Source organism: Saccharopolyspora sp. NPDC045839 (assembly GCF_056431645.1).
Genome location: NZ_JBWKKH010000004.1, coordinates 1 through 55,378 on the forward strand (window position 1 = coordinate 1; position 55,378 = coordinate 55,378).

The window sequence follows — 55,378 nt, forward strand, 5'->3', positions numbered from 1 at the left end:
GGTCCCATTCCGAACCCGGTAGCTAAGCTCCCCAGCGCTGATGGTACTGCACTCGACAGGGTGTGGGAGAGTAAGACACCGCCGACACATTATTTGAGAAGGGTCCCTTCTCTTCCGGTTACCCGGAAGAGAAGGGACCCTTTCTCCATTTGTCGTGAAGTGCGAACCGAGCCCGAAAGGCCGTAGGCGGCCGTGGTGTCGGCACGTACGCTCACGGGCATGGGTGGTGTGCGGATTCTCGTTGTCCAACCGTCGAAGTTGGATCCGCCGGGCGAGCTCGGCGAGTGGCTGCTCGCCGCCGGCGCGGAACTCGACGTCGTGCTTCCGGCGGAGCAGGAGCTCCCGGCCGGCTTCGACGATCACCAGGGCGTGGTCGTGCTCGGCGGCGAGATGGGCGTGTACGACGACGCGGAACACCCTTGGCTGGCCGGGCTTCGCGCCCTGCTGAGCAAGGCCGTTGGTGAGCGGGTGCCGGTGTTGGCGGTATGCCTCGGTGCTCAGCTGCTCGCGGTCGCTACCGGCGGCCAGGTGCGTCCAGCTCGCAAGGGGCCGGAGGCCGGGACCTTGTTGGTGGCGAAGCGGGATGCCGCGGCGGAGGATCCGCTGCTCGGCCCGGTTCCGTTGACCCCTGATGTGCTGCAGTTCCACACCGACGAGATCTCTTCCCTGCCGCCGTCGGCGCAACTGCTCGCTTCTTCCCCGAAGTGCGACAACCAAGCGTTCCGGGTCGGGGACTGCGCTTACGGGTTGCAGTTCCACATCGAGACGACGCCGGACATGGTGTTGGAGTGGGCCAGGCTGTCGCCCGAGGTCGCGGAGACGGTGCGGCCGGGGCAGCTGGAGGTCGAGCATCTGCGGCAGTTCCACGCCGACCTCGCCGAAACCTGGCAGCCGGTCGCCGAGCGCTTCGTCCGGCTGGTCGCCACGCCGCCGGAGGAGCGGACCACCAGCAGGTTCCTGCCGTTGGCATGATTGTCGTCAGGTGGGGTCTCCAACGGGATTCGATGCGGACTACGGTTCGAACATGGCGAACAGCAACTCGTCCCGATCGGGTTCGGTGCCGTCCACCGCGCGTTACGGATTCAGCGACGCGTCGCGGGCCGGGGACCAGTTGAGGCGAGTTGGCTGGTGGTCGGACACCGGCCCGGGGGAATCCGAGCCGATCGTCGCCGCGTTGTCCCGCACGCCGGACCCGGATCTCGCGCTGCTGTCGCTCGACCGGATTCGGGAAGCCGTCGGCTCGGGCTGGGCGGAGTTGTCGCGGTCGCTCGGGGACGACATCGGGCTGCGCGGGCGCTTGTTCGGTGTGCTCGGCGATTCCACGGCGTTCGCCGATCATCTCGTGGCGAATCCCGGTGATTGGCGCCGTTTGCGCTCCGACACCGTTCAGCCGAGCACCCTCCAGGAACGTACCGCGGTGCTGCTGGCGTCAGTGGGGGCGGACGGAGACGGGGTGCCGGGAACAGCGCGCGGCCCGGTTGCGAGTTTGCACGGACCGGAGGCGGTCAGTGCTTTGCGGAGTACCTATCGCGGCTTGCTGCTGGATGTTGCCGGCAATGACATGGCTAGCGTCGCGGAGCCTTCGCTGCCCACGTTGCCGTACGAGAGCGTCGCGGCGAACCTCTCCGACGTCGCGGTGGCTGCGCTTCGCGCGGCCCTGTCGGTCGCCGTCGCCGAATTGCAGCGGTCCGGCGTGGACGAGGTGCCTCGGCTCGCGGTGATCGCGATGGGCAAGTGCGGCGGCCGGGAGTTGAACTACGTCAGCGACGTCGACGTCGTGTTCGTCGCGCACAGCGAATCGGAGATCCCGGCGGCGACCCGGTTGGCCAGCCTCATGATGCGCGTCGCGGGCCCGGCCTTCTTCGAGGTCGATGCCGCGTTGCGGCCGGAGGGCAAGGCCGGCGCGCTGGTGCGGACGCTCGACGGGCACCTCAGCTACTACCGCAGGTGGGCTCGTACCTGGGAGTTCCAGGCGTTGTTGAAGGCGCGGCCGGTGGCCGGCGACGAAGAGCTCGGCGACCGCTACCTGGAGGCCGTGCAGCCGTTGGTGTGGACCGCCGCGGAGCGCGAGGGATTCGTCGTGGACGTGCGGTCCATGCGGCGGCGGGTCGAGGAGCACGTCCCCTCGGAGTTGGTGGAGCGTGAGCTGAAACTCGGCCGCGGCGGTCTGCGGGACGTGGAGTTCGCCGTGCAGCTGTTGCAGATGGTGCACGGCCGCAGCGACGGCTCGCTCCGTTCGAAATCCACATTGGACGCTTTGCTGGCGTTGGGCGACGGCGGCTACGTGGCCCGCGCGGACGCGGCCGACCTCGTGGACTCCTACCGGTTCTTGCGCACCGTGGAACACCGGTTGCAGCTGCGGCAATTGCGGCGCACCCACCTCTTCCCGCCGTTCGACGACGCCGATGCGCTGACGGTGCTGGCCCGCGCGGTCGGTTTGCGCTCCAGCGGCCGGAACACCGCGGCTCAGGCCCTGGTGGGCGAGTTCCGCCGGCACGGCAACAGGGTTCGCCGACTGCACGAGAAGCTCTTCTACCGTCCGCTGCTGGAGGCGGTCGCGAAGGTGCCCACCGCGGCGCTGCGGTTGACCACCTCGGCGGCCGTCGAGCGGCTGGCCGCGCTCGGCTACACCTCGCCGGAAGGCGCGTTGCGGCACATCGGGGCGTTGACGTCCGGGATGTCGCGGCGGGCCAGCATCCAGGGCACCCTGCTGCCGATGCTGCTGGATCTGCTGGCGAACACGCCCGATCCCGACGGCGGTCTGCTGGCCTACCGCAAGGTTTCCGAGGCGTTGGCCGAAACCCCTTGGTACCTGCGGCTGCTGCGCGACGAGGGCGTGGTCGCCGAGCGGTTGGCCCAGCTGCTGGGCACTTCGAAGCTGGTGCCGGAACTGCTGGTGCGGGCACCGGAGGTGCTGCGGCTGCTCTCGGACACTTCGGCTCTCGCCGAACGAGATCCGATGGAGGCAGCGGTTTCGCTGCGCAGCGCGGTGGCGCGGTACTCGGAGCCGCAGCGGGCGGTGTCCGCGGCTCGTTCGTTGCGGCGGCACGAGCTGCTGCGCATCGCGTGCGGCGACCTGCTCGGCCTGATGGAACCGACCACGGTGTTCGGGGCCCTGTCGAACATCTGGGTCGCCGTGCTGGAATCCGCGCTGGATGTCGCCGTGCGGGACGTGGCCAGCCGGTCCGATGGCGGGATCCCGGCGCGGATCGCCGTCATCGGGATGGGGCGCCTGGGCGGCAACGAGCTGGGTTACGGCTCCGATGCCGACGTGATGTTCGTGTGCGAGCCCGTCGGCGAGGCCGATGAGCGTTCGGCCGTCCGGTTCGCCACTTCCGTCGTGGAGCAGGTCCGGCGGCTGCTCGGTGCGCCGAGCCAGGATCCGCCGCTGGAGGTCGACATCGACCTGCGGCCGGAGGGACGGCAGGGGGCGCTGGTCCGGACCCTGGATTCCTACCTGGCGTACTACCGGCGTTGGGGCGAGGCATGGGAGGCGCAGGCCCTGCTCCGGGCGCGCGCCGTCGCCGGCGACCGAGACCTGGGCGAGCGGTTCTGCCACGCGATCGACCCGATCCGGTATCCGCAGGGCGGGCTGGACGAGGCCAAGGTCAGGGAGATCCGGCGCATCAAGGCGCGGGTGGATTCCGAGCGGCTGCCGCGAGGCGCCGACCCGGCCACGCACACCAAGCTCGGGCGCGGCGGCCTGGCCGACGTGGAGTGGACGCTGCAGCTGCTGCAGCTGCTGCACGCGCACGAGTTTCCCGAGCTGCGAACCACTTCGACCGTGACCGGGCTGCGCACCGCGGCGGCCGTCGGTGTCATGGAGGCCGGTGATGCCGACGAGCTCATCGAGGCGTGGACGTTGGCGATGCGCGTGCGCAACGCCGTGATGCTGGTGCGCGGCAAGCCCGATGACCAGCTTCCCAAGCACACCTGGGAGCTGAGCGCGGTCGCCGCCGCGTTGGGCTATCCGGCCGGAGTGGACACCGGTGAGGTCGTCGACGACTACCTCCGGGTCACGCGGCATGCCCGCGCCGTCGTCGAACGCGTCTTTTACGGTTCCTGATCACGACGCCTAGGGTGGCGAACATGACTGATCTGCTTCGCCAGGCGGAAGAGCACGATCACCAGCGGATCGTGGCGGCGATCGAGTCGTGGTGGACGGATTCCCGCAGCCCCGCCGCCGCTAGGGAATTGTCGCTGCTGGTGCCGCGATTGTTCCTGCAGCATTTCTCCGGCACCAGCTTCGTGGCCGATCGGGATGGCCTAATGACCGGTTTCCTGATCGGATTCCTGTCCGCCGACCGCGCCGAGGACGCCTACATCCACTTCGTCGGCGTCGATCCGGCGCTGCGTCGAAGCGGGCTCGCTCGCGCGCTATATGCCACATTCTTCGATGCCGCTTCTCGGGCCGGGCGTCGCCGCGTCCACTGCATCACGTCCCCGGCCAACTCCGGGTCGATCGCGTTCCACCGGCGCATGGGATTCGAGCTCGTTCCCGGCGAGACCGAGGCCGACGGGGTGCCCGTGCACCGGGATTACGACGGCCGGGGGCACGACCGGGTTTGTTTCGTCCGGGACGTTTCCGGGCTGTGACCGGCGATCGTGCAACGTGGACCATTCGGGCAGGCGGCCGGTGAAATTGTTCCCTCGCGCGCAATTGCGGTAGTCGAATAGGCCGGATGGTGCATCGAGGCTCCGGCGTCCCCATTGGACCATTTTCGGGAAACCCCGGTCGGCGGTCCCGAATTGCCGAATTCACCAGTAGCCTCGGCGATCGAGTGCGGGCGTGTTTCGGGATGGGAGAGGTCGATGTCCGAGGACTTCGAGCTGCTCGTCGACCGGCAGGCGCTGTGCGGGACGAGCCCGCTGTGGATGCCGGCGCTCAATTGCGTGTATTGGGTGGACCTGATGCGCCGCGAATTGCACACCTATCACCGGGATTCCGGTGTCGACGAGGTGCGGGTGCTGCCGGGCGCGGTGACCGCGCTGGGCGCGACCCGGCACGGGCAGTTGATCGCCGCCGCGGGGAACGGTTTCGCGCGGGTGTACCTGGGCCGCGCCGCGCTGGAGCCGGTCGTGCAGGTGCGCAACGGCGACAGGATGAGCGTCGGAGCGTGCGATCCGGCGGGGCGGTTCGTGGCCGGCACGCTGACGCACGCCCGCGACGTCCGCGCTAGCGCGCTGTTCGTCCTCGACGGCGACCGCGCGCGGCTGCTGGTCGAGGGGGTGACCGGCGCCGGTGGGCTGGCCTGGAGCCCGGACGGCACGCGGATGTACGTGGTCGACACTCGCGCGATCTGGGTCTACGACTACGACGTGGAGCGGGCCCGGGCGTTGTCCGGTCGGCAGTGGGTGGCGTGCGCGGAGTCGGAGGGCAGCCCGGAGGGCGTCGCGGTGGACGCCGAGGGCTGCGTGTGGGTCGCGATGCACTGGACCGGGCGGATCCACCGGTACGCCCCGAGCGGGGACCTCGAAACCGTGCTGTGGGCGCCGACCCGGCGGATCACCAGCCTGGCCTTCGGTGGATCGCGGCTGGAGGAGATGTACGTGACGTCGGCGTGCTTCGGCTACGACGAGCCCGGGCTGCTCGCCGATCCCTGCGCCGGTGCGCTGCTGCGCTTCAAGCCCGGCACGGTCGGCGCCCCGTTGGCGCCGTGGCAGGGCATCTGATCAGCAATGCGAAAGCGGGGTGGGGACCGAAGTCCCCACCCCGCTGATGCATCGCTCAGCCGATCACACGTCGAAGTACAGCGAGAACTCGTGCGGGTGCGGGCGGAGGCGGATCGGGTCGATCTCGTCTTCCCGCTTCAGGCTGATCCAGGTCTCGATCAGGTCGGGGGTGAACACGCCACCCTCGAGCAGGAAGTCGTGGTCGGCTTCCAGGTTGTCGATGACCTTCGACAGGCTGTCCGGCACGGTCGGCACGTTCTTGGCCTCTTCGGGCGGCAGCTCGTAGAGGTCCTTGTCGATCGGCTCGGCCGGCTCGATCTTGTTCTTGATGCCGTCCAGACCGGCCATCATCATCGCGGCGAACGCCAGGTACGGGTTGCCGGACGGGTCCGGGCAGCGGAACTCGACGCGCTTGGCCTTCGGGTTCGCACCGGTGATCGGGATCCGCATGCAGGCGGAGCGGTTGCGCTGCGAGTACACCAGGTTCACCGGGGCCTCGTAGCCCGGCACCAGGCGGTGGTAGGAGTTCACCGTCGGGTTGGTGAAGGCCAGCAGGCTCGGCGCGTGGTGCAGGATGCCGCCGATGTAGTGGCGCGCCATGTCCGACAGGCCGGCGTAACCGGACTCGTCGTAGAACAGCGGGCTGCCGTCCTTCCACAGCGACATGTGGCTGTGCATGCCGGAACCGTTGTCACCGAACAGCGGCTTGGGCATGAACGTCACGGTCTTGCCGTGCTGCCAGGCGGTGTTCTTGATGACGTACTTGAACAGCTGCAAGTCGTCCGCCGCGTGCAGCAGCGTGTTGAACCTGTAGTTGATCTCGGCCTGGCCGCCGGTGCCGACCTCGTGGTGCGCCCGCTCGATGGTGAAGCCCGAGCCGATCAGCTGCTTGACCATCTGGTCGCGCAGGTCCGCGAAGTGGTCGTACGGGGAGACCGGGAAGTAGCCGCCCTTCATCCGGGTCTTGTAGCCCCGGTTGCCGCCTTCCTCGTCGCGGCCGGTGTTCCACCAGCCCTCGACCGAGTCGACCTCGGCGAAGGTCTTGTTGGCGGCCTCGCCGAACTTGACCGAGTCGAAGATGTAGAACTCGGCCTCGGCGCCGAAGAACGCGGTGTCGGCGATGCCGGACTCGTTCAGGTACTGCTCCGCCTTGCGCGCGATGTTGCGCGGGTCGCGGCTGTAGGGCTCCAGCGTGAACGGGTCGTGCACGAAGAAGTTGAGGATCAGCGTCTTCTCGGCGCGGAACGGGTCGATGCGAGCGGTGTACGGGTCCGGCAGCAGCAGCATGTCGGACTCGTGGATCGACTGGAAGCCGCGCACCGACGAGCCGTCGAAGGCCAGCCCCTCGGTGAAAGCGTCCTGGTCGAACGCGGTCGCGGGCACCGTGAAGTGCTGCATCACGCCCGGCAGGTCGCAGAACCGGACATCGACGAACTTCACGTCCTCATCGGCGATGAAGCGCAGGACCTCGTCAGGATTCTTGAACAACCTCGGTGGCTCCTAACCGCACTCGTACAGCTCACCGACCGCCATGCCATGGGGTTCCGCCGCCGGCTCGTAGCCAACGTTATGTCAGGGGTGTTGCCCCGTCGTCACCCGAATGTTTCGCGGGCGTTAACTGCCGCCTGTTCGGGTGGTAGGGGTTGCGCGCAGTGGCCGAACGTGATGCTCCGACAGCGCCAGCGCGGGCGGCACGTACCCTGGGTGACGTGCGAAAAGCCGGATCGTGGCTGGACGGCCCGAAGAACGCATTCAAACAGGCGCGCGAGCAGGCGAACGAGACCCGGCCCGAGTGGCGGGGCCAGCAGCTGGGGCTGCCCGAGAGCGGGCCCGGCGCGGCGGCGCCGGTGGGCCGGCGGATGGCGGCGTTCCTCATCGACATCGTGCTGGCCGCGCTGGTCGCCGCGTTGTTCACCGCGCCGGACTACCCCCAGAACTGGAGCCTGGTGGCCTGGGTGGTCATCACCGTGGTCCCGGTGACCTTCTTCGGGGCCACGCCGGGCATGGCGGCGATGCGGATCTGGGTCGCGCGGGTCGACGGCGCGGTCATGGTGGGGCCGTGGCGGGCCGCGGTGCGCTGCGTCCTGACGGCGCTGATCATCCCGGCCGTGGTGTGGAACTTCGACGGCCGCTCCTGGCACGACCGGCTCACCGGCACCATCGTCCTCCGCCGCTGAAGGATCGCGATGCGAAAGAAGCGGGCCCGGGTTCTCCGACCCGGGCCCGCTTCGTCGTTCTCGTCGCTTCCTACTTCGCGCGGCGAACGGCGCGCGACACGTTCCGCATCTTGGCGCCCTGCGGCATGGGACCCTTGGGCAGCGCGTTGCCCCGGCTGGCGAGCGCCGCCAGCCGGTTCTCGATCGCGTCGATCTGGGCGGGGCCGATGTTGCGCGGCAGCTTCGTGATGCGCTGCTGCAGCTTGCTCAGCGGCACCTGGTCCTTCTCGTGGCCGACGGTGATCTCGTAGATCGGGGTTTCGCCGACGAGCCGGGAGATCCGCTTCTTCTCCTGCGACATCAGCGACTTGACCCGGTGCGGCGAGCCCTCGCCGACCAGCACGATCCCCGGGCGGCCGATGAGCCGGTGCACGGCGTCGAGCTGGGCGGTGCCCGACACGGCCTGGGTCAGCACCCAGCGGCCGCGCAGGTTGTCCAGGGCCCATCCGGCGGCGCCGGGCTGGCCGTCCGCCTTGCGGTAGACGGTCGACTGCACGCGCCGACCGAAGATGATCACCGCGGCCAGCAGCCCGAAGGCCAGGCCGACCGGGAGGAACACCCAGTGCAGGCTCCAGATCATGCCCAGCAGGAACACCACGGCGGTCACGCCGAGGAACGCCCCGAGCATCAGCGGGAGGAGGAGCTTGTCCTCCCGGCGTTGCATCTTGAACGCCTCGAAGATCTGCTTGATCCGGCCCCGTGTTGCCTGGCGCCTTGCTTTGGCCGCCGCTTTCTTGGCGGCCTTGTCCTGCTTGGCCATGGTTTTCAGGATACGGCCCGGTCCGCGCCGGGTGCAGGTGCGGTCCGAGATGCGTGACCGACCCGTGAACTCCGACCTGAAAACACGGTCGGATGAACGGCGAAAGGCACCGCGGAGCGGCGTGGCCGCCCGGCGGTGCCCTTCACGCGGAAAGCGTCAGCGGTTGAGGAGGCTGGTGGCCTCCTGGGCCGCGGTGCCGGCCTTGGCCAGGTGGGACAGGTTCTCCGGCAGCGGCATGCCGCGGTGCACCGTGGCCTTGGCGTACAGGCGGCCGGCGCGGTAGCTGGATCGCACCAGCGGGCCCGCCATGACACCGGGGAAGCCGATCTCCTCGGCGGCCTTGGTGTGCTCGACGAACTCCTCCGGCTTGGCCCAGCGGTCCACCGGGTGGTGCCGCGGGCTGGGGCGCAGGTACTGGGTGATGGTGATGATGTCGCAACCCGCGTCGTGCAGGTCCTGCAGCGCCGGGCGCACCTCGTCGGGCGTCTCGCCCATGCCGAGGATCAGGTTCGACTTGGTCACCAGGCCGGCGTCGCGGGCCATGGTGATCACCTTCAGCGACCGCTCGTAGCGGAAGCCCGGCCGGATCCGCCGGAACACGCTCGGCACGGTCTCCAGGTTGTGCGCGAGCACCTCCGGGCGTGAACCGAACACCTCGGCCAGCTGGTCCGGGTCGGCGTTGAAGTCCGGGATCAGCAGCTCGACGCCGGTGCCCGGGTTCATCGCGTGGATCTGCCGGACCGTCTCGGCGTACAGCCACGCGCCGCCGTCGGGCAGGTCGTCGCGGGCGACACCGGTGACCGTCGAGTAGCGCAGGCCCATCGCCTGCACCGACTCCGCCACCCGGCGCGGCTCCTCGACGTCCAGCTCGGCCGGCTTACCGGTGTCGATCTGGCAGAAGTCGCATCGGCGGGTGCACTGGTCCCCGCCGATGAGGAACGTCGCCTCGCGGTCCTCCCAACACTCGAAGATGTTGGGGCACCCCGCTTCCTCGCAGACGGTGTGCAGGCCCTCGCGGCGGACGAGGCCCTTCAGCTCCTGGTACTCGGGGCCCATCCGTGCGCGGGTCTTGATCCACGACGGCTTCTTCTCGATAGGCGTCTGGCTGTTGCGGGCTTCCAGCCGCAGCAGCTTCCGGCCCTCCGGCGCGACAGTCACGACGACAGGCTACGCCCCCGACACAACCGGTTCGAGAAGGTGGGAGGGGTCACTACCAGGCGCTACGGGTTCGCGTGATCCCGCGCGTCATACTGCACAGTCGTGTCGACAACCTCTTGGGCAGTTCGCCTCAGATGGGCGCCGTGGTCCCGCGTCGTGCGGCTGCACTTCGCCGGGGATCGCTGGCCGCGGCTGAGCGAAGGACCGATCTCGGTGGCGCTCCGGCTGGCCTGGCTCCTGCTGCTCGTGCCCGTGCTGCTGGGCTGCTGGCTGGAGCTGCTGCTCGTCCTGGTGCTGCTGCCGTTCGCGCTGATCGTGCGGGCCGCCGGGACGGGATGGCGGCTGGAGGTCAGCAGCCGGGGTTGCCGCGCGGGGGTGATCCGGGTGGGCAGCCTGGCCGCGGCTCGCCGGCTGCGCCGGGCCCTGCGCGAGCATCTGGGCACCAATCCGGGGTTGGACGACGCGCGTGCCCTGCTGGCGGCCGAGGAGGCCGAGCTCCAGCCGGTGGAGATCAGCGCGCGGCGGTGGCGGCTGGTTTCCCACCAGCTCAGCCCCTACGGGCGTCGCCGCTGGTTCCTGTGGCGTCGCAGGCTTTCGTTCGAGGACGCGATGGACAGCCTGCCCAGCGGTCTCGGCGACGACCCGATCTCGGCGATCATCGCCATCCCGTTCGTGCTCTGGTTCGCGGTGCTGTTCACCGGCGCGACGCTGGAGCTGCTCGCGGAGATCGCGGTGCTGCCGGTGGTGTTCCTGCTCAAGCTCTGCCACGTGCTGCCGTGGCCGGTGGAGCTCGTGCGGAAGGGCTCGGTCGAGCCGCAGGCCCAGGTGCGGGGCATGATCGCGTCGGTGCGTGCCCGGCGGGCGCTGACCGCCGGGCACGCGGTCCGGTTGCCGCTGCCCAGCCTGGTGCGACGGGTGCCGCAGCCGGTCAGCTGAGCTCGTGGGCGGCGGGCCGGTGGTGGACGTACTCGATCACCGTGCCGTCCGGGTGGCGGACCGTGAAGCCCTCGCCGACCGGGGCGCGGAACCGCCGCTGGACGAATTCGAGCCCGTCTTCCCGGAACCGCTTCTCGTACGGGGCGATGTCGGGGACCAGCAGGGTGCCGACGGTCCGGCGGAAGGGGGCCAGCGACTCGTCGGTGCCCGCGATGATCAGGAAGCCGCCGACAGCGGTCAGTGCGAGGTCCTTCTCCGGGTACGGCATGACCATGTCGCGTTCGACGCCGAGCAGCCGCTCGTACCAGGCGGTGGTCGGTTCGAGCTGTTCCGCGGCGACGAACACCCGCACGAACGTCCGGGGCGCCGGCAGGTTCGAGGAGTCGGGGTCGCGGCGCCGAAGTTGTTGGGGCACGGGCTGTTCCTTTCGGTTCCGGGTGGGTGCGCCCCAGCCTGTCCGGCTGCCGGGATCCCATCCAGGAGCCGGTTCATGCGGTGATCCCAGGTCATAGGCTGGCGACGTGAGCACCGCAGCGGACCCCCGGCGCCGGGAGCTCGGCGCGTTCCTGCGCGCGAGCCGGGAGCGGCTCGATCCGGCTGATTTCGGGCTGCCCGCGACCGGGCGGCGGCGGACGCCGGGGCTGCGTCGCGAGGAGGTCGCGGCGGCCTCCGGGGTCGGCCTGGCCTGGTACACGTGGCTGGAACAGGGGAGGGTGCGGACTTCGCGCGAGGTGCTGCAGGCCCTCGCCGGCACCCTGCGGATGGGGCGCGACGAGCGGCGGCACCTGTTGGCGCTGGGCGGTTTCGTGTCCGACGACGCCGACGACGGCGGGGTTGTCGAGCGGCTGCGGCCGATGCTGGACAGCTGGCCGCTGACGCCGGCGCTCGTGCTGAACCACCGGTTCGACGTCCTGGCGGGCAACGACGCGTACGCGGCGGTGTGGCCGGAACCGGAGTTGTCCGGCCGCCCGAACCTGCTGCTGGCCTTCGCCGGGAGCAAGCGGCTGCAGGACCTGCTGGTGCCGGAGGAGCGGTTCCTCTACGAGCTCTTCCTCCGTTTCCGGGCGCGCGCCGACCGGTTCCCGGGCGACGACGTCGTGGACCGGTTGCAGGAGCTGCGCCCGGACCTCGCGCACTGGTGGAGTTGCCGGGCGGTCCGCGAGTTCGGCGGCTGGCCGGTCACGGTGGCGGTCGACGACCGGCGGCTGCGCTTCGAGTGCTCGCTGCTGCAGCCGGACGGCTCCGCGCTGCTGCTGGTGCAGGCTCCGGCGGATGCGGAGACCCGCCAGTGGATGCGGCTCCGCGCCTGATCGCTGGGGAGCCTGCTTCGGTGGCCGTGGAGGCTGTCCGGGAACGCGGTCTGTGCGCCGTTTTCGCGCGAAAACGGCGCCTCGCGACCGGCTACCGCATCTCCGCAGCATCGCCTCCGCAGCGCTGCTTCGTGATCAGGCGGAGCGTTCGCCCCGGGCGGTCAGAAGCTGGGGATCAGCTTCCTGAGCCGGCCGCCGATGCACTGCGGGGACGGCTCCGGGGTGATGCGCACCAGCTGCAGGAACGCGCGGCCGACGCGGGCCACGTCATCGGCCGGTTCGGTGTGCTCGGCGAGCCCGGCGGCGATGGCGAGCAGCCGGTGCTCGCGGGCCATGTCGTCGCGCAGCACCGGATCCGGTTCGTGCCGGTCCAGCAGGTCGCGGAGCACCGGGTTGGCCTCTGCGGTGCGCCGCCACGCGGCGGTGACGGCCTGGACCCGGTCGGCGTGCGGGGCGTCATCGGTTTCGGACAGCGCGACGCCGATGCGGCCGGTCAGCTGCTGGGTCCACTTGTACTGCAGGGCGCGCAGCGCATCGGTGGCGTCGAGGAAGGGCGCGGGCACCTGGGTGAGGGCCTCGGACGGGTTTCGGCTCGCGTCGTCGAGCACCGTCTGGATCGCCTGTTGCCGCCGGCGGAAGTCGTTCCAACTCATCTTCGCTCTCCGGGATCGGGCCCGGGGTGATACCCCAGGTGTGCGGCATACCGAGAGTATGTTGGTGTACCGACGGTACCACGAGTCCATACCGCCGGTATGTCATAGGGTCGTGAGCATGGCGACAGCTCGACCACGACGCGTGGAGTACTCGGAAAGCACCAGGCAGGCGCTGGTGGACTCCGCCATCGAGCTGTTCACCGAGCACGGCTACGCGGGTACCTCGCTGGACGAGATCGCCAAACGCGCCCGGGTCACCAAGGGCGCGCTCTACCACCACTTCGGCGGGAAGCAGGCGCTGTTCGAGGCGGCCTTCGACGCGGTGGAGACGAGCGTGGTGGCCCGCCTCGCCGAGGTCATCTCCACCGGCAGCCCCTGGGAGGCCACCCGGTCCGGGCTGCGGGCCTTCCTGGAGGTCTGCCTGGAGCCGTCCTACCAGCGCATCGTCGTGCAGGACGGGCCCGCGGTGATGGGCTGGGAGCGGTGGCGGGCGGCCGAGGAGGCCTACACCTTCGGCGTCGTCCGGGGCGTGGTCGGGACGCTGGTCGAGTCGGGGGAGATCGTCCCGCTGCCGGTCGAGGCCCTGGCCCGCGTGGTGTTCGGCTCGCTGTCGGCGGGCGCCACCGCGATCGCCGGCTCGAAGTCGCCCAAGCAGGCCCGCGCCGACATCGGCGAGTGCGTCGAGCGGGTCCTCGACGGGCTGCGGAACACGTGATCGGGCGGCGGTCGGCGCGGGCGGAACCCCGCTACTAGCCTCGGGGATCGTGAGCGAACACTTCAAGTTGCGGATCTTCACCGAGCCCCAGCAGGGCGCGACCTACGACGACTTGCTGCGCGTGGCCAAGCACGCGGAAGCCACCGGCTACGACGCGTTCTTCCGCTCCGACCACTACCTCAAGATGGGGGCGGTGTCCGGCGAGCCCGGCCCGACCGACGCCTGGGTGACGCTGGCCGGGTTGGCCCGCGAGACCAGCCGGGTGCGGCTCGGCACGCTGATGACGGCCGGCACCTTCCGGCTGCCCGGGCCGTTGGCGATCTCGGTCGCGCAGGTCGACCAGATGTCCGGCGGGCGCATCGAGTTCGGCCTCGGCACCGGCTGGTACGAGGAGGAGCACACCGCCTACGGCATCCCGTTCCCGCCGCTGAAGGAGCGGTTCGACCGCTACGCCGAGCAGTTGGAGATCATCACCGGGCTGTGGGGCACCCCGGCGGGCGAGCACTTCAACTACGACGGCCGGTACTACCGGATCGAGGAGTCGCCGGGGCTGCCCAAGCCGGTGCAGCAGCCGCGGCCGCCGCTGCTGATCGGCGGGCAGGGCAAGAAGCGGACGCCGGAGCTGGCCGCCCGGTTCGCCGACGAGTTCAACCTGCCGTTCGTCGGCCTGGACGCGGCGGCGGAGCAGTTCGAGCGGGTGGCGGCGGCGTGCGCCGCGATCGGCAGGGCGCAGGAGGAGATCGTGCGGTCCGCGGCGCTGGTGCTGTGCGTCGGCAAGAACGACGCGGAGGTCTCGCGCCGGGCCGACGCCATCGGCCGGGAGGCCGAGGAGCTGCGCCTCAACGGCCTGGCCGGGACGCCCGACGAGGTCGTCGACAAGATCGGCGCCTGGCGGGAGCGCACCGGCATCACCCGCCTCTACCTCCAGGTCCTCGATCTCGCCGACCTGGACCACCTCGACGTGGTCGCCGCCGAGGTCGCCACCCGGCTCTGACCTCACGGCGCGGGACGCCTTCGGTGGTGTCCCGCGCCTCCTGGCGCGGGACGCGGCAGAGGCACTCTCGCCCGGCCGCGATCTGCGCCGGGGCCTACTCGGGCTGGTTCGGCGGCGCCTCGGCGAGATCGCGTCGAGCACGCGATGACGTCGTTGCGGAGGCCGGCGCGAGGACGCGAAGCGTGTGCTCGATGAGCTTGTCGAGATAGTCCGGGGTGGGTAGGGGATAGCCGAGCACGTGGCGGCGGTAGATCGGCGCGTGGAGCAGGTCCATCGCCACGTCCAGGTCGGCGTCGGTGGCCAGCTGTCCTCGGTCCTGGGCATTGCGCATGCGGGTGTAGCACTGGGCGAGCCGGGGTTCGATCAGCCGCTCGCGCAGCTCCTGCGAGAGGCCGGGGTCGAGTTGGCCCTCCGCGAGCACGCCGGTGAACGCGGGACCGAGGCGCCGATCCGTGAACACGCTCAAGATCCCGCTCAGCTGGGTGTGCAGATCGGCAGCGAGGTCGTCGGTGTCGGGAAAGGTCTTGGGTGCCAGGCCTGCTTCATCGATCGCTTCCAGGACGATCGCGCCCTTGGACGGCCACCACCGGTAGATCGTGGCCTTGCTGACGCCGGCGCGGTTGGCGATGGCCTCCACGGTCACGGCCGAATATCCCAGCTCGGCGCACAGGTCCAGGGCCGCGGCGAGCGTCGCCTTGCGGCTCTTGTCGCTGCGGCGGATCGCGTTCGGTGGCTTGCCCATCGCGCCATTCTAAACGAAACGTTTCGTTTGACATCGCAGCACGGGCGTGCTGCAGTGTGCAGCACGAAACGAAACGTTTCGTGTGGACTGTTCGGATCAAGGAGTCTCATGCGCCAGGTACGACCAGCCGTCTCGGCTCCGCCGGCGATACGGCCGACTTTCAGCCTGCCGGTGTTCCTCGCCGTCGCCCTCGGTGGTGCTTGGCTCGTGGTGGCACCGATGTGGCTGGCCGGCATCGACGTGGCGGCCGCCGGGATGGCCATGATGTTCACCCCGGCCATCGCCGTCCTACTGGCCCGGAAGCGGGGAGTCGGAGTCGTGGAGCTGGCTCGCAGGAGCGGGCTGGCACTGGGGCAGAGCAAGGGCCGCACACTGGGCGTCGCGGTTGCGGTCCTGGTGGGAATCCCGGCGCTGACCGCGCTCGCCATCGTGCTGGCCGCCGTGTTCGGGTTGGTTCGCCTCGGCCCGGGCGACGTGATCACGGCGCTGGCCACGATTCCGGTCGGCATGCTGGTTCTGCTGCCGACGGCGTTCGGGGAGGAATGGGGCTGGCGCGGGGTGCTGGTCCCGCGGCTGGCTGAGAGGTACGCGAACCGGGTGGGCCTCGCGGTCGTCTCCGGCGGGATCTGGGGCCTGTGGCACGCCCCGCTCGGCCTGTACTTCGGTGCGAAGGCGCCGCTGCTGCTGATTCCGCTGTGCGCCTTCTTCATGGTGTGCGCCGCGCTGCTGAACTGGACCCGGCTGGCTACCGGATCGGTGTGGCCCGCGGTGGTCGGCCATGCCCTGCTCAACGCCTCGCCCGCGGCGATGCTGGCGGCCGTGACCAGCACCGCCACGACGAGCCTCGACGGCAACGGCATCGCCGGCATGGCCATCTGGATGGCGGTGCTGGTGCTGGCCGTCGCCGTACTTCTGCGCCGCACCGGTCGAGGCGCGAGCAGGGCTTCGTGACGAGTCGCCCAGCGGGCGGCGTTTCGTGCTGGACGATCTCAGCGCGTTGTGAGTTGGCCCGCGATGTCGGAGGCCGCGGTGAGCAGGATCAGGGCCGGGATCGTCGCCCGGGCGCGCAGCCGGTAGGTGCCGCGTTTGTCCTGCTCCACCAGGCCGCACGCGGTCAGGCTCTTCAGGTGGTGGTAGAGCTGCCCGGTGGAGCCCAGGCCCGCCGCCTCCTGCAGGGCGGCGGCGGGCTGGGCGCCCTGCAGGGCCAGCAGGCGCACGATCGCGGCCCGGGCCGGGTGGCCCAGCGCGGCCAGCACGTCCGTGCGCGGGCCGTCGTCCATGCCGAGCACCCAGGCCGGGTCGACGTGGATTCGCCACTCCAGCTCGACCGGTTCGACCAGGCTGCCTTGGTACTGCACGACGCCGCCGCTGGGCTCGACCTCGTCGGCCCGTCGCGTTCCTTCGAGGGCGGCGACGCGCTCTTCCAGCGCGGCGATCCGCTGGTGCAAGTCCTCCGATGTCACCGGACGAGCTTGCCTCAGCCGGCCAGCGCCCGTGCAAGCCGGTCCCGCCACTCCGGCTGCTGCATCGCGAGCACCAGCGGCAGGCCCGGATCGCCGGTGCCGACTTGTTCCAGCGCGATGTCGCCGTGCGCGAGCAGGGCACCCCACGCGACGGTGCCGTCCTGGCGGCGCACCGACATCCCACAGGTCAGGACTCCGGGCAGGCTGCCGCCCTTCATGCCGATCCCGAGCACGCCCGGTGGCAGGTGGCCGCTGAGCGGGCGTTCCAGGTGGGTGCGGGCGGCCTCGGCCAGGACGCCGCCGGTGACCATGGCGCGGTGCAGCGAGGCCAGCTGGCGCGCGGTCGACGACATCGTCTGCGAGCCCCACCTGAGCTGCTGCTCGTACGGCGGCAGGTCGTTGCGCATCAGCCGGTCCAGCACCCGTTTGCGCAGGTCGGCGTCGTTGCTGTAGCGCTGTTCCAGGGCGTAGCCGAAGATTCGCCGGGCCGGGGTGGGCAGCTGCGCCGGGGGCGCGAACTCGGGCAGCAGGAACAGGTACTCCGCGCACATGGACCGGATGTCCGGCCGCGCCCAGCCGCCGGCCGCCGCGGCCTTGCGCAGCGCGGCGTCGCCGAGCCGGTTGCGCAAGAAGTCCGGGACCGCGCTGTCACTGAACATGATCATGGCCGAGGCCATGTCGTCGAGCGTGACCCGGTGATCGGGGTCCGCCGCGTACAGGCCGGTCGGATCGGTGGGGATGCCTAGGTGCTTGAGCGTGGTCGCGTGCGCGTTGCCGTCGATCGGCACGTAGAAGCGCTCCCAGTCGCCGAGGCGGATCTGCTCCTTCGGGTCCAGCCTGCCCTCGGCGACGGCGGCGGAGTAGGCGGCCAGGTGCACGACCTTGACGGCCGAGGCGAGCGGCTGCGCGGCGTCCGCGCGGTGCAGCAGCCGGTTGCCGCGCCCGTCGTCGACCACGAGGCCGAGTCCGTCGCGGTTCGCGCTGATCCAGGTCAGCCAGCCCTCGGGGGTCGCCAGGTCGGGTGGGGCGGCCGGTTGCGCGACGGCCGAGGGTGCGACCAGCAGCAGCGGCACGGCGGCCCCGGTGGCGGCGAGCAGGCGGCGGCGGGACAGCGGCATGACATCCACTCCTCTAGTAGTCCGTAATTACGGAATATTAGAGGAGTGGATGTCGGTTCGTCGATCGGCCCCGATCAGCGCAGGCTCGGGTCCAGCGAGAGCGTCACCCCGGCCGCGGTCGGCTGCTCGCGCGGGATGTTGCGCTCGCTGACCGGCAGCGTGCCGTCCAGCGCGTCCCGCACACCCTTCTCGACCAGCGGCATCGCTTCGGCGACCTCGACCGTCCGGCCGACCTCCGCGCTCAGCGAGGTGGTGCCCGCGTCGGCGATGCCGCACGGCACGATCCGGTCGAAGCTGGTCAGGTCGGCGTTGCAGTTCAGTTCCAGCCCGTGCATCGTGATGCCGCGCTGCACCCGGATACCGATCGCCGCGATCTTGCGCTCCTGGCGGCCGTCGTCGGCCGGAAACCAGACACCGCTGCGGCCCTCGACCCGGCCCGCCTCCAGCCCGAACTGGTCGCACACCCAGATCAGCGCCTGCTCCAGGCGGCGGACGTAGTCGACCACGTCGATCGGGTCCGCCAGCTGCACGATCGGGTAGCCGACGATCTGCCCCGGGCCGTGCCAGGTGATCTTGCCGCCGCGGTCGACGTCGATGACCGGCGTCCCGTCCGTCGGGCGGTCCTCCGGCGAGGTGCGCTTGCCCGCGGTGTAGACCGACGGGTGCTCCAGCAGCAGCAGGGTGTCCGGGTTCAGCCCCTCGGCGCGGCCGTTGACCAGCTCGCGCTGCAGGTCCCAGGCGGAGAGGTAATCGATGGTTCCCAGGTTGCGCACGGCCATCTGATCGGCGGATGCGCGGCACGAAGTGTTGGCACGACTCACGCGGCCAGGCTACGCCCCGGGTCCAGCGGCGATGCCCGAAGGCTCATGACGAGACAGCCGCCGCCAGTGCCGCCCCGATCGACGGGTGCTGGAACGCGAAACCCTCCGACTCCAGCACCGTCGGCAATGCGCGCTGCCCGGTCAGCGCCTGGTCGGCGAGCTCGCCGAGGGCGATCCGGAGCGCGAAACCCGGCACGATCCACGGCGCCGGCCGGCCCAGCGCCTCGCCCAGCGCGCGGGTGAACTCCGCGTTGGTGACCGGCGCCGGGCCGGTGAGGTTGACCGGGCCGGAAACCTCGGGCCGCTCCAGCACGAACCGGATGGCGCTGACCTCGTCGTCCAGCGAGATCCACGACATGTACTGGGTGCCGTCACCGAGGCGGCCGCCGAGCAGCATCGAGAACAGCGGCCGGAGCTGGCCGAGCAGCCCGCCGGAAGGGGCGAGCACCAAGCCGGAGCGCAGCCGCACCACGCGCACCCCGGCGTCCGCGGCCGGCTTGGTCGCCGCCTCCCAGCGCCGGCACAGGCGGGCGAGGAAGTCGGAGCCCGGCTCGGACGCCTCGGTCACCGGCTTCGAACCGCTGTCGCCGTAGAACCCGACCGCGGACCCGTTCGCCAGCACCGGGACGCCCCGCTCGGCGACGGCCTCGGCGAGCACCTCGGTCGGCCGCACCCGGGTGTGCACCAGCTGCCGCTTGCGCTCCGGGCTCCAGCGTCTTTCGCCGATGCCCGCGCCGCAGAGGTTCACCACCGCGTCGGCGCCCTCCAGCGCGTCCGCGTCGAGCTGGCCGCCCTCCGGATCCCAGCCCCGCTCATCGGGGGCGGTCGGGAGCCGGCGAACCAGCCGGACCACCTCGTGCCCGGCCTGCCGCAACGCGGCTACCAGGGACGTGCCGATCAACCCGGACGAACCGGCGACAACCACGCGCATGCCAGGAATCGTCCCGCACCGGCGGGCGCGGTGCGAGCGATTCCGCCGGGATCGAAGCGAAAGGGCCGCCCACCGAAGAGGTGAGCGGCCCTTTCGCTATCGCCGGATCAGCGGTTCTGTTTCACAAGTGGCGGTAGCCGCTTTGCGCAAACCGCCTTCGAAACAGCTCTTACAGACCGAGGTCGGCCTCGAAGGCGCCTTCTTCCAGACGCTGCTTGAGCGTGGCGAGGAAGCGGGCGGCGTCCGCGCCGTCGACCAGCCGGTGGTCGTAGGTCATCGCCAGGAAGACCATCGAGCGGATCGCGATGGTGTCGCCACCGTTCTCGTCGGCGACCACCACCGGGCGCTTCACCACCGCGCCGGTGCCGAGCATGCCCACCTGCGGCGGGTTCAGGATCGGCGTGTCGAACAACGCCCCGCGGCTACCGGTGTTGGTGATGGTGAAGGTGCCGCCGGAGAGCTCGTCCGGCTTGATCTTGTTGTTCCGGGTCCGCGCCGCCAGGTCGGCGATCTTGCGGGCCAGTCCACCGAGGTTGAGGTCCCCGGCGTCGTGGATCACCGGCGAGACCAGGCCGCGCTCGGTGTCCACCGCGATCGACAGGTGCTCGGCACCGTGGTAGGTGACCTGCTTGTTCTCGTCGTCGATCGAGGCGTTCAGCTTCGGGTGCAGCTTCAGCGCCTCGGCCGCGGCCTTGGCGAAGAACGGCAGGAACGACAGCTTGACGCCCTCGGCGGCCTCGAAGTTCGCCTTGGCGCGGTCCCGCAGCCGGGCGATGCGGGTCACGTCGACCTCGATCACCGTGGTCAGCTGCGCGGCGGTCTGCAGCGACTCGACCATCCGGCGGGCCAGCAGCTGGCGCAGGCGGGACATCTTCTGCGTCGTGCCGCGCAACGCCTTGGCCTCCGCCGACGGCTCCGAGACCGGGGCCGGAGCGGCCGGTGCCGCGGCGGCAGGGGCGGCTGCGGCGGCGGGCGCCGGGGCCTGCTTGGCGTCGATCGCGGCCTGCACGTCCTGCTTGCGGATCCGGCCGCCGACACCGCTGCCCTTGATCGCGGACAGGTCGATGCCGTGCTCGTTGGCCAGCTTCCGGACCAGCGGCGTCACGTACGGCGCGCCGGCGGCCGACGCCGGCTCGGCCGGAGCGGCCGGGGCCGGAGGCGCGGGCGGCGCGGCCGGAGCGGGAGCCGGGGGCGCCGGCGGGGCCGGGGGAGCGGCGGGAGCCGGAGCGGCCGGAGCCGGAGCGGCAGCGGCGGGAGCCGGCGGAGCGGGCGGTGCAGCCGGGGCCGGGGCCGCACCGGCGGCACCGATCACGGCGAGCTTGGCACCGACCTCGACCGTGTCGTCCTCATCGGCGGCGATCTCCAGCAGCGTGCCGGCCACCGGCGACGGGATCTCGGTGTCGACCTTGTCGGTGGAGACCTCCAGCAGCGGCTCGTCGACCTCGACGGTGTCGCCGACCTGCTTGAGCCACCGGGTCACGGTGCCTTCGGTGACGCTCTCGCCGAGCGCCGGCATGTTGACGTCCGTGCCCGTCGCGCCACCGGCCGGAGCCGGGGCGGCAGCGGGGGCGGCAGCGGGAGCCGGGGCCTCCGGCTGCGGCGGGGCGGGCTGCTCCGCGGCGGGTGCCGGGGCTGCCGGCTCGGCCGGGGCGGCCGGAGCGGGCGCCGCTGCTTCGCCGCTGTCGGCGATCACGGCGAGCTCGGCGCCGATCTCGACGGTGTCGTCTTCCTGGGCGACGATGCGCTGGAGCACGCCGGCGGCGGGCGACGGGATCTCGGTGTCGACCTTGTCGGTGGAGACTTCCAGGAGCGGCTCGTCGACCTCGACGGTCTCGCCCTCCTGCTTGAGCCACCGGGTGATCGTTCCCTCGGTGACGCTCTCGCCGAGTGCCGGCATCTGAACGGAGAAGGCCATCTGTTGCTGACTCCTCGTGGTGTGGCGGGGTGCTGGCTGACTGCGGAGCCGACGTCAGCCGTGCACGTGCAGCGGCTTGCCGGCCAGGGCGAGGTGCGCCTCGCCCAGGGCTTCGGTCTGAGTGGGGTGGGCGTGCACCAGGGGAGCGACGTCCTCCGGCAGTGCTTCCCAGTTGTAGATCAGCTGCGCCTCGCCGATGAGCTCACCGACGCGGTCGCCGACCAGGTGCAGGCCGACCACCGGGCCGTCCGTGGCGCGGACCAGCTTGACCGCGCCCTGGGTCTTGAGGATCTGGCTCTTGCCGTTGCCGGCCAGGTCGTAGGTGAACGTCTCGACCGAGCCGTACTGCTCCTTCGCCGCGGCCTCCGTCAGGCCCACCGAGGCGACCTCGGGGTGGCAGTAGGTCACCCGCGGGATGCCGGCCTCGTCGATCGGCTGCGGGTTGAGCCCCGCGATGTCCTCGGCGATGAAGATGCCCTGCTGGAAACCGCGGTGCGCCAGCTGCAGGCCGGGCACGATGTCGCCGACGGCGTAGACGCCCGGCAGGTTGGTGCGCAGCCGCTCGTCGGTGCGGACGAAGCCGCGCTCCATGTGCACGCCGACGGCGTCGAAGCCGTGGCCGGCGGTGTTCGGGCCGCGGCCGACCGCGACCAGCAGCACGTCGGCGTCGTAGGTCTCGCCGTTCTCCAGGCTCACCGAGACGCCGGCGGCGGTCGGGGTCGCGCCGGTGAACTTCACGCCGGTCTTGAACTTGATGCCGCGCTTGCGGAAGGCGCGCTCCAGGCGCTTGGAGACGAATTCGTCCTCGTTGGGCACCAGGTGCGGGAGGGCTTCGACGATGGTCACGTCGGCGCCGAAGGAGCGCCACACGCTGGCGAACTCGACGCCGATCACGCCGCCGCCGAGCACGACGACCTTCTCCGGGATGAAGTCGAGGTTCAGGGCCTGCTCGCTGGCGATGACCCTGCCGCCCAGTTCCAGACCCGGCAGCGACTTGGAGTAGGAGCCGGTGGCCAGGACCACGTTCTTGCCGGTGTACCGGGTGCCGTTGACCTCGACGGTCTTGGCGTCGACCAGCGTCCCGGCGCCCTCGACCAGGGTCACCTTGTGGGCCTTGGCCAGGCCCTGCAGGCCCTTGTACAGGCCGGCGACGACGCCGTCCTTGTACTTGTTGACGCCGTCGATGTCGATGCCTTCGAGGGCGGCGCGGACGCCGAACTGGTCGGCGTCGCGGGCGGAGTCGGCCACCTCGGCGGCGTGCAGCAGTGCCTTGGTCGGGATGCAGCCGCGGTGCAGGCACGTCCCACCGAGCTTGTCCTTTTCGATAAGGACGACGGACAGGCCTAGCTCGGCCGCGCGGAAGGCGCAGGCGTAGCCGCCCGAACCGCCGCCGAGAATGACCAGATCGGCGGACGTGTCGGTCACTTCGCACTCCTCGACAGGCATCGTTGACTAGCTGACGGCGTCGCCGGAACAGGACGTTCACGGGCGCCTGAGAGCCATCTTGTCACCACACGACGGGCGTACGCGACGTGGGCCGGGTGATCTGTGCTGCACTGCCGCGGATCACAACCGCGAGGTCGGCGCCGATCAACCGGGAGCGAACGCTTTTCACACACGCCCCATGTGGGCGGTGGCATCATCGGAAGCGTCTGCTGTTCCACATCCCCAGCGACGGGAGGCGAGTCCGGTGGGCCTGTTCGACCGGTTCCGCGGGAAGCGTTCCGGCAGGATGCGCGGTGCGAGCTCGGCGGACACCGAGCACCTGATCGGCTGGGCGGCGCAGCGCCGCGGCGTCGAGGGGTACCTGGAGCCGCGCACGACGGTGACCGAGACGACGCTGATGCTCATCGCGCACGACGGCGAGTGGACCCGGCGGCGGGTGGACGGCCCGGCGGCCGCGCACCGGCTGACCCGCAAGATCGGCATCCCGCTCTACGAGGTGGCCAAGGTCGGCTACCCGCAGCGGATGCGGGACTACCAGGCCCGCCAGCGCATCCTCCGCGACCGCGACCGCAAGGCCGCCGACGGCTAGAGCCGTTCGCAGCGGATCTTCGAAGCGGCGCAGCCGCTCGGCCCATCCCGGGCAACGTGCATCGCCACCCGCACCGCGATGCAGGGCGAGTCTGGGGCAGCTTCGAGCGTCAGTTCGCGATTCGGGTGGTCGGGGTGCAGTTGACCGGGAAGGTCACCGACTTCGCGATGTAGCAGAGCTCGTGGGCGCGTTCGTGCAGCGCTTCCGCCACGTCCACGCTCGCCCGGTCGGCCACCGTGACCTGGGGCGCGAGCCGCACCTCTTCGAACTGGCCGGAGCCGTCGGGGTTCTCGGCGAGGATCCCGCGCGCCTGGTCGTGGTAGCCGGTGACCACCACGCCGCAGTCCGCGGCCAGGTGCAGGAACCAGAGCATGTGGCACTGCGACAGCGATGCGACCAGCAGTTCTTCCGGGTTGTACCGGTCCGCGTCGCCGAGGAAGACCGGATCCGCGGATGCGTCGATGGCGTCCTTGCCGGCCGCGCGCACCTCGTGGGTGCGTTCGTAGCTGCGGTAGGAGCTGGTGCCCTGCCCGGTGTTGCCGGTCCACACCACGTCGACCTGGTAGCCGTGCCGGGCGGTGCGGGGCGCGGCCGGTTTCGATTCGGTCATCGACCCATCGTGACACCGCGGTACGGGGCAGTGGTGATCCTTTTGAGTTTCACGTCACAAATACGCCACCTCGGCGGAGTAGAACTACGCGCCGCGGGGCCGCGGGTCCGGCGGACCCACGACCCCGTCGGGACGCGTGCTCCGGTCAGCCCCGGTCGGCGATGTCGGCGAGGACCGCCGCCATGGTGCGGACCGGGACGCCCGTGCCGCCCTTGGGCGTGTAGCCCCACGGCGCGTTCGTGTTGTACGACGGTCCCGCGATGTCCAGGTGCGTCCACTGCACGCCGTCGGCGACGAACTCCTCGAGGAAGATGCCCGCGGCGAGCATGCCGCCCCAGCGGTGCCCGGTGATGTTCGCCAGGTCGGCGAGCTTGGAGTCCAGATCGCCGCGCAGCTCCTCCGGCAGCGGCATCGGCCAGCCGCCCTCGCCGACGGCCTGCGACAGCCGCGCCACCCGGTCCCGGAAGTCCTCGCTGCCCATCACGCCGGGCGTGCGCTTGCCCAGCGCCACCACCTGCGCGCCGGTCAGCGTGGACGTCTCGATCAGGTAGTCCGGCTCGTCCTCGCAGGCGCGCGTGATGGCGTCGACCAGGATCAGCCGGCCCTCGGCGTCGGTGTTGAGCACCTCGACGGTCTTGCCGCCGTACATGGTCAGCACGTCGCCCGGGCGGTACGCCGTGCCCGACGGCATGTTCTCGGCCATCGGCACGGTCGCGGTGATGTCCAGCGGGTAGTTGAGCCGGGCGGCCAGCAGCATGGTGGCGATCACCGCGGCGGCCCCGGACATGTCCGAGGTCATCTCCTCCATGTTCGCGGCGGGCTTCAGCGAGATGCCGCCGGTGTCGAAGGTGATGCCCTTGCCGATCAGCGCGACCTTCTTGGCGGCCTTCGGGCCCTTGTGCCGCAGCCGCACCAGGCGCGGTGGGCGGGAGGAACCGGCGCCGACGCCGAGGATGCCGCCGAAGCCCTGCTTGCGCAGCGCGCTGTCGTCGAGCACGTCGACCTCGAGGCCGGCGGAGCGCCCCAGCTCGGCGGCGCGCTCGGCGAAGGTCGCCGGGAACAGGTCGTTGGGCGGGGTGTTGATGAAGTCGCGGGCGGTGTTGACGGCCTCGCCGATCGCGGTGGCGCCCTTCAGCGCGTGCGCGTTCCCGTCCGCCTTGGCGTCGCCGACCAGGAAGTCCACCTTGGACACCGGGGCGTCGCCCGACTGCGACTTGTACGCGGTGTAGCCGTAGGCGCCCATCACCGTGCCCTGCACGGCGGCCGAGAGGTCCACAGCGGACAGCGTGGTGGCGGCGTGCTCGACGCCGCCGAGCGCGCGGGCCGCGGCGCCGGACGCCCGGCGCACCGCCTCGCCGGAAACCCCGCCGTTGGCCGCGGGCTTGCCCAGCCCGACCGCGACCAGGATGCCGGCGCGCAGCTTGCCGCCCGCGGGCAGCTTGACGACCTCGTCCGCCTTGCCGGTCGCGCCCAGCGAGACGAGGACCTTCGTCAGGTCTCCGTCGTACGCGGCGGCGACCTGATCGGTGCCGGGTGCGAGCCGCAGGCCGTCGGTGCCCTGGACGGTTCCGACGACGAGCGCGTCCGCGGTCAGCTTGGCCACCGCCGTGTCGGTGAGGGCGAGTTTCGGGGTCGTCACGTGGTCATCCTCCGGGTAACGCATCAACGCTGCGGTGTCAGCAAAGCTCTTCGCACTCTAGAACGCTCGGCAACCGGGAATCCGACCAGGACATCGGTCGGCGTTGCGGTGCGTTCGGGCACCCGGTCGTGACTACTCTCGCGTCAGCCGACAGGCGGCTGCACGCATCGGTGTTCGTCTGTAAGGGTGGTCCCGTGGCCCAACAGGTTGAATCGGCCGGTCGGCTCGCATCCGGTGCCGGTGCGGTCCCGCTCGCGCTCGGCGGGATGCTCGGCGCCGGGGTGTTCGTGGGACCGGCGCCCGCGGCCGCCGCGGCCGGGCCGTTGCTGCCGTTCGGGCTGCTGATCGCGCTGGCGGCCGTCGTGTGTTCGGCGTCGTCGACCGCGTACCAGTCCGAGGCCTACCGCGTGCCGGGCGCGACTTACGTGTGCGTGCGGGCCCGGATGGGTGTGGTGCCGTCGCGGGTCGGGGCCAGCGCGTACCTGGCCGGACAGGTCGCCGGGATGGCCGCGATCGCGCGGGTGCTGGGCGACTTCTTCCTGCCCTCGGCCGCGCCGCAGGCCGCCGCGGTGGCGCTGCTGCTGGTCGTGCTCTCGGCGACGGCGGGGCTGCGGATCCGGGGCGCGGCCGCCTGGATCTGGCTCGTGCTGACCGTCGCGGTGCTCGGACTCGTGGTGGTCACCTGCTTCGCGATCGAACCCGTGCCGCCGATCCCGGCCGGGCGCCCGCTGTCCGACAGCGCGGTGGGCATCACCGGTGCCGCCGCGGTGCTGTTCTTCGCGTTCCTCGGCTTCGAGCGGTTGACCGCGCCCGCCGCCGAGCAGGACCGGTTCGCCTGGTCGTCGATGAAGCGCGGCATCGTGATCTCGCTGGTCGCGCTCGTCGCGGTGCTGTCGGCGGTGACCGCTGCGCTGGTCCACCAGCTGGGCTGGTCGCGGTTGGCGTTGTCGCCGATGCCGATCCGCGAGGTGCTGACCGCCGCCGCGGCCGCCGATCTCGCGCCGTTAATCGGCGTCGGCGCGGCGGTGGCGCTGCTGCCGGTGCTGCTGGGCACGCTGGAGTCGTTCCGGGGGACGGCGTTGGCCCTCGTGCACGACCGAGACCTGCCGAGCCTCTTGGGACGCACCGGCAGCGCCGGAACGCCTTACGCGCTGGACTTGGCCGCCGGTGTCGCGGCTGCGGCGGTTGCGCTGCTGGTGGAGCCCATTCCGGCGATGGCGTTCGCGACCTGTTGCCTGCTCGTGCACTACGCCTTCGCGAACGCCGGTGCCCGGCTGCTGCTGGCGGACGGCGGGACCTGGCCGATGCGCGGCGCGTGCCTGGGGATGGGGCTCTCGGTCGTACTGGCTATGAGCATGCCGATTTCTGCGATGCTTGCGACGCTTGTTGTCGTTGTTGTCGGTCCTTTGGCGACGGGAGGTGTGTCCCGTCGCTGGAGATGAGGCGGGTCATGCTCAAGACGAGTGTTGCCAACATTCCCCTGAAATCCATCACCGAATCGCATAAGTGGGCCCCCGGCGACGAAGTCCACTACAACTTCTGGCGGCTGGACGGTTCGCTCGGCACCGTCCACCCGGCACGGGTGGTCGAGGACGACGGTGCCCACCTGCTCTGCTGGGTCCTGGACGGGACGCCGATCCGGGTCACCACCTCCCCGGACGGCCGCTCGCCGCGCCAGATGCCGTTGGCCGAGCGCTTCAACGGACCGCGGGTCCCGGCCAGGTCGACCTGGCGCGGCACTTCGACGCTGCGCCTGGTGTACGAGCACCGCTGGGCGTCGGTCTGGTGGTTCTTCGAGCCGGACGGCACCTTCCGCAACTGGTACGTCAACCTCGAAGTGCCGCTGGGCAGGGACGCCACCGGCGTCCGGCGCGTCGACGGCGTGCTCGACGTCGAGGTGTTCCCCGACGGGTGCTGGTCCTGGAAGGACGAACACGAGTTGGCCGACGCGCTGGCCGCCGGCCGGTTCGACGAACAGCACCTGGACCGCCTGCGGTCGGAGGGTGAGCACATGATCGCGTTGGCGGAGGCGGGCCGGTTCCCGTTCGACGGAACCTACTGCGACGCCACACCCGATCCGAAGTGGGCACTTCCGTCCCTCCCGGAGGGACTGCTGATCGCCTGATGCACCGGGGCCGGGTGCTTTCCGGGTCGTCCCGGAGGGCACCCGGCCCGCGGTGTCAGAGCGAGATGAACAGCAGGATGCCGATGACGGCGACCAGGGCGCCGGTCCCGCCGACCGAGCCGCCGCGCAGGTCCTTCGGGAAGAACGTCTTGTGCTTGTTGCGCCACCAGAAGGCCCAGCCGGCCGCTCCGGCGACGCCCAGGATCAAGCCGAAGATGTCGAGCCACGAGTAGCCGAGCATCACCAGCATGCCGCCGCCCAGCGGCAGCAGCGCCGCCAGGGTGGCGGCCAGCGCGTCTTGCGACGTCGTCGTCGGCCCCGCCGGGACCGGGGTGTTCTGGGCGTCCGTCATGGTCACATCATAGGCGTCGGCCGGTCCGGCTCCACCGCCTCGCGTCACGAACTGTGGCGTTCCTTCAGCGTTGAGTAAGCGGACGACGGATATTTGGACGACCAAGTTCCGTAGATCGGGTTTCCACTGCTCCAAGGCGCGCGATACGGTACGCGCATGACTGGAGCACTGTCGTTCACCCGGACCCCCAACCCGCAACCGGCCAGCGATGAGCGCCGCGCGGAAGTATTGGCGAATCCGGGATTCGGACGGTACTTCACCGACCACATGGTCACCATCAAGTGGTCCGGGGAACGCGGCTGGCACGACGCCGCCGTGGAGCCCTACCACTCGCTGCAGCTCGACCCGGCGACCTCGGTCCTGCACTACGCGCAGGCGATCTTCGAGGGGCTCAAGGCGTACCGCCAGCCCGACGGGTCGATCGCGGCGTTCCGCCCCGACGCGAACGCGCGCCGGTTCCAGCGTTCGGCGCAGCGGATCGCGATGGCCCAGCTGCCCGAGGAGCTGTTCGTCGAGTCGCTGCGCGAGCTGATCGCGGTGGACGGTGCCTGGGTGCCGAGCGCCGAGGAGAGCTCGCTCTACCTGCGGCCGTTCATGATCTCCACCGAGATCGGCCTCGGGGTCAACAACCCGGCCAACGCCTACCTCTACGCGGTGATCGCCTCCCCGGCCGGCTCGTACTTCGCCGGCGGCATCAAGCCGGTCACCGTGTGGTTGAGCCACGAGTACGTGCGCGCGGCCCCCGGCGGCACCGGTGCGGCGAAGTTCGCGGGCAACTACGCGGCGTCGTTCGCCGCGCAGGCCGAGGCCGTGGAGAAGGGCTGCGACCAGGTGGTGTGGCTCGACGCGTGCGAGCGGCACGTCGTCGAGGAAATGGGCGGCATGAACCTGTTCTTCGTGTTCGGTTCGGGTTCGGACGCCCGCCTGGTGACCCCGGCGCTCAGCGGCAGCCTGCTGCCCGGCGTGACCCGCTCGTCGCTGCTGGAGCTGGGCAAGGAGCTCGGCATGCAGGTGGAGGAGCGGAAGGTCACCGTCGAGGAGTGGGAGAAGAAGGCCGCGACCGGTGAGCTCACCGAGGTCTTCGCCTGCGGCACCGCCGCGGTGATCACCCCGGTCGGCCACGTCAAGCACCGCGACGGCGAGTTCACCGTCGCCGACGGTAAGCCGGGCGAGGTGACGATGAAGCTGCGCGAGCGCCTCACCGGCATCCAGCACGGCACGGTCGCCGACACCCACGGCTGGATGACCAAGCTCGGCTGACGACCCAGGTCCGCGGTTTCCATTGAGGTTTTTCCAACCTCGTCTTGGGTGGCGGTGCGGGTGGCGGAACCTCAGCGCCCGCCTGGACTGTGGGTGCCCCTCCTGATGTATGCCAATACACGGCGGAGGGGCCGTCCTCGCCAGGCGAACGCTGAGAACCCGCGGCGGTGCCGGTGTCGTAGGTGGGTTATGCGCCTGCGGCGCATGCGGCACCCCATCGACGTGCGGCTTTGCGGGCCGCGGCTGCGGGCCGACCAGGATGAAAATCGCTCAATTGAAATTGCGGGAGTTGTCCACAACCTTCGGCGTGTCGGGTGGCCGGCATGCCGAAGGTCCGCAATTTCCATTGAAATCGAATCTTCGATTTCAATGGAAATTGCGGTCAGGCCATGGCCGTGGTGGCGAGGACCGCCGTTGTCGCGAGGACTGTCGTTGTCGCGAGTTCGGAGGCGGCGCCTAGGACGTCTCCGGTGATTCCGCCGAAACGGCGCCGGGTGTGCCAGGTGAAGGCGAGCAGCAGGGCCGCGGCGAGCGCGACGGCGAGGGCCGCGTGCCAGCCGAAGCCGACGGCGGCCACCGCGAGCAGGGCGAGCCACCAGGCGGCGACGAGCCACGTCGGTTGGCTGCCCGCCACCAGCGCCCCCATGCCTTCCGGGCGCGCGGCAGGCACGCCGGTCCGGCAGCACAGCACGAATCCGGCGCGGCCGACCGCGCAGGCCAGGACGAGCGTCAGCGGCGCATTCGCCAGCTCCGCGAGGCTGGCCGCCTGGACGCCGAGCACGAGGATCAGCGCGACCACCGCGAACGGCCCGGCCCCGCCGTCGCGCATCACGGTGAGCGCGCGCTCCGGCGGCCCGTAGCAACCGAGACCGTCCACCGTGTCGGCCAGGCCGTCGACGTGCATGCCCCGCGTGACCAGCACCAGGACGCCGACGGTGAGCAGCCCGGCCAGCAGCGGGGGAGCGCCGAGCGCGGTCAGCGCCCAGAGCGCGGCGGCGCCGAAAGCGCCGACCAGCACGCCGACGAGCGGAGCGAAGGAGATCGCCTGACGGCAGGTGCGGTCGTCGACGCGCTGCGCGGGCACCGGCAGCACGCTCAGCCACGACACCGCCAGGCGCAGGCCGTCCAGCACCGTCACGCCGTCGGGCCGGTGGCCTCGGCCTCGGCCGGACCGACGACGCCGGCCTCGGCGAAGGTGGCCATTTCCCGCAGCACCCGCACCGCGGCGGTGACCACCGGCAGCGCGGTGAGCGCCCCGGAACCTTCGCCGAGCCGCATCTGCAGGTCGAGGATCGGGGTGAGATCGAGGTGGTCGAGCACCAGCGGCCCGCCCGGTTCGGCGGAGCGGTGCCCGGCGAGCCACCACTGCCGGGCGCCGGGCGCGAGCTCCTCGGCGACCAGCGCCGCCGCGCCCACCACGACCCCGTCCAGCAGCACCGGCGTGCGCCGCACCGCCGCCTGGGCGAGGAATCCGGCCAGCGCGGCGATGTCGGCGCCGCCGGAGGTCCGCAGCAGCGCCACCGGGTCGTGGAGCACCTTCCTGGCGCGGCGCAGCGCGTCGCGGATCGCGGCGGTCTTGCGCATCCAGGCGTTGTCGTCGATGCCGGTGCCGCGGCCGACGACCGCCACCGGCTCGGTCCCGGTGAGCGCGGAGATCAGCACCGCGGCCGGGGTGGTGTTGCCGATGCCCATGTCCCCGGCGATGAGCAGATCCGCGCCGGAATCGATCTCCTCGTCGGCGATGGTGCGCCCGGCGTTGATCGCGGCGTCCACCTCGGCGGCGGTGAGGGCGTCCTCCCGGTCGATCGAGCCCGACCCGCGCCGCACCTTGTGCGCGCTGACCACCGGAGGCGTGTCGGTGTTGACCGCCATGTCCACCACGCGCACCGTCGCGCCGGCCCCGGTGGCCAGCGCGTTGACCGCCGCGCCGCCGCTGAGGAAGTTGCCGACCATCTGGCCGGTCACGTCGCTGGGGTAGGCCGAGACGCCGTGCGCCGCGATGCCGTGGTCCCCGGCGAAGACGATCACGCGGGCGCGGGCGAACGGGCGCGGCGGGCAGGCGCCCTGCCGGGCCGCCACCCAGACGCCGAGTTCCTCCAATCGCCCCAGCGAGCCGGCGGGCTTGGTCAGCTGCTCGTGCCGGGCGACAGCCTGCCGGCGGGCCTGCTCGTCGGGCGCCGGTACCGCCGGGAACCCGATCGGGCCGGACTGGTTCTGGTCGTCGGTGGACAAGCGAAAACCTCCGTTGAATCAGCGCAGCCGGAGCGGGAGCCCGGCGACGAGCAGGACGACCTCGTCGCAAACCTCGGCCAGCCGGGCGTTGAGCGAGCCGAGTTCGTCCCGGAACAGCCTTCCAGACCTGGTGGCGGGAACGACCCCGAGGCCGACCTCGGCGGAAACGAGCACGACCTGCGCGGAACACCGGGCGACGGCCTCGACGAGCGCGGTGCAGTGCCCGGCCACGACGTCGCGCGCGGCCGGATCCCGATCCCACGCGCCGGCGTCGTCGAGCACCCCGGTCAACCAGGTGGCCAGGTCATCGACCAGCACCGTCGCCCCGGGGGATGCTCCGGTCAGCACGCGCAGCAGTGCATCGGCGTCCCCGGCCTCGACGGTCCGCCAGGTGTCGGGCCGGCGGGCGACGTGCGAGGCGATCCGCTCGGCCCACTCGAGGTCGTCCGGGTCCCGCCGGGCGGTGGCGACGTAGGTGACGGGCTCAGCGGCCGGCACCAATCCCTCGGCATGCGCGGACTTGCCGGACCGAGTCCCACCGAGCACCAGAGTGCGCACAGCCACCAGGAGAACCTCCGCGATCCGACGGACGCCCAGACGCTACCCGGCACCGGATGCGGAAGATCGGCTCACCTCGGCCGGTGTGACACCCGTCGCCGAAACGAGCCGTGAGTCCTTCGGGTTGCTACAGCAGCCCAAAAGACTCACGGCCCCGATGTGAAAGCGCCGGGATCAGGCGACCTTGGCGATGTCCTTGGGGGTGTAGCGGGGGCGGGGGACCCGGAGCTTGCGGATCTGCATGGCCCGGGTGAAGGCGTACCAGCCCAGGGAGAACGGGCGGTCCTTGGCGTCCGGGTACTTCGCGCGCACCCGCTTGTTCACGTAGCGGCCGAGCAGGGTGCCCTCGACGACCATCATCACCAGCAGCACCATGCAGAACAGCGTCGCGTACTGCTGGACCACCAGGTTCTGCGCCAGCGTGGTGGCGAACACGATCAGCACCAGCGGCATGAACAGGCCCATCAGGTGCCGCCGGGTGTCGACGAGGTCGCGGACGTACGCGCGCACCGGGCCCTTGTCGCGGGGCATCAGGTAGCGGTCGTCGCCCTGCATCATCCGCTCGCGGCGTTCCTTCGCCGCCTGGCGGCGCTCGTCCTTGTTGCCGCGCGCCCGCTTGACCGCCTCGCGCTGGGTCTTCGGCGGCGGCGGGACCGGGCCGCGCCGCTTGCCTTCCGCTTCCCGGCGCTTCGGCGTCGGCTTCCCCTTCTTGGGGGTGTGATTGGGGGCATGCTCCGCCGCAGCCGGACCGGTCTCGGTGTCGGACTCGGTGGTGGCGGTCTGCTCAGCGCTGTTACGGCGAAGGAACCTCACTCCAACAGGGTATTCGACGCCACTGCCGGGGCTGCAGCAGACCGGACACCTGCGGCGGAACAGACATCGGGTGGTCACATCACACCAGCTAGGCGGGTGGCTGTGCCACCATGGGCGGAGGAGACAAGACACAGCTCCCCCGGGCGGCGCCCGTGGGAATAGCCCGAGCCCGGGTGAGGTTGCACCTCACGCCGGAATCGGATGAGCGAGACCTCTAGGGAGAGTCCATGACCGCCCCGAACACCACGACCGAGAGCGAGGCGCCCGCCCACGGTGTCACGTTGACCGACTCGGCTGCTCACAAGGCCAAGGCCCTGCTGGAGCAGGAGGGCCGCGACGACATGCACTTGCGCATCGCCGTGCAGCCCGGCGGTTGCGCGGGCCTGCGTTACCAGCTCTTCTTCGACGAGCGGAGCCTCGACGGCGACGTCCGGCGCGACTTCGAGGGCCTGGGCGTGGTCGTCGACCGGATGAGCGCTCCCTACCTGCAGGGCGCGGTGATCGACTTCGTCGACTCGATCGAGAAGCAGGGCTTCACCATCGACAACCCGAACGCCGGCGGATCGTGCGCCTGCGGCGACTCGTTCCACTGATCGAGCAAGCCGATCTGGCATGAGGCCGGTGCCCACGGGCGCCGGCCTTCTTGCTGTCCGGGCTCAGGCCGGCGGCGCGCCCACCCGCAGCCGGTTGCCGTCGGGATCGCGCAGTTCGATCTCGCGCCCCCAGTCGGCGTGCTCGACCTGGACGCCGAACGCCTCCGCGATGGCGTCCAGGTCGCGGACGCGGAGGTACACCAGCGTGTCGGGGCGGGCGTCGCCCTCGTGCTCGGACAGGAACAGCTTCAACGCGCCGCGGGCCACTTCGACGAAGGCGGGCAGCCCGGGTTCGAAGCGGTGTTCCCACTGCGCGGCGAAGCCCAGCCGCTCGTACCAGGCGACCGCGGCGGCGGCATCCGCGACGCGGAGGATCGGGATGACTTCCTCGTTCATGCCGCCATCGTCCCAGCCGGTCACGCGGGATCGGGCAGGCCCGCGATGTAGGCCGTGATGGCGTCCCGGAACGCTTCGGCGTTGACCGCCGCCGCATCGACGGCGCGGACCGCGGTGCGCAGGGCCGGGTACTCGTCGCCGGGCGGTTGGTCGAAGCCGGGGGAGAACGGCGCGAGGATCGAGCCGAGGACCACGTAGTCGATGCCGAAGGCCACGCGCAGCGCGGCCGCGTGGGTCCAGCCCACGGCGGTGAGCATCTCGATCAGCGGCGGCGGTGTTCGTCGTGGTGTGCTCGCTGGTCAACATGCTCGGCGTCGACGTGCTGCGCCGCGCGCTGGCGGTCGGCGTCGTCGCCGAGGCCATCGCGTCGGTGCTGGTCGGCATCGCGCTGCTGCTGGCGTTCCGGTCGCACCCGTGGTCGATCCTCACCGCCGGGTTCGGCACCGAAGAGCTGTTCGGCGGGTCGGGCTTCGCCGCGTTCGTCGCGGCGCTGGCCGTCGGCGGCTGGGCGTTCATCGGGTTCGACGCGTGCGTGTCGACCTCGGAGGAAACCCGCAACGCGACCCGGCACGTGCCGCGCGCGATCTGGATCGCGCTGCTGAGCGTGGGCGGGCTGGTCATCCTCAACGCCTTCGCGGTCGTGCTCGCGCATCCCGACCCCGCGAGCGTCGTGGCCGGCGCCGACCTGGACCCGGTGACCACCGCCGTCGTCGCCTCCTTCGGCGACTGGACCGCGAAACCGTTCGTGCTCGTGGTGCTGATCGCGTTCCTGGCCTGCGGCATGGCGGCGCAGGGCGCGACGGCGCGGGCGCTGTACTCCGTCGCGCGCGACGGAGTGCTGCCGATGTCGAACTTCCTGCGGAAGGTCAGCCGGAACCAGGCGCCGGTCGGCGGCGCGGTCGCGGTGACCGTGGTGGCCTGCGTGGGCCTGCTGCTGGCGCTCAACAGCGCCGCCATCGGCAGCGTCATCACCTTCGGCACCTCCGCCTTCTACCTGACGTTCCTGATGGTCGCCGCCGCCGCGCTGGTGGCTCGGTTGCGCGGGACCTGGGTGCCGGGCGGGCGCATCCGGATGGGCAGGCTGGGCACCGCGCTGAACTTCGGCGCGGTGATCTGGCTGGCGTTCGAGTTCGTCAACATCACCTGGCCGCGCGAGCTGCTCGCGCCGCCGGGCGCGCCGTGGTACCAGGTTTGGGCCGCGCCGCTGGGCACCGCGTTGATCATCCTCATCGGACTGGTCTACTTCGCGGTCGCCAAGCCGCGCGACCGGGTCGTCGTCAGCAGTGCTTTCGCGGATCGGAGTGCATCTTGACCATCGCGGACCTCGTCATCACCGGTGCCCGAGTGGCCACGATGGACGGAACGCGGGCGAGCGCCGTCGCGGTGCGGGACGGCCGCATCCGCGCCGTCGGCGACGACGTCACCGACCACATCGGACGGCGCACGCAGGTGATCGACGGAACCGGGCGGACCGTGACGCCAGGGCTCGTCGACTCCCACCAGCACCCGGTGCACGGCGTCGCCGACATGCGCGGCCTCGACCTGACCGGCGTGGTGGATCTGGCCGAGCTGCAGGCGAAACTCCGCGCGGAGAGCGCCCGGCTCGGCGGCGGCGAATGGCTGATCGGATACGGCCTGGAGTACAACGCCTTCGTCCCGGACTGGCTGCACCGCAGGCACATCGACGATGCGGTCGGCGACCACCCGGCGATGCTCACGCTGATCGACGCGCACACCGCGCTGATGAACACCAACGGCCTGCAGCGGGCCGGGATCACCGGCGCGGTGGAGTTCGCCGACCCATCGCGGCCTTCGACCCGCGGGTGATCATGGCGGGCGCCCGGCTGCGCCGCCCGGTCGCCGAGCCGGGCCGGGCGCCCGTGCTGCCCGGCCAGGCGCTTTCCGCGCAGCAGGTGCTCGCCGGGTACACCACCGAGGCGGCCTACGGCGCCGGGGAGGAGGACGCGGCCGGGCGCGTCCGGGTGGGCATGCGGGCGGACCTGGCCGTCTTCGACGGCGACCCGCTCACCTGCGCCCCGGACGAGCTGCCGGATCTCGGGGTGGCCTGCACCATCGTCGGCGGCCGCATCGTGCACGAGGCGCTGTGACCCTCCCGCTAGTACGGGGCCGTGAGTCTTTTTGGCTGCCATAGCAGCTAAAAAGACTCACGGCCCCGTTGCCGACTGAGCGGACAGCCGTGCGGGAGCTGGTCAGCGGGTGACGACCCGGACGACCTCGCCGCCGAGGACCACCTCGTCGCCCTCGACCAGCTGCTTGCCGCGGCGGGTCTCGACCGCGCCGTTGACCTCGACCTGGCCGTCCTCCAGCAGCTCCTTCGCCTCCGCTCCGTGCTCGACGAGGCCCGCCAGCTTCAACAGCTGTCCGAGCCGGATCATGTCGTCCCGGATCTCCACTTCGCGCATGCCGCCATTGTCCGCCGCGTGCCCGGTGCGCGGCCGGGCCGGGCACGGCGCTGCGCTCGGTGCACGGGTGGTCACCCGGTGCTGCCGATTCGCCGACGGGCGGTGTTTTGGCTGGTCGGGTGTCGTGAGCGTTTTGGGGCGTTATAGCACTCCAAAACGCTCACGAGCGATCACCTGCGGAAACGATGCTCCCCTCGCGTTGCATTGACCGGGCTGGATCCGATGTGTGTCCACATTGGATTTGTGGAGATCTGTTGCAATAATTTGCAAGGGTTTGAGCAGGTGAATGCTGGTGCAGATGGTGTATTGACTTAACATCTGCAAGAAAATGTGATCGTAGGCGACCCACTCGACGCAGAGGAGGTTGTCATGCGAATGCCGTTGTTGCTGCTGGCCGCGGTGCTCGGCGGCACGGCCCTGGCGCCCGCCGCGGCAGGCCTGCCGGCGGAGCCCGCCGCCGCGCCGGTGCGCGGTCCGATCATCCAGATGTTCCAGTGGCCGTGGGATTCCATCGCGCAGGAGTGCACGAGTTTCCTGGGGCCCAAGGGATTCGGCGCGGTGCAGGTCTCGCCGCCGCAGGAGCACGTCGTGCTCGCCGACGCGGGCCACCCCTGGTACCAGGACTACCAGCCGGTGAGCTACCAGCTGCAATCCCGGCGCGGCAACCGGGAGCAGTTCGCCGCGATGGTGCAGACCTGCAACGCCGCGGGCGTGCAGATCTACGCCGATGCCGTGGTCAACCACATGAGCGGCACCGGATCGGCCGGCAGCGGGCCGGGCAGCGGCGGCTCGTCCTACTCGAAGTACGACTACCCGGGCGTCTACTCGGACGCCGACTTCCACGGCTGCCGCCGGGACATCGCCAACTACAACGACAAGTGGGAGGTGCGCAACTGCGAGCTCGTCGGGCTGGCCGACCTCGCGACCGAGTCCGAATACGTGCGCAACACCGAGATCGCCTACCTCAACGACCTGGTGGGCCTGGGCGTTTCCGGGTTCCGGGTGGACGGCGTCAAGCACATGCCGCCGGAGGACGTCGGCGCGATCTTCGGGGCGCTGCAGAACGTGCCGGGGACGGGCGCCAGGCCGTACGTCTTCCAGGAGGTGATCGCGGACGGCACGACGACGGCGGGGGAGTACGCCGGCAACGGCGACGTCACCGAGTTCGCCTACTACGGCACGGTCGCCAACGCCTTCAAGAACGGTTCGCTGGCGGGGCTGGCGAACCTGCCGGACCAGATGCCGTTGCCGAGCGAGCAGGCCGTGGTCTTCATCGACAACCACGACACGCAGCGAAGCTCGCCGACGCTGACCTACAAGGACGGCGTCACCTACGACCTGGCCGTCGCGTTCGAGCTGGCCTATCCGTACGGGACGCCGCAGCTGATCTCCAGCTTCGCCTTCGACACCCCCGACGCCGGCCCGCCCGCCGCCGCGGACGGCACGACCGAGGCCGCGAGCTGTGACAACTCGGCGTGGGTGTGCGAGCACCGGCGCGTCATCATCGCGGGGATGGCCGGGTTCCACGCCGCGGTGCAGGGCGAGGAGCTCACCGGCTGGTGGGACAACGGCAACGGGCAGATCGCGTTCGGGCGCGGGGACGCCGGGTTCGTCGTGATCAACCGGGAAGGCGGCGAGCTGTCGCAGACCTTCCAGACGTCGCTGCCGGCGGGGACCTACTGCAACGTGATGACCGGCGAGCTCTCCGGCGGGTCGTGCACCGGCGATGCGGTGGAGATCGGCGGGGACGGCAAGTTCACCGCCACCGTCGCCGCCGACTCCGGTGTCGCGTTGCACGCGGGCGCGAAGCTCGGCTGATCTTCCCGAAACCCTGGCGCGGACCTGGCCGATCTATCCACAGTGGATGCGGGGCGCCTGCGAAGGCGCCCCGCGTTCGTCACTCCGACGGGCGCCGGGCGGTCCGGCCGGCGGTCAGCGGGCCTCGACGTCCCGGAAACCCGCCTGGCGCAACCACTCCCAGAGCTCCGGGACGGTGAAGGATGGCCGTCGCGGACGACGGACGACCACCAGCGTGCCGTGTCAACGGATTCTCAGCGAGCCAGGTCGTTCTCGCTGAACCTCGCGTAGCGGATCGTCTGGTTCGCGTCGCCGGAGCTCGGCGAGCCCGCCTCGTAGAGCAGGCCGGCCCAGCCACCGCCCAGGTTGATCAGGTCCGAGTAGGCCGACCAGGTCGCGTCCACGACCGTGCCCAGCTCCTGCCAGGTCGCGCCCTCGTCCGACGACGTGCGGATGCGCATCGTGTGGCGGCGGTGGTCCATGTCCGGATTCGTGTTGTACGGCCCGGAGAAGAGGATCAGGTTGCGCGGGTCGCCCGCCGTCGTCGCGCGCAGGCGCACCACCGAGCCCTGCACGACCGGGCCCTTCAGCTGCGGCACGACCTCGAACGGCGCGCGGAACGTCGCCCCGCCGTCCGCGCTGACCGCGTGCGCCCGGTTGCCCTCGGCGATCGTCGTCCCGGAGTTGTCCTGGTTGCGAGCCGCCGCGTAGATCTCGGCGTCGACCGTTTCCAGCAGGCTCAGCTCCTGCGGCTTGATGGCCTTGCCGGTCCGGTCGTCCAGCGCGCCGAGCCGCCAGTTCGTCCCGCCGTCGTCGCTGTAGACGATCCCGGCGCCCTTCACGCCGCCCTCGCCCTCGAAGTTGATGCCCGCCACCATGCGGTTCACGTGCTCGCCCCGGGTCATCTGCAGGCCGTGGCCCGGACCGGTGGCGTACCAGGTGTTCCACTCCGGCTTCGTCAGCTGCGGCTGGGCCACCGGCCTCGTCCACTGAGTACCCAGCGGATTCGTGCTGTGCTGCAGGAACGGCGTCCGGGTGCAGCCGTTGCCGTTGCACTGCGGGCCCGGGTTGTGCGTCGTCAGCAACGAGATCCGGCCGGTGGCGCGGTCCACGATCGGCACCGGATTGCCGCGGGTGTCGCCCGCGCCGTCGGTGACCGGCTCCAGCGGCCGCCACGTCTTCCCGTCGTCCGTCGAGCGCTTGAGCACCACGTCGATGTCGCCGGTGTCGTCGCAGTTGTTGTGGCGGCCTTCCGCGAACGCCAGCAGCGTGCTCCGGTCCTGCGTGCGCACCATGGCCGGGATGCGGAAGCAGTTGTAGCCGCCCTCGCCCTTCGTGAAGATCGTCTTCCCGGCGATCGCCAGGGGCTCGCTGGTCGCGGTCGTCTGGGCGGCGCCCAGCAGCAGCAGCGCGGCCCCGGCAGCCGCGAGCTTCGTCATCCGGCGCATGCGCGTCCTACCTTTCGCCGACGAACGGATAACGCATTGCACCGCAGTCCCGGATGCCGGAAAAGAACCTTCCGTTGAACTGTCCGGTAAATGTTTTGCCGAGGTGGCGATCGGCCCAGCGCCGGCTCAGTCGGCCGGATCAACCAGCGCGTCCGCCACTGCCGCGATGTCCTCCGGGCGCACCCGGCAGCAGCCGCCGATCACCTGCGCGCCCGCCGCGCGCCAGCCGCGGGCCTCCTCGGCCGACAGCCGGGCACGGCCCGTCCACGCGCGCCGCTGCGCATCCCAGCCCTCGCCGCTGTTGGGGTACACGACGATCGGCTTTTCCGTCGCGGCCCGGGCGATCTCGATCGCGGGCAGCACGTCGTCCGGCGCCGAGCAGTTGACGCCGACGGCGGTGATCGCGTCGCTGCCCGCCGCCACGGCGAACGCCTCCGCCAGCGGCTGGCCCGCGCGGGTCCGGTCGCCGCTGATGGTGAACGACAGCCAGGCCGGGACGTCCAGGCCGTCGATCGCGTCCACCAACGCCTCCGCCTCGTCCACGTCCGGAACGGTCTCCAGCGCGAAGACGTCGGGGCGGACCTCCGCCAGCACCTCCAGCCGCGGCCGGTGAAAGTCCTGCAGCTGCCGCTTGGTCAGGCCGTAGCGGCCCCGGTATTCCGAGCCGTCGGCGAGCATCGCGCCGTACGGGCCGATCGACGCCGCCACCCAGCGGTGCCGGCCCGGCTCGACGTCGCCGGCCAGCCGGGCCAGCTCCACGCTCCGCCGCATCAGCCTCGCCGCGTCGGCGCGTTCGATGCCGCGCTCGGCGAACCCCTCGAAGCTCGCCTGGTAGCTCGCCGTCGTCGCGATCTCCGCGCCCGCCCGGAAGAACGCGGCGTGCGCCGCGACGATCTCCTCCGGCGCGTCCGCCAGCAGGCGTGCCGACCACAGTGCGTCGGACAGGTCGTGGCCCTGCGCTTCCAGTTCGGTGGCCAGGCCGCCGTCCAGGATCATCGATGCGCCGCTGAGGCTGAACGCGTTCATGTGCACAGCGTAGTCGTGCTCGGTTGGGTCGTTCGGCTGAAGCGAACGGACCGTTCACCTCGCCAGACGGCGTGAACGGTCCGTTCACTTCCCGACGGACCGAGGGCTCAGCCCTTGACGCTGCCCGCCGAGAGGCCGCTGACGAGGAAGCGTTGGACCAGGTAGAACACGATCACCGCGGGCACCGCCACCAACACCGACGCGGCCGCGAGGTGGCCCCACTCCGCGCGGTTCTGCTGCACGAACACCTGCAGGCCCACCGCCAGCGTCTTCGACCGGTCGCCGGCCGACAGGAACGCCGACGCGAACGCCACCTCGCTCCAGGCCACGATGAACGAGTAGAACGCCGTCACCGCCAGCCCGGGTTTGGCCAGCGGCAGCACCAGCCGCCAGAACACGCCGAACGGCGACAACCCGTCCACCCGGCCCGCTTCGTCGATGTCGCCGGGGATCCCGTCGAAGTAGCCCTTCAGCATGTAGGTGCAGAACGGGATCGCGGTGCTGCAGTACACCAGCACCAGCCCGAACGCGCTGCCCTGCAGGCCCAGGCCCAGCAGGATGTTGTAGAGCGGCACGATCAGCACCGCGAACGGGAACATCTGCACCACCAGGAACGACAGCAGCAGCCAGCGCCGCCCCGGGAAGCGGAACCGGCTCGCCGCGTAGGCGGTGGTGGCCGCCAGCAGCACCCCGAGCACCGTCGTCAGCGCCGCGATGAGCACCGAATTGCCGAACCAGCTCAGGAACGCGCCCTTGGCGCCGGCGAGCACGTCCCGGTAGTTGTCCAAACTGGACTCGTTGAACAGCGTCGGGGTGGCTTCGATCGCCTTGGCGTTGGGCTTGAACGAGACCACCACCACCCAGAACACCGGGAACACCGCGATCAGCGACGCGACGATCAGGGCCGAGTGCAGGCCGATGCTCGCCGCGGTGGACCTCCGGCGCCCCCGGCCCGGCTCGGCGGCCGCGGACGTCGCCTGCAGCGATGCTGCGTCGATGGTCATCTAGAGCACCTCTCCCCGCCGCGTCATCGCGCGGCGGTAGATCGTCGCGAACACCAGCAGCACCGACAGGATCAGCACGCCGTAGGTGGAGGCGATCGCGTAATCCCGGGTCGCGCCGGCGAAGAACCGCTCGAAGGCGTAGCTGACCAGGATCCTGGTGTGCGGATTGTTCCCGGTGATCAGGTAGATGACCGGGAACATGTTGAACGTCCAGATCACACCGAGCAGCACCACCGCGCCGGACACCGGCCTCAGCCCCGGCAGCGTCACGTGCACGAACCGGTGCCACGGCGACGCGCCGTCCATCTCCGCGGCCTCGTACAGGTCCGCCGGGATGGCCTGCAATCCGCCCAGCAGCGCCACCATCATGAACGGCACGCCCAGCCACACGTTCACGACGATCACCGACACCAGCGCCAGGTCCGACTGCCCGAGCCACACCTGCGCGGGCAGCCCCACCGACTCCAGCGCCCAGTTGATCAGCCCGTACTCGGCGTTGAACAGGTACCGCCAGGCGAACGCGCTGATGAACACCGGCACGGCCCACGGCAGGATCAGCAGCACCCGGTACAGCCCGCGCAGCCGCATCCGCCGGTTGAGCAGCAGCGCCAGCGCCAGCCCGATCCCGTAGTGGCAGACCACGCACGCGGCGGTCCAGATCAGCGTGCGCACCAGCGTCGACCAGAACGAGCCGTACGCCGGATCGCCGGAGAGCACGTTCAGGTAGTTGGCCGGCCCGACGAACTCGTAGCTCGCCTCGCGGTCCAGCACCGGGTTGGCGATGTTGGTGTCGTTGATGTCGGTGAACGAGAAGAACAACCCCTGCAGCAGGGGGAACACCACGAGCAGCGCGAGCACCGCGACGACCGGCGAGATCATCGCGTAGACGAACCAGTGCCGCGCCAGGAGATTCCGCAACCGCATTGAAGCCGCCTCAGAACTTTGTTGGTGGATCCGGTTCTGGCCTTCGTCCCCGACGCGACGCCGGCCGCACGCCCGCGGAGCGCACAGCCCCGCCGCCGCGTGCCGCCGCAATTTCAATGGAAATCAGAGGTTCGATTTCCATTGAAATTGCGTCCTGACACCCCTCTGGGGGACGCCGTATCGCATGCGGAGCGCGAAGAGCGGTCCGGGCTCAGCGTTGCGCGTAGTCGGTCAGGACCGAGGTCTTGTAGGTCTGGGCCGTTTCGTTCAGTGCCGTCTGGGCGTCCTTGCGTCCGGACAGGATGTCGGCGTACGAGGTCTGCAGCGGTTCGAGGAGCTCGCTGTTCTCCGGGATCCACGGCCGGGAGTGCGCGTTGGTCGCCAGCGGCCGGAACGCGGACACCACCGGGTTCTGGGCCACGGCGGGGACGTCGTAGGCGGACTTGCGGGTCGGCAGCAGCCCGAGCTTCTCCGCGACCTTCGCCTGGTTCTCCGCGCTGCTCATGCACTGGACGAACTTCACCGATGCCTCGGTGGCGTCGCTGCCCTGCCGGATCACGTAGTCGTGCCCGCCCACCGGCGATGGCGTCGCGGAGCCCGGAACCGGGGCGATGCCGAGGTTCGACGGATCGGCGAACGGCTCCGATTCGGTGAACTCCGAGACCGCCCACGGCCCGTCGATGACCATCGCGACCTCGCCGCTGGTGAACGCCGCCTTCATGCTGCTGTAGGAGTTCGGCTGGTCCAGCGCGGTGCGGGCGGCCTTCGCGTCGATGAGGTCCTTGGCGACCTGCACCCCGCGCACCGCTTCCGGCGCGTTCACCGTGATCAGCCGCGCCTCGGTGTCCACGAGGTCGCCGCCGAAGGTGTAGATGAACGGCAGCGCGTAATACTCGTCGTTGTTGATGAACAGTGCTCGGTCGCCGCCGAGCTTCGGCGCGACGGCCTTCAGCTCGTCCCAGCTCTTCGGCGGGGTCACGCCGGCCTCCGCGAGCTGCTTCTTGTTGTAGAACAGGGCGAGCGCGTCGGTGACCTGCGGGACGCCGTAGGTCTTGCCCTGGAACTTGGTGGATTCCAGCGGTGCGGCGAGGAAGTCGCCGGTGTCGGTGGCCAGCGGGGTGCCGGAGAGGTCCTGGATCAGCCCGGCCTGCGCCAGCTGAGCGACCCAGCCGACGTCGGCGCGCAGCACGTCGGGGCCCTGCCCGCCCTGCGCCGCGGTCTTGTAGTTGTTCAGCGCCTGGTCGAAGGCGACCGCCTCGACCCGCACCTGGTAACCGCCGGCGCGGCCGCACTCGGCGGCGATCTCGCCGAACACCGGGCTCTCCGCGGATCCGCTGGTGTCCCAGAAGACGACCTCGCCGGCGTTCCCGGCGTCGCTCCCGCAGCCGGCGGCGAGCGCACCGACCAGGCCCAGGGCTGCGGCGACCGTGGCCCTTGATCTCATGTCCGGACCTCCTGTTTTGCAAAAATTTGCGAACGACTGGCGTTAAATTCCATACCCGAAATGTGACGCAAGTCAAGGTGTTCAGGTATAAATGGGTCGCGGAGCGGCGAGCTGAGTTGCGCGACGATTGCAAAATATTTCGGCCGTGTGCAGGATTGTGGCGGCAGACGGTCCCGGTGCGGAGGAGCGGAGCAGTGGCGGGTCTGGCCGATATCGCCCAGGCGGCAGGGGTGAGCGTGTCCACGGTGAGCCGGGTGCTCAACCGCAAGGCCGGCATCAAGGAGGAGACCCGGCAGCGCGTGCTCGAAGTGCTCAGCCAGATGCCGCACACCGCGCGCGGCGTCGGCGCTCTGCGCCGCACCGGCGTCGTCGGCCTGCTGGTGCCGGAACTGTCCAACCCGGTCTTCCCGGCCTTCGCCGAAGCCCTGGAAAGCCGCGCCGCGCTGGCCGGTTACGCGACCCTGCTGTGCAACACGCGCGCCGCGATGACCGAGCGGGAGTACGTCCGGATGCTGGTGGCGCGGGGAGTCGAGGGCATGATCTTCGTGTCGCCGGAGATCGCCAACCCGGACAACGACGAGCGCAAGAGCCGCAACTACTACGAGGAACTCGGCGCCGAAGGCGTCCGGATGGTGTTCGTCAACGGCGGCGCGCCGAGCCTGGACGTCCCGGACATCACCGTCGACGAGCACCTCGCGGGCTACGCAGCCGCGACGCACCTGCTCGAACTCGGCCACCGGCGGGTCGGCTTCGTCAGCGGCCCGGCCCGCGCGCTCCCGTCCCGGCTGAAGCGGGCCGGCTGGGCCGCGGCGCTGGAGGAAGCCGGCGTCGAACCGGTCGCGGAGCTCGTCGCGAACGCGCCGTTCGGCGCGGAGGGCGGTGCCGAGGCGATGGGCCGGCTGCTCGACGGCCCGCGGCCGACCGCGGTGCTCTGCTCGTCGGACGTCATGGCGCTCGGGGCGATGTGCGAAGCCAAGCGCCGCGGGCTGAGCACTCCCGAGGACCTCTCGGTGGTCGGCTTCGACGACATCCCGCTGGCCGCGTACTGCCAGCCCGCGCTCACCACGCTGGCGCAGCCCATCCACGACATGGCCGCCGCGGCGGTCGACGAGCTCGCGCGGCAGCTCGACCCGGACGAGCCGGGGCGCGTCTCGGCGGGCTTCAGCCGCATGTTCCGCCCGACCCTCATCGCCAGGGAATCCACCCGGCGGATCTGACCGCGAAGGGTGGGCGATTTCGCGCGAAATCGCCGCTCCCCGCCGACCTGCCCGCGCGCACCCGACCGAAGGCACGACCGGAAGCAAGTTCGAAGAGGGGAGCAGAGATGTCGCAGAACTGGTGGCGGGACGCGGTCGTCTACCAGATTTACGTGCGCAGCTTCGCCGACAGCGACGGCGACGGCATCGGAGACCTGGCCGGGGCGCGCGACCGGTTACCGCACCTGGTGCGGCTCGGCGTCGACGCCGTGTGGCTGACCCCGTTCTACCCGTCCCCGATGGCGGACGGCGGCTACGACGTGGCCGACTACTGCGACGTGGACCCGATGTTCGGCACGATGGCCGACTTCGACGAGCTGCTCGCGCAGGCGCATTCGCTCGGGCTGCGGGTCCTGGTCGACGTGGTGCCCAACCACACCTCCGACCGGCACGCGTGGTTCGCCGAGGCGCTGGCGGCCGCCCCCGGCGCCGCGGCCCGGGACCGCTACGTCATCCGGGACGGGCGGGGCGCGGACGGCGGACTCCCGCCCAACGACTGGGAATCCATCTTCGGCGGTCCGGCGTGGACCAGGCTCGCCGACGGCCAGTGGTACCTGCACCTGTTCGCGCCGGAGCAGCCCGACCTGAACTGGCGCAACCAGCAGGTGCGCGCGGATTTCCGGAAGGTGCTGGCGTTCTGGCTGGACCGCGGCGTCGACGGCTTCCGGATCGACGTCGCGCACGGCATGATCAAGCACCCGGACCTGCCGGACACCGGGCTGGACAAGCAGATCTCCCTGCTGGGGCGCGGCGAACTCCCGTACTTCGACCAGGACGAGGTGCACGAGATCTACCGCGACTGGCGGCAGCTGTTCGACTCCTACGAGGGCGCGCGCATCGGAGTGGCCGAGGCGTGGGCGTCGACCAGCGAGCGGCTGGCGCGCTACGTCCGGCCCGACGAACTGCACCAGGCGTTCAACTTCGCGCTGCTGGAAGCGCCGTGGTCGGCGGCCGGTTTCCGGACCGTGGTCGAGGAATCGCTGGCCACCACCGCCCGGGTCGGCGCCACCACGACGTGGGTGCTCGGCAACCACGACGTGGAGCGACCGGTGACCCGCTACGGCGACGGGGAGCCGGGGACGCGGCGGGCCCGCGCCGCCGCCCTGGTCAGCTTCGCCCTGCCCGGCTCGGTGTACGTCTACCAGGGCGAGGAACTCGGCCTGCCCGAGGTGCTGGACCTGCCCGACGAGGTGCGGCAGGACCCGATCTGGGAGCGCTCCGGCCGCACCGATCGGGGTCGCGACGGCTGCCGGGTGCCGATCCCGTGGTCCGGCGAGCGGCCGCCGTTCGGCTTCAGCTCAGTGGACGGCTGGCTCCCGGCGCCGGGGGAGTGGGCGGAGTCGACTGTGGCCGCGCAGGACGTCCGCGACGGCTCGGTGCTGCGGACCTACCGCGAAGCCTTGGCCCTGCGGCGCGGGAATCCGGCGCTCGGCGACGGCACCCTGCAGTGGCTCGACGCGCCGGAAGACGTGCTGATCTTCCGCCGGGAACCGGACTTCGCGTGCGCGGTGAACTTCGGCGCCTCGCCCGTCGAGCTGGACCTGCCGGGAGACCTGCTGCTGCGCAGCGACGGCGCGGCCGACTGGAGCGGGACGCTGCCAGCCGACACCGCGATCTGGCTGACGACGGGAAGGATTAACCACGAATCCTCCTAACAGGTCTGTTCTTGCCCGACCCGCCGTGATCGCATGAATCCCCCTGGTACAGGAGGTGGTTCATGTTTCGACGATTAGGCACGGGCCTGGCGGCGGTGGTGCTCGCCGCGCTCGGCGTGGTCGGGTTCGGGCAGGCGCCCGCGTCCGCCGCACCGAACTTCCAGGTCCCATTCCAGTGCGGGCAGACCCTGACGGCCGCGACCTTCAGCGGTCACAACCCGCAGTACTCGGTGGACTTCCAGAAGTCCGGCATCACCGGGATGCCGGTGCTGGCCTCGGCGGCCGGCACCGTGACCCGGGTGGCGAACGAGGGCAACGTCAGCTACGGCCGCTGGATCGAGATCGACCACGGCAGCGGCTGGCGGACCCGCTACGCCCACCTGTCCACCCAGAGCGTGTCGGTGGGGCAGAAGGTGAGCCTCGGCACGAAGATCGGCACGGCGGGCGCCACCGGCGGCGTCACCGGCCCCCACCTGCACTACGAACAGCGGCTCAACGGCGCCGTGGTCAAGGCCAAGCTCAACGGCGTCGCGGTGCCCTACTACGGCCACACGTCGTTCACCAGCAAGAACAACTGCAACGGCAACCCCCACTCGCCGACCGAGGTGTGCGGGTCCGGCTACAGCGTGATCGACGAGGCGGGCCTGTCCGGCGCGGGCACGGTCTACCTGCTCTACAACGCCTCGAACAAGAACAACTGCGTCGTGACGCTGAAGGCGACCTCGCTCGGCACCGCCTCGCCGACGGCGGCGTTCCTCGAGGTGCAGGGGAAGACCCGGGTGACCGACTCCGGCAACTTCACGTACTACGCGGGCCCGGTCCGCCAGGAGGCGGGCACGACCTGCGTCAAGTGGGGCGGCTCGGTGGGTGACAAGTCCTACACCAGTCCTTTCGAACACTGCGGCTGACCGGCAGCGCACGGGCTCGTGAGCACTTTGGGCCGCTATGGCGATCCAAAGTGCTCACGAACCCCGATCGGGCGGAACGTTCATCCGGGCCGACCGAAAGCGAACGGCCCGTTCGCCTCGATAGGTGAGGTGAACGGGCCGTTCGCTGCCGGAAACCGTCAGAGGCGGACCGGGTAGTGGGGCTCCGGGACCTCGGGGGACAGGCGTCCCTCGATGAAGATCCCGTGCCAGAGCATGAACACCAGCAGCGCCCACAGGCGGCGGCTGTGGTCCAGCACCCCGGAGCGGTGCTCCTCCAGCAGCTGCAGCACCGCCGTGCGGTCGAGCAGGTGGTCGGTCTGCGACTGCTGGATGATGTTGCGCGCCCAGTCGTGCATCTCGTCGCGCAGCCAGTGCTTGATCGGCACCGGGAAGCCGAGCTTGCGCCGGTTGATCACGTGCGCGGGCACCACCTGGTACATCGCCTGGCGCAGCGCGTACTTCGTGGTCTCCCGGGTGATCTTCTGCTCCAGCGGGATGGTGCTGGCGACCCGGAACACCTCCGGGTCCAGGAAAGGCACCCGCAGCTCCAGCGAGTTGGCCATCGTCATCTTGTCGGCCTTGACCAGGATGTCGCCGCGCAGCCAGGTGAACAGGTCCACGTGCTGCATCCGCGTCACCGGGTCCCAGCCCGCCGACTGCCGGTACGGGCCGGCCGTGACGTCCTTGTGCGACACGCCCGGGTCGAAGCTGCGCATCACGTTGCGGAGCTGATCGTCGCGGAAGATGCGCGCGTTGCCGTAGTAGCGCTCCTCCAGGCTCAGCGCGCCGCGACGCAGCAGGTCCTTGCCGCGCACGCCCTCCGGGATGGCGGTGGAGACCCTGCCCATCGCCTTGCGCAGCGCGCCCGGAACCTTCTCGAACGGCGCCAGCGACAGCGGCTCGCGGTAGATCGTGTAGCCGCCGAACAGCTCGTCGGCGCCCTCGCCGGAGAGCACCACCTTGACGTGCTGGCGCGCCTCCCGGGCGATGAACCACAGCGGCACCAGCGCCGGGTCGGCCACCGGGTCGTCGAGGTACCAGATGATCAGCGGCAGCGTCTCCATCATCTCCTCGGCGGAGACGGTGCGGACCACGTGCTTGACGCCGATCGCCGCGGCCGACTCGGCGGCCACGTCCACCTCCGAGTAGCCCTGCCGCTCGAAGCCGGTGGTGAAGGTGATCAGGTTCGGGTTGTGCTCCTTGGCCAGCGCCGCGATGGCCGTGGAGTCGATGCCGCCGGAGAGGAACGAGCCGACGGTGACGTCCGCGCGCATGTGCTTGGCGACGGAGTCGCGCATCACGTTGACGATTTCGTCGTGCAGGCGCCGCGCGTCGGCGTCGGTGTTGACCGGCCGGGACTGGAAGTTCGGCTGGAAGTACCGCTCGGTGACCAGCTGCCCGCCCGGGGACACGGTGAACGAGGTGCCCGACTCGATGCGGCGGATCTGCCGGTGCAGCGTCTCCGGCTCCGGCACGTACTGCAGCACCATGTAGTGCTGCAGCGCCTTGTGGTCCAGCTCCTCGGCGATCCGGAGCGTGCTGGCCAGGCTCAGCAGGCTCTTCTTCTCGCTGGCGAACGCCACGCCACCCGGCCCGGCCGCGTAGAACAGCGGCTTGATGCCGAACGGGTCGCGCGCCCCGAAGACCACCTTGCGCTCGTTGTCCCAGATGAGGAACGCGAACATGCCGCGCAGCCGGCCGACCACCGAGGTGCCGAGGTAGTGGTACGCGGCGACGATCACCTCGGTGTCGCCGTCGGTGCTGAACCGGGCCCCGAACCGCTCGATCAGCTCGGCGCGCAGCTCCAGGTAGTTGTAGATCTCACCGTTGAAGTTGATGGTGTAGCGCTGCGGGGTCTCCGGCGGGCCCCAGGTCAGCGGCTGGTGCGAATGCTCCAGGTCGATGATCGACAGCCGGTTGAAGCCGAAGACCACCTCGCCGCCGTGCCAAGTGTCGCTTTCGTCCGGGCCCCGGTGTCGTTGACACGGCAGCGCATTGGCCACCGCGTTAACGGCGAAGCCGGCGTTCTCTTCGGTGGGACAAATGAGTCCAAGCAGGCCGCACACGCGTCTGGTGCACCTCTTCGAATCGGCGGTGTCGTCTTCAGCCCCCCACAGCTCGCCCCAGTATGCCGTCCGTCCGGCCGCGCGCTGCACGCGCGGGGGCCCGCGGAGGCCGCGTCCGGACGCCTGGGGGCGATCTACGCCCCCGGAGCAGTATCGCGGCTACACCTGGGCTAGGCTCTGCGCAGGATTCCGGCGGCAGATCCCCGGTGTCGTCTCAGGACGAGGCCGCGATCACCAGGCCGCAGTGGAGAGCTTTGCACGAGGAGGCGTCGCGCAGTGGGCCTGAAGGAGGGGACCCGAGTGCCACGGCTGGTCAAGGTCGCTGGTCTGATCGGCCTGGTTGGTGTCGCGGCCACGGGCTGCACGACCGACGAGGTCCTGCGGTTCGGCTGGCCAGAGGGTGTCACCCCGCAGGCCGAGGCGATGCGGAACCTGTGGACTTGGTCGGTAATCGCGGCACTCGCGGTCGGTGTGATGGTGTGGGCGCTGATCTTCTGGACAGTCGCCTTCCACCGCAAGAAGAAGAACGACGAGGAGCTCCCTCGGCAGTTCCAGTACAACCTGCCGCTCGAGCTGATCTACACGGCGATCCCGTTCGTGATGGTCGTCGTGCTGTTCTACTTCACGGCGGTCACCCAGAACACGGTGCTGGCCAAGCCGGCCAACCCGGACCAGCGGGTGAACGTGGTCGCGTTCCAGTGGAACTGGGAGTTCAACTACCCGGAGTACAAGACCCCGGACGGGCAGCCGGTGCGCACCATCGGCAGCAGCAGCGAGATCCCGCTGCTGGTCGTCCCGGTCGACGAGCGGGTCGAGTACAGCATCTCCGCGACCGACGTGATCCACTCGTTCTTCGTTCCGGAGTGGCACTTCAAGCGGGACACCTTCCCGTACCCGGACAAGAACAACCAGGACAACATCTTCCAGAACACCGTCAACCGCGAAGGTTCCTTCGTCGGCCGGTGCGCGGAGCTGTGCGGCACGTACCACTCGATGATGAACTTCGAGGTGCGGGCGCTGTCCCAGGACAAGTTCGACCGGTACATGCAGCTGCGGACGCAGGTCAACCCGCAGACCGGCCAGCCGTACACCGCCGCCGAGGCGCTCGGCTCCATGAACTGCGGCGAGCTGTGCACCCCGCACGCGGTGACCGGCGTTCCGTTCAACACCGAGCGCACCGGCGGCGTGCCGTCCGGTCAGGTCGGGGCCAAGTAGGAGTGCCCTCGGCAGGGCGTACGGCGTGAGAGCGAGGACTCCATGAAGGTCGAATCCAAGATCTTCAACTACATCACCATCTTCTTCTTCCTGTCCGCGATCGTGTACGGGGTCTGGGCCAAGGAGCCGGTCGGCACCGTGGCGCTGATCCTGGTCGGTGGCCTGTCCCTGATCATCGGCAGCTACTTCTCGTTCGTGGCTCGCCGCATCGAGGACCGGCCGGAGGACAACCCCGACGCCGAGATCAGCGACGGCGCCGGCGAGCTGGGCTTCTTCAGCCCGGGTAGCTACTGGCCGGTGGGCCTGGCGGCCTCCGCCGCCTTCGCCGGCCTCGCCCTGGCGTTCTTCCACGTGTGGATGATCGTCATCGCCGTCGGCTTCGTGCTGATCATGGTCGCCGGCCTGGTGTTCGAGTACCACACCGGCCAGAGCGACCACTGACGACCGCACCGATCGCAGGCCCCCGAGTCCACCGGACCCGGGGGCCTGCGCCGGTTCAGGGGCGATTTCGTCGATCGGCCTGCGTGGCGGTGCGAGCCGAGTCCCGCACCGCATGCGGCTGACGCCGCATCCCGGAACAACCCGATAGGATCTTTTCCAGCGCCCTTCGAGGCCGCGAACCCGCAGCAGGAGGTTTTTGCCGTGATCACCGCGATCGTGCTGATCCAGACCGCCGCCGACCGCCTGACCGAGGCGGCCCAGGAGATCGCCGACCTCGACGGCGTGGACGAGGTCTACTCCTGCGCGGGCGACGTCGACCTGATCGCGATGCTGCGGGTGTCCCGCCACGAGGACCTGGCCGAGATCGTGCCGGGCCGGATCAACAAGGTCGAGGGTGTCCTGGGCACCGACACCCACATCGCGTTCCGCTCCTACTCCCGCAAGGACACCGAGGCCGCGTTCTCCATCGGCCTCGAAGACCAGTGATCCCACAGTTTCAATTGAAACCGTGGTCCACCTAGGTGGTGGCACGACCTCAATGAGGTTTTTCCAACCTCAATTTGCGTGGCGGTGCGGGTGGCGGAACCTCAGAGGCTCCCTGGTCTGTGGGTGCCCCTCCTGATGTATGCCCAATACACGGCGGAGGGGCCGTCCTCGCCAGGAAACCTCTGAGAACCCGCGGCGGTGCCAGTTGCGGCGGTGGGCTATGCGCCTGCGGCGCATGCGACACCTCATCGACGTGCGGCGTTGCGGCTCGCGGCTGCGGGTCGACCAGGATGAAAAAGGCTCAATTGAAACTGTGCGTCGGTCGCAGGCGCCGGATCAGGCGCCGAGCTGGGCGCGGAGAGCGCTGGAGCGGGCCGCCCAGCGGTCGAGGAGGTCCGCGGCGGCACCGGAATCGATCGCGTTCGCGACGCGCTCCAAACCGGCGCTGAGCTGGCCGCTGAGATCCGTTCCCGGACCGTCGTAGGCGACGGCCGCGCCGGCCGCGTTGAGCAGCACAGCGTCCCGCACCGGGCCCTTGGCGCCCGCCAGGAGGTCGCGAACCGCCTTCGCGTTGACCACCGCGTCACCGCCCTGCAGGTCCTCCGGGCGGCTGAGGGCGATGCCGAAGTCGCGCGGGTCGAGCCGGTCCTCGCGGACCGTGCCGTCGTGCACCGCCCACACCGTGCTGGTGGCCGTGGTGGTGATCTCGTCCATGCCGTCGTCGCCGCGCACCACCAGCGCGGAATTGCCGCGGGCGGCGAACACCTCGGCCACCACCGGCGCCATCCGCTGGTCGGCGCAGCCGATCAGGCCGGCCGCCGGCCGCCCCGGGTTGGTCAGCGGCCCGAGCACGTTGAACGCCGTCGGGATGCCGATCTCGCGGCGAGGCCCGCCCGCGTACTTGAACGCCGGGTGGAACACCGGCGCGAAGCAGAAGCCGATGCCGACCTCGTCGATGCAGCGCCGCACGCCCTCGGGCACCAGGTCGATGGCGACGCCGAGCTCCTCCAGCACGTCCGCCGTGCCGCACTTCGACGAGGCGGCCCGGTTGCCGTGCTTGACCACGGTGACGCCGGAGGCGGCGAGCACGATCGCGGCCATCGTGGAGATGTTCACGCTGCCGGTGCGGTCGCCGCCGGTGCCGACGATGTCCACCGCGCGCTGCGTGATCTCCAGGGGCCGGGCGTGCGCGAGCATGGCGTCGGCCATGCCGCGGACCTCGGCGGGCGTCTCGCCCTTGGCCCGCAATGCGACCACGAAGGCCGCGATCCGCGCCGGGCTGGCCTCGCCGGACATGATCAGGTCCATCGCCCAGGCGGTGTCCTCCGCGGAGAGATCCTCACCCGCGACGAGGCTGCCCAGCAGTCCCGCCCAGTTTCCCGCCTTGGTTCCCACGTTCTTCACTCCGTCTTCAGCGAGCGGGTCTTCAGCGAGCGGCGGCCCGGGGCCGCGCGCCCCGCAGCGACGATGCCTCCCGCCCGGGTGGCCGCGCCGCTGTGCAAATCATCCCGCAACGCGCGGTCAGGCGGGTACCGGCTTGCCCTGCGAGCGCAGGACCTCCGCGACCGTCTCCGCGGCGGCGAGCGGGTCCAGCGGGTGCACCAGGACCGCGTCGGCCTGGGACCAGGTCGCCAGCCATCGGTCGTCCTTGCGGCGCACCGCGACCACCACCGGCGGGCACTGCTCGATCTCGTTCTTCAGCTGCCGCGACACGCCCATGCCGCCGGTCGGCTGCGCCTCGCCGTCCAGGATCACCAGGTCCACGCGTCCCGCGTCGACCTCGCTGAGCACGTCCGCGACGGTGCCGGCCTCGACGTAGTGCAGCCGCGCGAGATCCGGGGCCGGGCGGCGCCCGATCGCTGTGATGATCGCCTCCCGGACCTCGGGGCGATGGCTGAACACGAGAACGTTCGTGGTCGGTGTGCTCATCACTAGCTCCTCGCTGGTCGGCGCAGGATGGGTCCGTCGGATGCTATCGGCCCGACCGGGGCGAACAGTAGCCGCCCGGGCAAATCGATCAACCGGAAGTCGATCTGCCCGGCCGGTCCGCGGCGGGTTGCAGCGCGTCCCAGCCGAAGGATTCGCCGCCGTGCCGCTGGGCGAGACCGGCCATCCGGGAGCTCTCCTGTGAGCAATGCAACGCATCGAGTTGCTGGACACGGAGCGCGATCAGTGCGGTCAGGCCCGGCGCCGCGTGCTCTTCACCGCGCCCACCAGGGCGAACGGACCAGCCGTCGGCGTCCAGCAGGGCCCCTGCCGACTCGATCGAGTGAGCCGGGAGGGCCAGGTGGTGGCGCAACACCGCAGGTAGTCCGGGGTGCCAGCGGGCCGACCGCGCGAGGACGGCCGAGGCCGCCTCGGTTTCGTCGAACGCGGTCACGACGATCTCCAGGCCGGGGTCGTCGATGCTGATCACGGGCCTGTTCCGGGCGCGGCGGCCCGCTTTGAAGGCCGACCAGCTCGCGCGGATGCCTTTCACGGTGCGTTACCTCCGGGTTGCAATCCGATCACCCTCCGGCGGACGGCCGGACCCGAGGGCGCGAGGGGAAAACGTGCAAGACATAATGCGTCGCGTGACAACGGCAGCGCCCTCAATCAGTCAACGCGTGCATTCGCTGAACCGGCCGAACATGGTCAGCGTAGGCACCATCGTTTGGTTGGCCAGCGAGCTGATGTTCTTCGCTGGGCTCTTCGCCATGTTCTTCACGGTGAAGGCGCAGAACGAGGGCGCGTGGCCACCAGCGCCCACTCACCTGAACCTCCCGTTGGCCCTCCCGTTCACGATCATCCTGGTGGCGTCCTCGTTCACCTGTCAGTGGGGCGTGTTCGCGGCGGAGCGGGGTGACGTCTTCGGCCTCCGCCGGTGGTACGTGATCACCCTGATCATGGGTGCGATCTTCGTCTTCGGGCAGGGCTACGAGTACTCGCAGCTCGTCGAGCACGGGACCACGATCGCGTCCTCGGCCTACGGCACGGTCTTCTACATGACGACCGGCTTCCACGGTCTGCACGTCATCGGTGGGTTGATCGCCTTCGTCTTCCTGATCATCCGGACGAAGCTCAGCAAGTTCACGCCGGCCCAGGCCATCGCGGCCATCGTGGTGTCTTACTACTGGCACTTCGTGGACATCGTGTGGATCGGGCTGTTCGCCGTGATCTACCTCGTCCCCTGATGGATGAAGCAGGGTCCTTGGCCCATGAAGCAAGGTCCCTGTGATCGGCTTCTCGAACGAGGTCGAAACCGAA

Annotated in this window: 57 protein-coding genes and 1 rRNA gene; 27 read left to right on the top strand and 31 right to left on the bottom strand. The window is 70.5% G+C overall.

The window, feature by feature from the left end; all coding sequences use genetic code 11:
• From rrf to AC07EQ_RS07325, 5 genes are all read left to right on the top strand, one after another.
• A 5S ribosomal RNA gene (gene rrf / locus AC07EQ_RS07305) occupies positions 1-87 on the top strand; the annotation flags it as partial.
• Positions 88-219: 132 nt separating this feature from the next.
• A complete protein-coding gene (locus AC07EQ_RS07310; RefSeq protein ID WP_478387081.1) occupies positions 220-972 on the top strand; it encodes a type 1 glutamine amidotransferase in 753 nt (250 codons plus the stop codon).
• A 52-nt stretch (positions 973-1,024) separates the two neighbouring features.
• On the top strand, positions 1,025-4,066 hold the full coding sequence (locus AC07EQ_RS07315; RefSeq protein WP_478387082.1) for a bifunctional [glutamine synthetase] adenylyltransferase/[glutamine synthetase]-adenylyl-L-tyrosine phosphorylase: 3,042 nt from the start codon (positions 1,025-1,027) through the stop codon (positions 4,064-4,066).
• 23 nt (positions 4,067-4,089) lie between these two features.
• Complete coding sequence (locus AC07EQ_RS07320) at positions 4,090-4,596, top strand: N-acetyltransferase family protein (protein WP_478387083.1); 507 nt, start codon at positions 4,090-4,092, stop codon at positions 4,594-4,596.
• Between the two features lie 216 nt (positions 4,597-4,812).
• Positions 4,813-5,673: an SMP-30/gluconolactonase/LRE family protein gene (locus AC07EQ_RS07325; RefSeq protein WP_478387084.1), complete on the top strand. Its 861-nt coding sequence runs from the start codon at positions 4,813-4,815 to the stop codon at positions 5,671-5,673.
• Positions 5,674-5,736: 63 nt separating this feature from the next.
• Here AC07EQ_RS07325 and glnA read toward each other — a convergent pair whose 3' ends face one another.
• Positions 5,737-7,161 (bottom strand): type I glutamate--ammonia ligase, encoded by a 1,425-nt coding sequence (gene glnA, locus AC07EQ_RS07330; RefSeq protein WP_478387086.1) that lies wholly within the window; start codon positions 7,159-7,161, stop codon positions 5,737-5,739.
• A gap of 221 nt (positions 7,162-7,382) precedes the next feature.
• Between glnA and AC07EQ_RS07335 the strand changes: the two genes are divergently transcribed.
• Positions 7,383-7,850: an RDD family protein gene (locus AC07EQ_RS07335; RefSeq protein WP_478387087.1), complete on the top strand. Its 468-nt coding sequence runs from the start codon at positions 7,383-7,385 to the stop codon at positions 7,848-7,850.
• A gap of 70 nt (positions 7,851-7,920) precedes the next feature.
• On the opposite strand, the gene AC07EQ_RS07340 is transcribed toward AC07EQ_RS07335, so the two are convergent.
• Both AC07EQ_RS07340 and lipA read right to left on the bottom strand, forming a co-directional pair.
• Positions 7,921-8,649 carry a DUF4191 domain-containing protein gene (locus tag AC07EQ_RS07340; RefSeq protein ID WP_478387088.1) on the bottom strand — a complete coding sequence of 243 codons (729 nt, stop codon included), beginning with the start codon at positions 8,647-8,649 and terminating at the stop codon, positions 7,921-7,923.
• Positions 8,650-8,805: 156 nt separating this feature from the next.
• Positions 8,806-9,807: a lipoyl synthase gene (gene lipA, locus AC07EQ_RS07345; protein ID WP_478387089.1), complete on the bottom strand. Its 1,002-nt coding sequence runs from the start codon at positions 9,805-9,807 to the stop codon at positions 8,806-8,808.
• Between the two features lie 102 nt (positions 9,808-9,909).
• Here lipA and AC07EQ_RS07350 point away from each other — a divergent pair, with 102 nt between their 5' ends.
• On the top strand, positions 9,910-10,743 hold the full coding sequence (locus AC07EQ_RS07350) for a hypothetical protein (protein WP_478387091.1): 834 nt from the start codon (positions 9,910-9,912) through the stop codon (positions 10,741-10,743).
• Here AC07EQ_RS07350 and AC07EQ_RS07355 read toward each other — a convergent pair.
• A complete protein-coding gene (locus tag AC07EQ_RS07355) occupies positions 10,736-11,158 on the bottom strand; it encodes a VOC family protein (protein WP_478387093.1) in 423 nt (140 codons plus the stop codon). The two genes, AC07EQ_RS07350 and AC07EQ_RS07355, sit on opposite strands and share 8 nt — an antisense overlap.
• 106 nt (positions 11,159-11,264) lie before the next feature.
• Here AC07EQ_RS07355 and AC07EQ_RS07360 point away from each other — a divergent pair, with 106 nt between their 5' ends.
• A complete protein-coding gene (locus tag AC07EQ_RS07360; RefSeq protein WP_478387095.1) occupies positions 11,265-12,053 on the top strand; it encodes a helix-turn-helix transcriptional regulator in 789 nt (262 codons plus the stop codon).
• A gap of 161 nt (positions 12,054-12,214) precedes the next feature.
• Here AC07EQ_RS07360 and AC07EQ_RS07365 read toward each other — a convergent pair whose 3' ends face one another.
• Positions 12,215-12,706: a hypothetical protein gene (locus tag AC07EQ_RS07365; RefSeq protein WP_478387097.1), complete on the bottom strand. Its 492-nt coding sequence runs from the start codon at positions 12,704-12,706 to the stop codon at positions 12,215-12,217.
• Between the two features lie 118 nt (positions 12,707-12,824).
• On the opposite strand from AC07EQ_RS07365, the gene AC07EQ_RS07370 reads away from it, so the two are divergent.
• Both AC07EQ_RS07370 and AC07EQ_RS07375 read left to right on the top strand, forming a co-directional pair.
• On the top strand, positions 12,825-13,421 hold the full coding sequence (locus tag AC07EQ_RS07370; RefSeq protein WP_478387099.1) for a TetR/AcrR family transcriptional regulator: 597 nt from the start codon (positions 12,825-12,827) through the stop codon (positions 13,419-13,421).
• Positions 13,422-13,470: 49 nt separating this feature from the next.
• Complete coding sequence (locus tag AC07EQ_RS07375; RefSeq protein WP_478387101.1) at positions 13,471-14,415, top strand: LLM class F420-dependent oxidoreductase; 945 nt, start codon at positions 13,471-13,473, stop codon at positions 14,413-14,415.
• A 94-nt stretch (positions 14,416-14,509) separates the two neighbouring features.
• Here AC07EQ_RS07375 and AC07EQ_RS07380 read toward each other — a convergent pair whose 3' ends face one another.
• Positions 14,510-15,157, bottom strand: coding sequence for a TetR/AcrR family transcriptional regulator (locus AC07EQ_RS07380; RefSeq protein ID WP_478387103.1), 648 nt, complete (start codon positions 15,155-15,157; stop codon positions 14,510-14,512).
• 108 nt (positions 15,158-15,265) lie between these two features.
• Between AC07EQ_RS07380 and AC07EQ_RS07385 the strand changes: the two genes are divergently transcribed.
• Positions 15,266-16,108 (top strand): CPBP family glutamic-type intramembrane protease, encoded by an 843-nt coding sequence (locus tag AC07EQ_RS07385; protein WP_478387105.1) that lies wholly within the window; start codon positions 15,266-15,268, stop codon positions 16,106-16,108.
• Between the two features lie 38 nt (positions 16,109-16,146).
• Here the strand turns inward: AC07EQ_RS07385 and AC07EQ_RS07390 are convergent, their stop codons facing one another.
• The 6 genes from AC07EQ_RS07390 to lpdA all read right to left on the bottom strand — a co-directional run bounded on the left by AC07EQ_RS07390 (position 16,147) and on the right by lpdA (position 22,830).
• Positions 16,147-16,620 carry an ArsR/SmtB family transcription factor gene (locus tag AC07EQ_RS07390; protein ID WP_478387107.1) on the bottom strand — a complete coding sequence of 158 codons (474 nt, stop codon included), beginning with the start codon at positions 16,618-16,620 and terminating at the stop codon, positions 16,147-16,149.
• A gap of 14 nt (positions 16,621-16,634) precedes the next feature.
• Entirely contained in the window at positions 16,635-17,738 is a 1,104-nt protein-coding gene (locus AC07EQ_RS07395; RefSeq protein WP_478387109.1) for a serine hydrolase, read from the bottom strand.
• 74 nt (positions 17,739-17,812) lie between these two features.
• Positions 17,813-18,559: a lipoyl(octanoyl) transferase LipB gene (lipB, locus tag AC07EQ_RS07400; protein ID WP_478387111.1), complete on the bottom strand. Its 747-nt coding sequence runs from the start codon at positions 18,557-18,559 to the stop codon at positions 17,813-17,815.
• A gap of 43 nt (positions 18,560-18,602) precedes the next feature.
• Entirely contained in the window at positions 18,603-19,490 is an 888-nt protein-coding gene (locus AC07EQ_RS07405; protein ID WP_478387113.1) for a TIGR01777 family oxidoreductase, read from the bottom strand.
• A gap of 169 nt (positions 19,491-19,659) precedes the next feature.
• A complete protein-coding gene (gene sucB / locus AC07EQ_RS07410; protein WP_478387115.1) occupies positions 19,660-21,405 on the bottom strand; it encodes a 2-oxoglutarate dehydrogenase, E2 component, dihydrolipoamide succinyltransferase in 1,746 nt (581 codons plus the stop codon).
• Positions 21,406-21,459: 54 nt separating this feature from the next.
• Complete coding sequence (gene lpdA / locus AC07EQ_RS07415) at positions 21,460-22,830, bottom strand: dihydrolipoyl dehydrogenase (RefSeq protein WP_478387117.1); 1,371 nt, start codon at positions 22,828-22,830, stop codon at positions 21,460-21,462.
• Between the two features lie 265 nt (positions 22,831-23,095).
• On the opposite strand from lpdA, the gene AC07EQ_RS07420 reads away from it, so the two are divergent.
• Positions 23,096-23,440: an oxidoreductase gene (locus AC07EQ_RS07420; RefSeq protein WP_478387119.1), complete on the top strand. Its 345-nt coding sequence runs from the start codon at positions 23,096-23,098 to the stop codon at positions 23,438-23,440.
• Positions 23,441-23,549: 109 nt separating this feature from the next.
• Here the strand turns inward: AC07EQ_RS07420 and AC07EQ_RS07425 are convergent, their stop codons facing one another.
• Together AC07EQ_RS07425 and AC07EQ_RS07430 are read right to left on the bottom strand one after the other, a co-directional pair.
• Entirely contained in the window at positions 23,550-24,050 is a 501-nt protein-coding gene (locus AC07EQ_RS07425; RefSeq protein ID WP_478387121.1) for an OsmC family protein, read from the bottom strand.
• Between the two features lie 145 nt (positions 24,051-24,195).
• Positions 24,196-25,689, bottom strand: a complete 1,494-nt coding sequence (locus AC07EQ_RS07430; RefSeq protein ID WP_478387123.1) for a leucyl aminopeptidase — start codon at positions 25,687-25,689, stop codon at positions 24,196-24,198.
• Between the two features lie 194 nt (positions 25,690-25,883).
• On the opposite strand from AC07EQ_RS07430, the gene AC07EQ_RS07435 reads away from it, so the two are divergent.
• Entirely contained in the window at positions 25,884-27,131 is a 1,248-nt protein-coding gene (locus AC07EQ_RS07435; protein WP_478387125.1) for an APC family permease, read from the top strand.
• Positions 27,132-27,139: 8 nt separating this feature from the next.
• The gene (locus AC07EQ_RS07440) at positions 27,140-27,814 is read left to right on the top strand and encodes a ribonuclease FAU-1 family protein (protein WP_478387127.1); all 675 of its coding nucleotides are present in this window, start codon (positions 27,140-27,142) and stop codon (positions 27,812-27,814) included.
• Positions 27,815-27,869: 55 nt separating this feature from the next.
• On the opposite strand, the gene AC07EQ_RS07445 is transcribed toward AC07EQ_RS07440, so the two are convergent.
• Positions 27,870-28,166 carry a hypothetical protein gene (locus tag AC07EQ_RS07445; protein WP_478387129.1) on the bottom strand — a complete coding sequence of 99 codons (297 nt, stop codon included), beginning with the start codon at positions 28,164-28,166 and terminating at the stop codon, positions 27,870-27,872.
• A gap of 156 nt (positions 28,167-28,322) precedes the next feature.
• On the opposite strand from AC07EQ_RS07445, the gene AC07EQ_RS07450 reads away from it, so the two are divergent.
• Positions 28,323-29,426: a branched-chain amino acid aminotransferase gene (locus AC07EQ_RS07450; protein WP_478387131.1), complete on the top strand. Its 1,104-nt coding sequence runs from the start codon at positions 28,323-28,325 to the stop codon at positions 29,424-29,426.
• A gap of 382 nt (positions 29,427-29,808) precedes the next feature.
• Here the strand turns inward: AC07EQ_RS07450 and cobS are convergent, their stop codons facing one another.
• From cobS to AC07EQ_RS07470, 4 genes are all read right to left on the bottom strand, one after another.
• Entirely contained in the window at positions 29,809-30,564 is a 756-nt protein-coding gene (cobS, locus tag AC07EQ_RS07455; protein WP_478387133.1) for an adenosylcobinamide-GDP ribazoletransferase, read from the bottom strand.
• Positions 30,561-31,658 carry a nicotinate-nucleotide--dimethylbenzimidazole phosphoribosyltransferase gene (cobT, locus tag AC07EQ_RS07460; RefSeq protein WP_478387135.1) on the bottom strand — a complete coding sequence of 366 codons (1,098 nt, stop codon included), beginning with the start codon at positions 31,656-31,658 and terminating at the stop codon, positions 30,561-30,563. Before cobT ends, cobS begins: the two co-directional genes overlap by 4 nt.
• 18 nt (positions 31,659-31,676) lie before the next feature.
• Positions 31,677-32,222 (bottom strand): bifunctional adenosylcobinamide kinase/adenosylcobinamide-phosphate guanylyltransferase, encoded by a 546-nt coding sequence (gene cobU, locus AC07EQ_RS07465; RefSeq protein ID WP_478387137.1) that lies wholly within the window; start codon positions 32,220-32,222, stop codon positions 31,677-31,679.
• Between the two features lie 168 nt (positions 32,223-32,390).
• On the bottom strand, positions 32,391-33,029 hold the full coding sequence (locus AC07EQ_RS07470) for a DUF3043 domain-containing protein (RefSeq protein WP_478387139.1): 639 nt from the start codon (positions 33,027-33,029) through the stop codon (positions 32,391-32,393).
• A 227-nt stretch (positions 33,030-33,256) separates the two neighbouring features.
• Here AC07EQ_RS07470 and AC07EQ_RS07475 point away from each other — a divergent pair, with 227 nt between their 5' ends.
• Positions 33,257-33,622: a HesB/IscA family protein gene (locus AC07EQ_RS07475; RefSeq protein ID WP_093277650.1), complete on the top strand. Its 366-nt coding sequence runs from the start codon at positions 33,257-33,259 to the stop codon at positions 33,620-33,622.
• Positions 33,623-33,685: 63 nt separating this feature from the next.
• On the opposite strand, the gene AC07EQ_RS07480 is transcribed toward AC07EQ_RS07475, so the two are convergent.
• Positions 33,686-34,018, bottom strand: coding sequence for a glyoxalase superfamily protein (locus AC07EQ_RS07480; protein WP_478387141.1), 333 nt, complete (start codon positions 34,016-34,018; stop codon positions 33,686-33,688).
• A 20-nt stretch (positions 34,019-34,038) separates the two neighbouring features.
• Positions 34,039-34,275 carry a hypothetical protein gene (locus AC07EQ_RS07485; protein ID WP_478387143.1) on the bottom strand — a complete coding sequence of 79 codons (237 nt, stop codon included), beginning with the start codon at positions 34,273-34,275 and terminating at the stop codon, positions 34,039-34,041.
• 17 nt (positions 34,276-34,292) lie between these two features.
• Between AC07EQ_RS07485 and AC07EQ_RS07490 the strand changes: the two genes are divergently transcribed.
• From AC07EQ_RS07490 to AC07EQ_RS07500, 3 genes are read left to right on the top strand one after another with little or no spacing between them, the layout of a single operon-like run.
• The gene (locus AC07EQ_RS07490) at positions 34,293-35,330 is read left to right on the top strand and encodes an APC family permease (RefSeq protein ID WP_478387145.1); all 1,038 of its coding nucleotides are present in this window, start codon (positions 34,293-34,295) and stop codon (positions 35,328-35,330) included.
• Positions 35,327-35,845: an amidohydrolase family protein gene (locus AC07EQ_RS07495; protein ID WP_478387147.1), complete on the top strand. Its 519-nt coding sequence runs from the start codon at positions 35,327-35,329 to the stop codon at positions 35,843-35,845. The genes AC07EQ_RS07490 and AC07EQ_RS07495 overlap by 4 nt, the downstream gene beginning before the upstream one ends.
• Positions 35,821-36,126, top strand: coding sequence for an amidohydrolase family protein (locus AC07EQ_RS07500; protein ID WP_478387448.1), 306 nt, complete (start codon positions 35,821-35,823; stop codon positions 36,124-36,126). Before AC07EQ_RS07495 ends, AC07EQ_RS07500 begins: the two co-directional genes overlap by 25 nt.
• A 102-nt stretch (positions 36,127-36,228) precedes the next feature.
• On the opposite strand, the gene AC07EQ_RS07505 is transcribed toward AC07EQ_RS07500, so the two are convergent.
• Positions 36,229-36,441 carry an RNA-binding S4 domain-containing protein gene (locus AC07EQ_RS07505; protein WP_132482729.1) on the bottom strand — a complete coding sequence of 71 codons (213 nt, stop codon included), beginning with the start codon at positions 36,439-36,441 and terminating at the stop codon, positions 36,229-36,231.
• 369 nt (positions 36,442-36,810) lie between these two features.
• Here AC07EQ_RS07505 and AC07EQ_RS07510 point away from each other — a divergent pair, with 369 nt between their 5' ends.
• Positions 36,811-38,259 carry an alpha-amylase gene (locus AC07EQ_RS07510; RefSeq protein WP_478387149.1) on the top strand — a complete coding sequence of 483 codons (1,449 nt, stop codon included), beginning with the start codon at positions 36,811-36,813 and terminating at the stop codon, positions 38,257-38,259.
• 233 nt (positions 38,260-38,492) lie between these two features.
• On the opposite strand, the gene AC07EQ_RS07515 is transcribed toward AC07EQ_RS07510, so the two are convergent.
• From AC07EQ_RS07515 to AC07EQ_RS07535, 5 genes are all read right to left on the bottom strand, one after another.
• The gene (locus AC07EQ_RS07515) at positions 38,493-39,677 is read right to left on the bottom strand and encodes a sialidase family protein (protein WP_478387151.1); all 1,185 of its coding nucleotides are present in this window, start codon (positions 39,675-39,677) and stop codon (positions 38,493-38,495) included.
• Between the two features lie 135 nt (positions 39,678-39,812).
• On the bottom strand, positions 39,813-40,712 hold the full coding sequence (gene mmuM, locus AC07EQ_RS07520) for a homocysteine S-methyltransferase (protein WP_478387153.1): 900 nt from the start codon (positions 40,710-40,712) through the stop codon (positions 39,813-39,815).
• Positions 40,713-40,819: 107 nt separating this feature from the next.
• The gene (locus AC07EQ_RS07525) at positions 40,820-41,716 is read right to left on the bottom strand and encodes a sugar ABC transporter permease (protein ID WP_358570412.1); all 897 of its coding nucleotides are present in this window, start codon (positions 41,714-41,716) and stop codon (positions 40,820-40,822) included.
• Positions 41,717-42,640 (bottom strand): carbohydrate ABC transporter permease, encoded by a 924-nt coding sequence (locus tag AC07EQ_RS07530; protein ID WP_478387155.1) that lies wholly within the window; start codon positions 42,638-42,640, stop codon positions 41,717-41,719.
• Between the two features lie 211 nt (positions 42,641-42,851).
• On the bottom strand, positions 42,852-44,084 hold the full coding sequence (locus AC07EQ_RS07535; RefSeq protein WP_478387157.1) for an extracellular solute-binding protein: 1,233 nt from the start codon (positions 44,082-44,084) through the stop codon (positions 42,852-42,854).
• 194 nt (positions 44,085-44,278) lie between these two features.
• Between AC07EQ_RS07535 and AC07EQ_RS07540 the strand changes: the two genes are divergently transcribed.
• From AC07EQ_RS07540 to AC07EQ_RS07550, 3 genes are all read left to right on the top strand, one after another.
• Positions 44,279-45,301, top strand: coding sequence for a LacI family DNA-binding transcriptional regulator (locus AC07EQ_RS07540; RefSeq protein WP_478387159.1), 1,023 nt, complete (start codon positions 44,279-44,281; stop codon positions 45,299-45,301).
• Between the two features lie 107 nt (positions 45,302-45,408).
• Positions 45,409-46,995 (top strand): glycoside hydrolase family 13 protein, encoded by a 1,587-nt coding sequence (locus AC07EQ_RS07545; protein WP_478387161.1) that lies wholly within the window; start codon positions 45,409-45,411, stop codon positions 46,993-46,995.
• 62 nt (positions 46,996-47,057) lie between these two features.
• On the top strand, positions 47,058-47,903 hold the full coding sequence (locus AC07EQ_RS07550; protein WP_478387163.1) for a M23 family metallopeptidase: 846 nt from the start codon (positions 47,058-47,060) through the stop codon (positions 47,901-47,903).
• Positions 47,904-48,061: 158 nt separating this feature from the next.
• On the opposite strand, the gene asnB is transcribed toward AC07EQ_RS07550, so the two are convergent.
• The gene (asnB, locus tag AC07EQ_RS07555) at positions 48,062-49,990 is read right to left on the bottom strand and encodes an asparagine synthase (glutamine-hydrolyzing) (RefSeq protein WP_478387165.1); all 1,929 of its coding nucleotides are present in this window, start codon (positions 49,988-49,990) and stop codon (positions 48,062-48,064) included.
• 276 nt (positions 49,991-50,266) lie between these two features.
• Between asnB and ctaC the strand changes: the two genes are divergently transcribed.
• The 3 genes from ctaC (at position 50,267) to AC07EQ_RS07570 (ending at position 52,132) form a co-directional block, all read left to right on the top strand.
• The gene (gene ctaC / locus AC07EQ_RS07560) at positions 50,267-51,205 is read left to right on the top strand and encodes an aa3-type cytochrome oxidase subunit II (protein WP_478387167.1); all 939 of its coding nucleotides are present in this window, start codon (positions 50,267-50,269) and stop codon (positions 51,203-51,205) included.
• 42 nt (positions 51,206-51,247) lie between these two features.
• Positions 51,248-51,646, top strand: a complete 399-nt coding sequence (locus AC07EQ_RS07565; RefSeq protein ID WP_132482754.1) for a cytochrome c oxidase subunit 4 — start codon at positions 51,248-51,250, stop codon at positions 51,644-51,646.
• A 201-nt stretch (positions 51,647-51,847) separates the two neighbouring features.
• Positions 51,848-52,132 (top strand): Lrp/AsnC family transcriptional regulator, encoded by a 285-nt coding sequence (locus AC07EQ_RS07570; protein WP_132482756.1) that lies wholly within the window; start codon positions 51,848-51,850, stop codon positions 52,130-52,132.
• A gap of 336 nt (positions 52,133-52,468) precedes the next feature.
• Here AC07EQ_RS07570 and trpD read toward each other — a convergent pair whose 3' ends face one another.
• From trpD to AC07EQ_RS07585, 3 genes are all read right to left on the bottom strand, one after another.
• The gene (gene trpD / locus AC07EQ_RS07575) at positions 52,469-53,527 is read right to left on the bottom strand and encodes an anthranilate phosphoribosyltransferase (RefSeq protein WP_478387449.1); all 1,059 of its coding nucleotides are present in this window, start codon (positions 53,525-53,527) and stop codon (positions 52,469-52,471) included.
• Positions 53,528-53,653: 126 nt separating this feature from the next.
• A complete protein-coding gene (locus AC07EQ_RS07580) occupies positions 53,654-54,061 on the bottom strand; it encodes a response regulator (RefSeq protein ID WP_132482761.1) in 408 nt (135 codons plus the stop codon).
• Positions 54,062-54,149: 88 nt separating this feature from the next.
• Entirely contained in the window at positions 54,150-54,548 is a 399-nt protein-coding gene (locus AC07EQ_RS07585) for a hypothetical protein (RefSeq protein ID WP_478387170.1), read from the bottom strand.
• A 148-nt stretch (positions 54,549-54,696) separates the two neighbouring features.
• Here AC07EQ_RS07585 and ctaE point away from each other — a divergent pair, with 148 nt between their 5' ends.
• Positions 54,697-55,305: an aa3-type cytochrome oxidase subunit III gene (ctaE, locus tag AC07EQ_RS07590; protein WP_478387450.1), complete on the top strand. Its 609-nt coding sequence runs from the start codon at positions 54,697-54,699 to the stop codon at positions 55,303-55,305.
• The last annotated feature ends 73 nt before the right edge of the window (positions 55,306-55,378 follow it).

Excerpts from the sequence above, each read along its gene's own strand:
- AC07EQ_RS07310 (WP_478387081.1), top strand. The coding sequence starts at position 220 with ATGGGTGGTGTGCGGATTCTCGTTGTCCAACCGTCGAAGTTGGATCCG.
- AC07EQ_RS07315 (WP_478387082.1), top strand. The coding sequence starts at position 1,025 with ATGGCGAACAGCAACTCGTCCCGATCGGGTTCGGTGCCGTCCACCGCG.
- AC07EQ_RS07320 (WP_478387083.1), top strand. The coding sequence starts at position 4,090 with ATGACTGATCTGCTTCGCCAGGCGGAAGAGCACGATCACCAGCGGATC.
- AC07EQ_RS07325 (WP_478387084.1), top strand. The coding sequence starts at position 4,813 with ATGTCCGAGGACTTCGAGCTGCTCGTCGACCGGCAGGCGCTGTGCGGG.
- AC07EQ_RS07340 (WP_478387088.1), bottom strand. The coding sequence starts at position 8,649 with ATGGCCAAGCAGGACAAGGCCGCCAAGAAAGCGGCGGCCAAAGCAAGG.
- AC07EQ_RS07365 (WP_478387097.1), bottom strand. The coding sequence starts at position 12,706 with ATGAGTTGGAACGACTTCCGCCGGCGGCAACAGGCGATCCAGACGGTG.
- AC07EQ_RS07370 (WP_478387099.1), top strand. The coding sequence starts at position 12,825 with ATGGCGACAGCTCGACCACGACGCGTGGAGTACTCGGAAAGCACCAGG.
- AC07EQ_RS07380 (WP_478387103.1), bottom strand. The coding sequence starts at position 15,157 with ATGGGCAAGCCACCGAACGCGATCCGCCGCAGCGACAAGAGCCGCAAG.
- AC07EQ_RS07385 (WP_478387105.1), top strand. The coding sequence starts at position 15,266 with ATGCGCCAGGTACGACCAGCCGTCTCGGCTCCGCCGGCGATACGGCCG.
- AC07EQ_RS07395 (WP_478387109.1), bottom strand. The coding sequence starts at position 17,738 with ATGCCGCTGTCCCGCCGCCGCCTGCTCGCCGCCACCGGGGCCGCCGTG.
- AC07EQ_RS07405 (WP_478387113.1), bottom strand. The coding sequence starts at position 19,490 with ATGCGCGTGGTTGTCGCCGGTTCGTCCGGGTTGATCGGCACGTCCCTG.
- sucB (WP_478387115.1), bottom strand. The coding sequence starts at position 21,405 with ATGGCCTTCTCCGTTCAGATGCCGGCACTCGGCGAGAGCGTCACCGAG.
- AC07EQ_RS07425 (WP_478387121.1), bottom strand. The coding sequence starts at position 24,050 with ATGACCGAATCGAAACCGGCCGCGCCCCGCACCGCCCGGCACGGCTAC.
- AC07EQ_RS07440 (WP_478387127.1), top strand. The coding sequence starts at position 27,140 with ATGCTCAAGACGAGTGTTGCCAACATTCCCCTGAAATCCATCACCGAA.
- AC07EQ_RS07445 (WP_478387129.1), bottom strand. The coding sequence starts at position 28,166 with ATGACGGACGCCCAGAACACCCCGGTCCCGGCGGGGCCGACGACGACG.
- AC07EQ_RS07450 (WP_478387131.1), top strand. The coding sequence starts at position 28,323 with ATGACTGGAGCACTGTCGTTCACCCGGACCCCCAACCCGCAACCGGCC.
- AC07EQ_RS07475 (WP_093277650.1), top strand. The coding sequence starts at position 33,257 with ATGACCGCCCCGAACACCACGACCGAGAGCGAGGCGCCCGCCCACGGT.
- AC07EQ_RS07480 (WP_478387141.1), bottom strand. The coding sequence starts at position 34,018 with ATGAACGAGGAAGTCATCCCGATCCTCCGCGTCGCGGATGCCGCCGCC.
- AC07EQ_RS07485 (WP_478387143.1), bottom strand. The coding sequence starts at position 34,275 with ATGCTCACCGCCGTGGGCTGGACCCACGCGGCCGCGCTGCGCGTGGCC.
- AC07EQ_RS07505 (WP_132482729.1), bottom strand. The coding sequence starts at position 36,441 with ATGCGCGAAGTGGAGATCCGGGACGACATGATCCGGCTCGGACAGCTG.
- AC07EQ_RS07510 (WP_478387149.1), top strand. The coding sequence starts at position 36,811 with ATGCGAATGCCGTTGTTGCTGCTGGCCGCGGTGCTCGGCGGCACGGCC.
- AC07EQ_RS07515 (WP_478387151.1), bottom strand. The coding sequence starts at position 39,677 with ATGACGAAGCTCGCGGCTGCCGGGGCCGCGCTGCTGCTGCTGGGCGCC.
- mmuM (WP_478387153.1), bottom strand. The coding sequence starts at position 40,712 with ATGAACGCGTTCAGCCTCAGCGGCGCATCGATGATCCTGGACGGCGGC.
- AC07EQ_RS07525 (WP_358570412.1), bottom strand. The coding sequence starts at position 41,716 with ATGACCATCGACGCAGCATCGCTGCAGGCGACGTCCGCGGCCGCCGAG.
- AC07EQ_RS07530 (WP_478387155.1), bottom strand. The coding sequence starts at position 42,640 with ATGCGGTTGCGGAATCTCCTGGCGCGGCACTGGTTCGTCTACGCGATG.
- AC07EQ_RS07535 (WP_478387157.1), bottom strand. The coding sequence starts at position 44,084 with ATGAGATCAAGGGCCACGGTCGCCGCAGCCCTGGGCCTGGTCGGTGCG.
- AC07EQ_RS07545 (WP_478387161.1), top strand. The coding sequence starts at position 45,409 with ATGTCGCAGAACTGGTGGCGGGACGCGGTCGTCTACCAGATTTACGTG.
- AC07EQ_RS07550 (WP_478387163.1), top strand. The coding sequence starts at position 47,058 with ATGTTTCGACGATTAGGCACGGGCCTGGCGGCGGTGGTGCTCGCCGCG.
- AC07EQ_RS07565 (WP_132482754.1), top strand. The coding sequence starts at position 51,248 with ATGAAGGTCGAATCCAAGATCTTCAACTACATCACCATCTTCTTCTTC.
- AC07EQ_RS07580 (WP_132482761.1), bottom strand. The coding sequence starts at position 54,061 with ATGAGCACACCGACCACGAACGTTCTCGTGTTCAGCCATCGCCCCGAG.
- ctaE (WP_478387450.1), top strand. The coding sequence starts at position 54,697 with ATGCGTCGCGTGACAACGGCAGCGCCCTCAATCAGTCAACGCGTGCAT.